The sequence below is a fragment of the Streptomyces sp. NBC_01622 genome, assembly GCF_045209635.1.
Classification (GTDB): domain Bacteria; phylum Actinomycetota; class Actinomycetes; order Streptomycetales; family Streptomycetaceae; genus Streptomyces.
The window spans coordinates 5,597,284-5,653,468 of the sequence record NZ_CP109293.1; the positions used below are offsets into that span (position 1 = coordinate 5,597,284).

Below are 56,185 nucleotides of genomic sequence, written 5' to 3' on the forward strand. Positions count from 1 at the left end.
AGTCGGTGACCGCCGGGTGCACGGCGAACCCCAGCCGCAGATCACCCACCGGCTGGTACATCAGCTCCCCGACCGGATCGCCCAGGCAGCTCGCGTCGATCAGATCCTGTGCCCGCTGCCACTGCCCGGTGAAGACCAGTTCCCTGATCCGCGGGAGGGCGCGCAGGGCTTCGGCATTGGCGGGATCGTACGGTCCGCCCGCCCACAGAGTGTCCTCGTTGAGCTGGAGACGCTCCGTCCGTACGCCGCCGAACACCATGGCCCCGAGGCGGCCGTTGCCCACCGGGAGCGCTTCGAGCCACTGTTCGGCCGGCTTGTCGTAGAACAGGCGCAGCCGGTGTTCCCGGCCCGCCGTCCCCGGTGAAGGTGCCATGAGTGCCTCCCGTCTCAGCGTCCGGCCAGCCCGGTGCTCGCGATGCCGCGGACCAGATGCCTCTGCAGCAGCAGCACCAGCAGCGCGGTGGGCGCCATGGACATCACGGAGGCCGCCATGACGAGGTTCCACCGGCTGCCCTGCTGGCCGAAGAACAGGTTGAGCCCGACCGGGACGGTGCCCTTCGCTTCGACGTTGTCGATGACGATCAGAGGCCACAGAAAGCTGTTCCAGTAGCTGATGAAGGTGAAGACGGCGAGGACGGCGAGTGCTGGGCGGGCCAGCGGGAGCATGATCAGCAGAAAGCCGCGGACGACTCCGGCGCCGTCGATCCACGCCGCCTCCTCCAGTTCGCGGGGAACCGTGAGGAAGAACTGACGCAGCAGGAAGGTACCGAACGCGGTGAACGCCCAGGGAAGGATCAGCGCCTGGTAGCTGTCCACCCATCCCAGCCAGCGCATCAGGATGTACATCGGCACGACCAGGACCTCCTGGGGGATCATCAGGGTCATCAGAAAGCCCAGGAAGACGGTGTTCCTGCCTCGCCAGCGCAGGCGCGCGAAGGCGTACGCCGAAAGGCTGGAGGCCACGACGACCACAGCCGTTCCGCAGAACGCGACAAGGAATCCGTTGAGCACGAAGCGTCCGAAGGGCAGGAAGTCCAGCACGTCGCCGTAGTTCTGCCAGCGGATCTGCGACCCCAGCAGCCTGGGCGGAGTGGTGAAGACCTCGTCCGCCGGTTTGAGGGAGGTCGCCACCATGTAGCCGAAGGGGACCATGAACCCGGCGGCGACGAGGATGAGCAGCACATGGGACACGACACCGCGGATGATCCGCGACCGATGCGAGGCGCGGCCGTTCGTCGCGTCACGCATCGTAGTGGACCCACTTCCGCTGCCCGGCGAACTGCAGCGCGGTGACGCACAGGATCACGACGAAGAGCACCCAGGCCGCGGCGGAGGCCAGCCCGAACCGGAGACCGGAGAAGCCCTCGTCGTAGATGTAAAGGACCACCGTCTCGGTGGAGATTCCCGGTCCTCCCGAAGTCAGCAGGAACACCTGGGTGAACACCTGGAAGGAGGTGATGAGAGTCATGGTGGAGCCGAAGAACACGGCCGGTGACACCAGCGGCAGCGTCACATGGAAGAACCGCCGCCACGGACCCGCCCCGTCGAGGAGCGCCGCTTCGGTCAGCGACCGCGGCACGGCGTCCAGGGCGGCGGAGAACACCAGCATGTTGTATCCGAAGCCCTGCCACACGCTCATGGCGACCACGGCCGCCATCGCCCAGTTCTCATCGCCCAGGAAGTTCGGCGCGTTCACGCCGAAGAGCGACTGCAGGGAACTGTCGATCAGACCGTCGGGCTGGTAGATCAGCCGCCACACCACGGCGTTGGCGACCATCGGTGTGATCACGGGCAGAAAGAACAGCACCCGGAACAGCTGCCTGCCCCGGACCCGGGGCGAGATCCACACCGCGAGCCCCAGTGAGACAACGATGTTGATCGGCACGTACAGGACGACGAACAGGAAGGTGTTGAGGACCACCCGCCGGAATACCGGGTCGCCGAGCAACTCGGTGTAGTTGTCCAGGCCGACGAAGGAGGGCGCGCCGAAGGCAGGCCACTGGTACAGGCCGATCACCAGGGACATACCGACGGGGAACACGGTGAACGCGGTCAGGCCGATGATGCTCGGGCTGGTGAACACCGCGGCCAGGCGGCCTTCCCGCCCGCGTGCCCAGACGGGCTGCGACGGCGGCGGCCCGGTGAGACGCGCCGCCTTCCTGAGCGGAGTCAGGAACGGGATCATGTGTTCCTCTCTGGAGGGCCGGCCGGATGCCGGACCGTCGCGCGGCCCGGCACCCCGCCACGGTTTCGGTCGCTTCCCTCTCGGCCCGCTCGTCCACGGCTCAGCCCTGTCCGGCCTGTGCCTGTACCTGCTCCAGGTACTGCTTCGCGGATGTCGCCCCGTTGAAGGCGCTGACCCCGTACTGGTTGAGCAGCTTGGTGACCCGGTCCCAGTCGTCCGTCGTGCGCAGCGGGATCGCGGTGGCGTTGGCGGCTTCGAGGACCGCTCGGGCGCCGGGGATGTCGGCGTTCTCGTACCACGCGTGCTGTGCCGTCTTCCGTGACGGATAGGCACGCCCCACCTCGGCGAGCCGCTCCAGTTGCCGCCGGCTGGTCATCAGCGTGATCGCCCTGAACGCCTGCTCCGGGTGCGGACACGCCTTGGAGATACCGAACCCGGAACCGGCCGAGTACGTCCTGGTGCCCTTGGGGCCCGCCGGAAGGGTGGCCAGGCCCAGCGAGAAGCCGGCGTCCTTCTTCAGGCCCAGCAACGCCCACGGCCCGTTGGCGCCCATGGCCGCCTGGCCGTTGAGGAACTGCGTCTCGGCGAAGGGGGGATCGACACCGGGCAGGAGGGGGGCGACCTTCTTCGTGGCCACGAGATCGGCGTACCACTGCACGCCCGCCGTCATGGCGGGAGTGGTGAGCCGCAGGTCACCCGCGCCGTCGGTGGGCTGTGCCCCGGTCCTGGTCAGCACCATGGGGAACATCCACAGATCCATCGTCGACGCCGCGAACCCGTACTTCCCGTCCCGGGTCAGTCTGCGGGCGTCCGACTCGAACTCGGCCAGAGTCCACCCCGGCTTCGGTTCGGGTACCGCCGCCTTCCGGAACAGGTCCTTGTTGTAGGTGAGGATCACCGGGCCGAGGTCGTACGGCAGCGCGTACTGCTTTCCGTCGAAGCTCAGTCCCTGCATGATCGATTTGTCGAAGTCCGACACATCGAGTTTGTTCTTGGCGATCAGATCGTCGAGCGGCCGCATGCCCTGGGCGTATCCCGCGGTTCGGAGCGACTGCATCGAGACGATGCAGGGGGCTCCATCGCCGCCGAGACGGGCGCCGAGCTTGGTGAAGTAGTCGTTGAACGGCGAGGTCTCAAGCCTGATCCTCACCTGCGGGTCCGCGGCGGACACACGGTCCGCGAGCTGCTGCCAGACCTTCTGTTCCTCACTGCCGCCGGCCCACATCGACCAGGTCAACGTGGTGGAGCCGCTCCCGCCGCCACCGGCGCCGCACGCCGGGACCAGCGTCCCGGCCAGCACCAAGGAGACGGCTGCCCTCACTGCACTGCGCGGTCGTGTCATGGCTGTCTCGCGCATCCCTGTCGATGGCCATATCTACCTATTCGGAACATATTTTCACAAAGATCGGTAAATCGTGCGCTGTTTTGCGGCGAAGCAGAGGCCATGCCGCCCGTCGCCCCCCGGCAGAACCCGTGAGGCGCCCGTCCGCGGCGGCCCGATCGTCGGGTCCCCTGCCGGCCGCACGGGAAGCACATCTGAAGAAACGCGCAGCCGCTCAGCCGACGCCTCGCACCCCGCCCGGTCCGGCACGTCCGGCACATGCGACGCGGACGGAGTTTGGCCGGTGGATCTGGCGCCGGTGCGGGACCCGTCGCTCGCGGCGAACACCATGTCGACCGCGCCGGGAATGCCGGACCTGGGCACCAGACCGGTCGTCGTCGCCGACCCGTCGGCTCTCTCACGCCGCAATTGAGGAGGCCCACAAGCCGCCGACGCCCGCCAAGGGAACCTGCCCCTTGCGGTGCCCGCAGGTCACGGGGATACGCCATCCTTGAACCCGGCCCCGCTACGAAGCTCCCTGGTCTGACGAGGTACACGTTGCATGAAGTCCCGATCAACGCTGGCGGCATGGCTCGGCAGCCTCGACAGCTCTCGTCTGGCCCGCGTGCTCGGGACACGGCGGGACGCCGTGTCCCTTCCGGAGCCGCGCTCGGTGGGGGAACTGGCGGATCGTCTTCAGCGCCCGGGATCGGTGGCGCTGGTCCTGCCACGGCTCGCGCTGCCGCACCTCCAAGTGGCCGAGGCTCTGGCGGCGCTGGGGGCATCCGCGTCCCGCGAGGCCCTGGCGAAGCTGCTGGGAGCTGTGGACGACGAGGCCACTCGTCAACTGGACGCCGTGCTGGAGGTGCTGGCCGATCACGCTCTGGTCTGGCCGGACGGCGCAGGTCAGCTCCGTATGGCGGGACCGCTGTCGCAGGCATGGGACATGCCCCTGGGGCTGGATGCTCCACTGGAAAGGCTGCTGGCCAGTACGCCCTCCGACGAACTGCGCGGCATGCTGGCGACACTGAGCGTCAAGCCGCCAGGAACCAAGGCACAGCGACTGGCCGCCCTGGTGGAACACCACAGCGATCCTGAGCAGATCGCCTCCGTGGTCGCGAAGGCCCCCGCGACTGCCCGGAAACTGCTCGAACGACTGGCGCGAGCCGTTGCGAGGCAGCCGCAGTTCATCGTGTTCGGGTCTCCCGGACCCGGCCTCGAACCGGGCGCGCGATGGGCGCTGGACCGAGGGCTTCTCATCCAGGACCGTCACCGATACGGTCCGGTCCGTATGCCCGCCGAGGTGGCACTCACGCTGCGCGGGCCCGGCTGGCACGCCCCGTTCGAGCCCGTCCCACCGCGCCCCCGGCCGGCGTCCGTCACCCCGGCGGAGGTGGATCGCGAGGCATCGGCTGCGGCAACGGCCTTCGTGGCCCATGCCGCCTCGGTCCTGGCAGCCTGCTCGGCGACCGCACCGGCCCGGCTGAAGTCCGGCGGGATCGGCGCACGTGAACTGGCCCGGATCGGCAAGACGGCCCAGGCCGACGACGCCGTCGTACGCCTCACCCTGGAGACCTCGTACGCCGCCGGGCTACTGAGCCGGGACGGCGATCGCGTGGCCCCCACCGAGGCATACGACGCCTGGGCGGAACAGGAACCCCCTGAGCAGTTCGCCGTGCTGCTCCAGGCATGGAAGAACCTGCCGCTCACCCCCACTCACGCGCGCGACGAGGACAACAAGGCACTCCCCGCCGTCGCGGGAGCAGCTCCCTGCGGCGGCTGCGTGCAGGCCCGCCTCGGGCTGCTGGCCGCAGCCGCGCGGCTCCCGGCCGGTCAGGGCATGAGCGTCGCCTCGGATCTGGGGCCGCTGATCGCCTGGCATCGCCCGCTCGCCGACTCATCACCCCAGGACGGAACGCCGTTCGCCGCCGTGATCCGTGAGGCCGAGCTCCTCGGCGTCCTCGCGCGGGGTGCCCTGTCCGCCCTCGGCATCCACCTGCGGACCGGCCATACGGAGGGCCTGAGCGTCGAGTGCCGGCGGCTGCTCCCCTCGGCCACGGCAATGGCCCGGATCGGCACCGACCTCACCGCCGTCGTCACCGGCACGCCGTCCGCGCGGCTGACCGCACTCCTGGATTCCGTCGCCGACCGCGAGACCAGCGGCACGGCGTCGGTGTGGCGGTTCAGCGCCGGCGGCATTCGCCGGGCTCTGGATGCAGGCCGCGTCCCCGAGGACATCACAGCCGACCTGGCCGCTGTCGCCACCGGACCCCTGCCACAACCGCTGGCGTACCTGATCGCCGACACCGCCCGCGGCCACGGACGCGTGCGCGTCACCCCCGCCGCCTGCGTGCTCCACGGAGACGAGCCCGCGCTCCTGGCCGAGCTCGCCGCCCACCGAGGGCTCGTCAAGCTCGGACTGCGGCAGCTGGCGCCGACGGTGCTCGTCAGCCGCAGCCCGGTCGACACGACCCTCGCGGCGCTCCGGGCCCAGGGATACGCCCCTGTCGCCGAGACGGCCGAGGGCACGGTACGCATCGAGAAAGCCCGGCCTCGGCGGGCCACTCCCGTTCCGACTCCCCGTGGCAGCCACGCGAGGGACAGCGGCCGAATCGCTGCCACGCGCGCGGAGGCACCCGCCGCCGTCGACCCGAACACCTTGGCGACCCGACTGCTGGCCGCCCCGCCGGCCTCATCCGAGCCCGCACCGTTCGACGGAGGAGTTCCCTTCGCCACGGACACCGAAGAGATCGTCGCAGGGTGGGCGAAGCACCTGCCGTACAGCGACATCCGCCAGCTCGCTCATGCCATCGACGCCGGTCAGGCCATCACCGTCGAGTACGTCGCCACCTCGGGCAGCCGGACCGTGCGTACTCTCAGCCACCTCATGCTCGACCCGCCCTACCTCGAAGCCTGGTGCCACCTGCGGGACGCCGAGCGCGTTTTCACCCTCTCCCGCATCCACAGCGTCATGAGCGTCGTCCCCGAATGAAAGGGGTAATGGTATCGACAGAGATACTATCTCCAGCGATACCATCACCCGTGGGAGGCTTGTCATGGGTCGCTTCATCGGGCGGGACCGAGAACTGACCGCGCTCGGCAACGCCTTGAAGTCGGTTCACGCTGCCGTCGGGTCGGCGAAACCAGGCCAGTGCATCCTCATGCGCGGACGGAGGCGGGTCGGCAAGTCCAGCCTCGTCGAGGAATTCCTCCGGCGCACCGAGACGCCGTACCTGTTCTTCACCGCGGCGGGCGGCACGGCGGAGGACGAGCTGACGGAGCTGCTCGACGCCGTCGCCAGATCCACTCTCCCGGAGCGGGAACTGTTCTCGGAGGAGACCCCGGGGCAGTGGAACGCCGCCTTCAGGCTGCTTGCGGAGATCCTGCCCGACGACAGCCCGAGCGTGGTCGTCATCGATGAGGTTCCCTGTCTCATGGACCGCGTCGACGCATTCGAGGGCACGCTCCAGCGGGCATGGGACCGGCTGCTCAGCCGCAAACCCGTGCTCCTCCTCCTGGTCGGCTCCGACCTGTCGATGATGGAGGCGCTGAACAGCTACGACCGTCCCTTCCATCAGCGGGGCCGGGAAATGGTCGTGGGGCCGCTGAACCCGGCAGACATCGGCGAGATGCTCGACCTTCCGTCGGCGGCCGCCTTCGATGCCGCCCTGATCACGGGCGGTCTCCCGCTGATCTGTGCGGAGTGGCGGTCAGGAGCCGATGTGTGGGAGTTCCTCCGCGACTCGCTGGACAACCCGATCTCGGCGCTGCTGGTCTCCGCCGAGCGCTCACTGGCTGCGGAGTTTCCGCCCCAGGCGATGAGCAGGGAAGTCCTGCGGGCCATCGGTAGCGGGGAACGAACCTTCACCAACATCGCGCGCTCCGCCGGTGGCATCGCCCACACCACTCTCACCCGGGCCACGGACGTCCTGACCGAGAAGCGGGTGGTGGCCGCCGAACTGCCCCTCTCACTGCGGCCGTCGAAGGAACGCCGCTACCGCGTGGCCGACCCCTACCTCCGGTTCTGGCTCGCGTTCCTGGATCCGCACATGGCGGAGATCGAGCGGATGCGGGGAGATCTCACGCTGAGCCGGGTCAGGGAGCAGTGGACGAGCTGGCGTGGCCGCGCGATCGAGCCCCTGGTCCGGGAATCCCTCGCCCGTCTCCTGCCGGACGAGCTCCTGCCCGCCGCCCCGGCGATCGGCGGGTACTGGACCCGGAGCAACGACGTCGAAATCGACCTGGTGGGCGCGGACAGGCAGCCTGTGGCCAAGAACCTGCTCTTCCTCGGCTCGATCAAGTGGCTGGAGAGCTCCGCGTTCGACAGCCACGACCTCGCCGCGCTGCAGAAGCACCGGGCGGCGATCACCGACGAGCCGCTACCGCTCGTGGCGGTCTCCCGCAACGGGACCAGTCGTTCTGGTCTCCAGGCGGCGTACGGCCCCGATGAACTGCTCAGCGCCTGGCGCAGGGCATGAGCGCCTCCTTCTACCGGCGGCCGTCAAGCTTCTACCGGCGGCCGTCAAGCCGGAGGAGCGAACGGGTTCTCCTCCGGTGCCGGTGGGGTGGTCGGCCAGGCCGGTCGGGGTGGGAGCGGGGTCCAGTCGGGGGTGCGTTGAAGAAATTTCTCGGGAGGTGACAACCTCCCACTCCTGTATGCCCGTTCCTCAGGCATGAAGTACTTCGCACCGCGCACCGCGCCGGTGCCGGGTGGAGGTGGCCTGTGATCCGGACGCCGGCCGGGCAGGACGTCTCCGGTGCCGGCGGTGTCGTCGAAAGCGGGCTGGACTTCGACGACTTCGCGCGCAGTCGGCAGGCGCATCTGCGGCGTTCGGCTCATCTGCTGTGCGGGGACTGGCACTTGGCCGAGGATCTGACGCAGACGGCGCTGGCGAAGCTGTACGCAGTGTGGCGTCGGGTGCGGCAGTTGGAGTCGCCGGACGGATACGCCCGGCGGGTGCTGTACCGGACCTTCATCGACGAGACCCGGCGCCGCCGCTGGTGGGAGCGGCCGGGGACACCCCAGGAGGACGTGGTGGCCCCGGCCTCGGACCCGGATCTGCGGCTGACGCTGCTGGACGCCCTGCGGCAGCTGCCGCCGCGCGGACGGGCGGTGCTGGTGCTGCGGTTCTGGGAGGACCAGAGCGTGGAGGCCACCGCGGCGGCGCTGGGGTGCAGCGTCGGCACGGTGAAGAGCCAGACCTCCCGGGGGCTGGGCACGCTCCGGCGCATCCTCGCCGACTCCGGCAAGGACTTCGGCGAAGACGGCTTCGGCAAGGACTTCGGAACCGGGAGCGGAGCGGCAGGACCCGGAACAGGACCTTCGACAGGAACCGGCACCGACTATCTGCGGGCGGAGTGGTGAGCATGGCGGGGAAGGGCGGTGACCAGTCCGACCAGTTCGCGGACTCGCCCGCGGCTGCGGACAAGCACGCGGATGCGTACGCCTACGAGTTCGCGTACGAGTCCCAACTGATCGACGTGTTCGGTGAGTTGGGCTCGGGGCCGGAGCCGCCCATGCCGGATCTGGTGCCGGGCGCGGTCGTGCGCGGCACGCGGATGCGTCGGCGGCGGCGGGTCGGGGCGGCCGTCAGCGCCGCGGTCATGGCGGGGGTGCTCGCGCTCGGCGGGCACGCGCTGCTGGCGCCCCGGCCGCAGAGCGCGCCGACGCTGCCCGCCGCGGAGCCGACGGTCTGGTATCCGTCGCTGGAGCTGCTGCGGTCGGTCCTGCCCGCGGGCGACGGCGCGGAGATCGAGGCCGGGAATCCGGGCCGGCCCCTGCGGCCCGGACGCTACTTCCGGGTGACCGCCGCCGACGGCAGCGTGACCGACGTCTACGTGGGCGTCAGCCGGACCGCCGTGGACCCGTCGTACGCCCCCCGGGCCCAGGCCTGCCTGGACGGCACCGGACATGTGCTCGCCTCGCCGTGGAACGGCCTGATCTACAGGTGCGCCCTGACCAGGCACGGGTCGGGCAGCGTGCTGCTCTACTACGTGTCCGACGCGGCACTGCCCAAGACGAGCAACCCCCGCGACAAGGACTCCTGGGCGACCGGTGCCACCTATCTGACCTCGGGCGGATGGTCGGTACAGGTGATCGCGGGCTCGCTCGACGAGGCCACCGACAGCGGGAGCCGCGGCGGTCCGTGGACGACTACTCCACTGGTCCAACTGGCCACCGACCCGCGCATCTTCGACGCCGTCAAGGAGACCGGCGGCTGAGCTGACGCACCCCTGGCACACATCTTGATCAACCCTGACAGGAAGAGTGGCATGAGCATGCCCAAAATTGATCCACCCGGAACTCCCATGACACGCATAACGCGCATGACCGACATCCGTGGCTCCCTGGTCACCGCACTCGCCGTCGGCCTGCTGCCCCTCCTCGCCGCCTGCGGTGGCGGCGACAGTGGCGGCGCAGGCGCCAAGTCGGCCGCGTCCAGCGGCAGTTCGGGCGGCGGATCCGGCGCCGCCACCACGACCACGGCCAACGGCGCCGTACAACTCACCGTCCCGGACGGCGTGGACGAGGCGACCAAGCAGCAGTACATCGAGGAGAACGCCATCGCGGTCTGCATGAAGAAGCAGGGCTTCACCTACACCCCGTACGTGCGGACCTCGGCGGCGGCCGATCCGCTCGCGGCGGTCGACGGGGAGGACTACGCGCGGGCGAAGCAGTTCCGGCAGAAGTACGGCTTCGGGTACTACGCCGGCGCCGTCTACCCGAACGACCCCAACGTCCCTTTCAGCAAAGCCGCGATGGCCAAGCGGACCTCACCCGTGGACCACGACGAGGACGGGCTGACCGACGCCCAGAAGAAGGCGTACGACATCGCGCTGAACGGTCCCCCGGCCAAGAGCAAGGCCGAGGAGAAGCCCGGCGGTTGCTCGGAGACCGGGCGGGTCGCGGCGCACGGGCCGGCGCTCAGCGCGGCGGCCCAGAAGAGCGCGGAGAAGGCCCGCGACGCCTCGAACCACGCCAACGGCCTCGCGCTCAACGGAGATCCCCAACTCGTCCAGCTCGCCCAGCAGTTCGCGACCTGTCTGACCGGGCAGGGCATCCCCGTCTCCACCACCCAGCCGACCGGCATGGTCGACATGGTCCGCCTCGACATCTCCCGGAAGCTGCCGGAGAACTTCATGTCGATGAGCAAGGACGTCGCGCTGCCCCTCCTCAACAAGGACATCGACATCGCCCTGAAGGACCTGGACTGCGGCAAGAAGTTCCGCGCCGCGTACTTCCCCGAGGAGAAGGCCAAGCCGTACTACGGGGAGGACGGATGAGCCGCCCGGAGGGGGAAGGCACGAGCCGGATCGGCAGCGGTCGTAGGCGACTTGGGCTCGTCGTGGGGGCCGTGGTGCTGGTCGGGGCCGGCGGGTGGTTCGCCGGGACGCAGGTGCAGTCGCCCGCGGACGCCGCCGCCTCGCATACGGCGCCGAAGGCCGGGCCGGTGACCGTGGCGGTCGTACGGCAGTCGCTCACCGCGAGTGTGGTGGCGACCGGGTCCGTCGAGTTCGCCTCGCCGCGGCCTCTTTCGCTGGCCGGGCCGGTCGGCAGCGGCGCGTCCTCGGGGTCGGACGGCAGTGAGGGTGCCGAGCAGCGGGTCACCAAGGCGCCGGTCGCCGGTACGAAGATCAAGGAGGGCGACGTACTGATGACGGTCAACGGCCGCCCGGTGTTCGCGCTCGGCGGCTCCGTGCCGATGTACCGCGCGCTGGGGCCCGGCACTTCGGGCGACGATGTGACGCAGCTTCAGAAAGCTTTGCAGCGCCTCGGGTTCGATCCCGGCGCGATCAGCGGGACGTACGGGCAGGGCACCGCCGGCGCCGTCGCCGCCTGGTACAAGAGCAAGGGGTACGACGCCCAGGAGCCGAGCCCCGCCGATCAGCAGCAGCTCGGCTCGCTCGAACAGGCCGTCTCCGCCGCGCAGGAGGCGCTCCTCACCACCGACTCCCCCGCCACCGGTTCCGCCTCCCCCAGTCCGCAGTCCAGCACCGATCAGCAGGTCCACAAGATCCAGGTCAAGTCCGCCCAGAAGGCGCTGGATCTGGCGAACGACGCGCTCAGCAGTTTCAAGGCCACCTACGGTACGAAGGTCCCGGCCGGCGAGGTCGTCTTCCTGCCGAAGCTGCCCGCGCGGCTGGACAAGGTGAGCGTGAAGACGGGCGACACCCCGTCCGGCCAGATCGGCACGGTGACCAGCTCCGACGTGGTGGTGCAGGCGGCCGTCCCCGGCACGGACGCACAGCTCCTGCGGCACGGGATGACCGCCCAACTGACCACGGCGGACGGCAAGTCGGCGACCGGCACGGTGGGCGTCGTGGCGGACGGTTCCGAGTCGTCCTCGGGCACGGGCTCCTCCGCCACGGCCCCCTCCGCCACCGGCGAGACCGACTCCGCCTCCACCTCCGACTCCACGGCCGCGGTCCAGGTGCGGATCACCGTCCCGGAGCCCGGGCCGCTCGCCGGGGAGGCCGGGGCCGCCGTGAAGGTGACCATCAAGGTCGGTGCCTCGGACGGCAAGGTGCTGACCGTGCCGATGGCCGCGATCCACACCTCGTCCGACGGGCGGGCCCGGGTCCAGGTCGAGCACGGCGGCACCGTGACCGACGTCCATGTCACCGTCGGGCTCTCCGCCGCCGGGATCGTCGAAGTCAAGCCCGCCGAGGGCACGTTGAAGGCGGGCGAGAGGGTGGTGGTGGGCGAGTGACCGCCACCGTGGTGGACACGGACACCGTCATCCAACTCACCGGTGTGGAGCGCACGTTCCCCTCCGAACCGCCCGTGCACGCCCTGCGTGACGTCCACTTGACCGTCCGGCGCGGCGAACACCTGGCCATCGTCGGCCCGTCCGGTTCCGGGAAGTCGACGCTGCTGAACACGCTCGGGCTGCTGGACCGGCCCACGGCGGGGTCGTATCGGCTGGACGGGGTGGAGACCACCGGGCTCGGGGATCTGGAGCGGACCTCGTTGCGCGGGAGCCGGATCGGGTTCGTGTTCCAGTCCTTCCATCTGCTGCCGTACCGGACGGTCGACGAGAACGTCATGCTGGCCGAGGCCTACCGCAGACCGCGTCCCGAACGCGGGCGCGGCGGGCGGCTCGCGCGTGCCCATCTGGCGCTGGAACAGGTGGGGTTGGGGCACCGGGTGGGTTTCCGGCCCGATCGGCTGTCCGGTGGTGAACGTCAACGGGTCGCCATCGCACGGGCGTTGCTCAGCGATCCGGCGCTGCTGCTCTGCGACGAGCCGACCGGCAACCTGGACACCGAGAACACCCTCTCCGTGCTGGAGCTCTTCGACGACCTGTGTGCCCAGGGGATGACCCTGGTCGTGATCACCCATGACGACGCGGTCAGCCGGCGGGCGGGCCGCCGGGTCCGGATCACCGACGGGCGCCTCACGACGGAGGACCGGTGACAGGGAGAAAAGGGCTGGTCGAGCGGCCCTGGATGGATCCGCGGGACCTGTGGACGGAGGCTCTCGCGGGGGTCCTCGCCCGGCCGGTGCGGTCCGCGCTCACCACGCTCGGCACGGTCCTCGGCATCACCACGCTCGTCATCACCATCGGGGTGGCGTCCACCGCGGGCAACCAGATCGTCGGCCGGTTCGACGCCCTCACCGCTACTTCGGTGACCGTGACCGTGCCGGCGCCGCTGCCCGGTGAGGAGGACGCCGGGCCGCTGGTGCCGTGGTCGGGGACCGATGCCGTAGGGCGGCTGGCGGGTGTGGTGGCGGTGGCGGCGCTCGCGGACTCGGACGCGACGGACAGCGTGCTGGTGCGGTCCAACGACGTGACCGCGCCCGGCGACATGTCCGGCCAGACCCTCGCCGTGCTCGCCGCCTCGGCGGGGCTGCCGGCCGCCGTGCACGGGGTGATGACGGCGGGGCGGTTCTACGACTCCGGGGACATCGCACGGCACGACCATGTGGTGGTGCTCGGCGACCAGGCGGCGAAGCTGCTCGGCATCAAGCGGGTGGAGGACGCGCCGGCGGTCTTCTTCAAGGGGCAGTCGTACACCGTGATCGGCATCCTCGGCGGGATCCGGCGCGAGCAGCGGCTGTCCACGGCGGTGATGGTGCCGCCCACCACCGCGGCCGACCGGATCGGGCTGACGGACATCACCCGAGTGCTGGTCGACACCGCGCTGGGAGCGGCGAAGCAGGTGGCGCGGCAGGCACCGATCGCGCTGGCGCCCGGACACCAGGACTCGCTCTCCGTCGAGGCGCCGCCCGACCTGTCCAAGGCGCGGGCCGGGGTCCAGAACGACACCAACAGTCTCTTCCTCGTCCTCGGGCTGGTCTCGCTCGTGGTGGGTGCGATCGGCATCGCCAATGTGACCCTGGTGACGGTGATGGAACGCGTCGGCGAGATCGGGCTGCGGCGCTCGCTGGGCGCGTCCCGGCGGCAGGTGGCCGGGCAGTTCCTGCTCGAATCGACGACGATCGGGCTGCTCGGCGGGGTCGTCGGCGCGGCCCTGGGCATCGCGGTCGTGGTGTGCGTCGCCGTGTTCAAGGAGTGGACGCCGGTGCTCGATCTGCGGCTCGCGCTCGGCGCCCCGCTCGCCGGGGCCCTCGTCGGACTCCTCGCGGGCCTCTACCCCTCGCTGCGCGCCGCCCGCATGGAACCGGTGGACGCGCTGCGCGCACCCTCGTAGAAGCACGACCGGGACAGGGGGCCGACCTCCTGACTTACACTCCTCGGGCCCGGTGCCGGAGCGGTGAGGGGAGCGGCGGATGTCCTCGATCACGACGCCTCGTGCGGAGAACTCCGCGACGCGGCTGGAGTTCTGGCGCGACATCGTCAGCCGCAACTTCGTGCCGCTGGAGATCGTGCCGCGTGAAGGGCCCGATTTCCACGCGCAGTTGAGGATCGCGCGGGTCGGTGAGGTGCGGGTGTCCGTCGTGGCCACCCCGCCGCACACGGCACGCACCAGGCGCCCGGCCGGCTCGGACGCGTCCGACCACGTGAAGGTCAGCCTCCAGCTGACCGGGCACTGCGTCCTCACCCAGGGCGATCACCAAGCCGAGCTGAAACCGGGCGAGTTGGCGGTCTACGACACCCGCAGGCCGTACACCCTCGACACCGACCGGCCCGGCCGCAGTCTGGCCCTGATGTTCCCGCGGGCCATGCTGCGGCTGCCGGAACGGGAGTTGGCACGCGTGACGGCGGTCTCGGTGTCGTGCCGGGACGGGCTCGGCACGGTCGTGCGCCCCTTCCTGTACGGACTGGCCCGCCAGGTGGACGAGTTGGAGTCGCTGGGCACTCCCCGGCTGGCCGACAACGTGGCCGATCTGCTCGGCACCCTCCTCGCGGAACACACCGGCGCGGACCTGGTGCGGGGACCCGACGACGGCCGCGAGGTGCTCACCCGGCGCATCCTCGCCTACATGGAACAGCGGTTCTACGACCCGGAGTTGGCGCCGGAGCAGATCGCGTCCGCCCACCACGTCTCCCGGCGCTACCTCTACAAACTCCTCGCCGAGCACGGGTACACCGTCTCCGGCTGGATCCGCGAACAGCGGCTCGCCCACTGCCGCCGCGACCTCACCGATCCGGCCCTGGCCCACCTCCCGGTCGGCGCGATCGGCAGCCGCTGGGGCTTTCCGGGCCCGGCCCACTTCAGCCACGCCTTCAGGACGGCGTACGGCATGAGCCCGAGCGAGGCCCGCGCGGCGCAGTGACCGTGCTCAGTGCGGCAACTCCCCGTGCACCGCGGCGAAAGCCGTGCCGGTCGGCGGACGGCACTCTTCCGCCATGGAAGCCTTGCAGAAGACATACGACCACATCGTCGTGGGCGCCGGTTCGGCCGGCTGTGTCGTCGCGCGCCGGCTCGTGGACGCCGGCCGCAGCGTCCTGCTGATCGAGGCCGGCGGCCAGGACGACAACCCGGCCATCCACGACCCGGGCCGCATGTGGGAGCTGTGGACCTCGCCCGAGGACTACGCCTACCTCACCGAACCCCAGCAACACGCCGACGGCACAAGGGTGTTCTGGCCGCGCGGCAAGGTCGTCGGCGGGACCAGCGCCATCAACGCGATGATCTACGTCCGCGGCCACCGCTCGGACTACGACGACTGGGCCGGCCGGTACGGGGCCACCGGCTGGTCGTACGACGAGGTCCTGCCGTACTTCAAACGCTCGGAGGACTTCGAGGACGGCCCCTCGGAGTACCACGGGTCGGGCGGTCCGCTGCCGGTCACCCGCAACCACTCGCCGAACCCGGTGTCCGTCGCGTTCGTGGAGGCGTGCGAGCAGTACGGGATCCCGTACAACGACGACTGCAACGGCGAGGAGATCCTCGGCGTCAACCTGCTCCACCTCAATGTGCGCGACGGGCGGCGGGTCAGCGCGTGGACGGCGTTCGTCCAACCCGTGCTGGACAGCCCGCTGTTGACCGTGCTGACCGGTGCGCCGGTGGTCCGGGTGCTCGTCGGGGGCGGGCGCGTGTGCGGGGTCGAGGTCGTCGAGGGCGGCCGGACCGCCGCCGTACGGAGTGCGGGCGATGTCGTGCTGTCCGGCGGGACGATCGGCTCGGCGCAGTTGCTGCTGCTCAGCGGGATCGGACCCGCCGACGAACTGCGGGCTCTCGGCATCGGCGTGGTCGCCGATCTGCCGGGGGTCGGGGCCAATCTGCACGATCACGCGCTCGCCCCGGTGGTGTACGAGTCGGCGCGGCCGGTGCCGGCGGGGACGTCCAACAAGATCGAGGCGCAGTACTTCGCGAAGACCGATCCGGCGCTGTCCGCCCCCGACCTGCAGCCGGTGATGTCCCACGTGCCGCTGCCCGTCGTAGGACAGGACGTGCCGGCGGAGGGGCACGGGTACAGCCTCGCGCCGGGCACGATCCGGACGCTGAGCCGGGGCCGGCTGTGGCTGCGGTCCGCCGATCCGGGCGAGGCGCCCGCGCTCGATCCGCGGTACTTCGAGGAGCCGTACGACCTGCGGGCGATGGTGACGGCGGTCAAGCAGGCGCGGGAGATCGGGGAGCAGAAGGCGCTCGGGGAGTGGCGGGCGCGGGAGGTCGCGCCCGGGCCGGGGGTGGTGACGGACGACGAGATCGCCGCGTATGTGAAGCGGAACCTGGCCAGTTACCACCATCAGGTGGGGACGTGCCGGATGGGCACCGGGCCCGACGCGGTCGTGGATCCGCTGCTGCGGGTGCACGGGGTGCCGGGGCTGCGGGTCGCGGACGCGTCGGTCATGCCGGCCGTGCCGTCGGGCAACACGCATGCGCCGACCGTGATGATCGGCGAGCGGTGCGCGGAGTTCCTGCTCGGCTGATCTCCCGTTGCGGGGTGCCCCGGGCCGGGTTGAGGTGGGGCAGAACGCAGCTCACCGAAGGAGTCCGTCGTGGTGGACAGGCGCAGGTTCATCGTGGGGTCCGGTGCCGTCGGCGCCCTCGCCGTGCTCGGCGGGACGGCCGGGTGCACGGCGCGGACCGAGGGCGAGGCCGTGAGCGCGACGGCTCCGGCCGGCGGTCATGTCCGGGGCGCCACCGCGATCACCAAGGTCTACGGCGACGGCCAGAAGCTGGTCGCGGTGGCGGTCGAGTACGACGCCGACATCACCGGTTCGGCCCTGTCGACGTCGACGTTCAAGGTCACCGGCCGGACCGTCACCAAGGTCTACGCGAACCGCTCCGCCGACCTCGCCGAGCGGGGCAGGGACGGGCGCTACGTCATCGTCGAGATGTCGCCGGACGACAAGGCGGCGGCGCTGTGGGTGACTCAGCAGGGCGGCGGCACCGCGTCCGGTTCCTCGCCCACCGGTACCTCCAGCGCGGCCCCCGGCGGAGGCGGTCCGAAGGTCGGGGACAGCACGCCGGGCGGGACCATCGTCGCCGCGAAGGCGACCGTCACCCAGACCGGCACCGTCACCACCACCCACGGCACCCGCTACCCCGCGAGCGGTACGAAGGTGACCACGAGCGCGGTGAAGAACCTGATCGTGGACGACTTCCGGCAGTTCACCTTCACCGACCCGGTGACGAAACAGACCCTGAAGTGCAACCTGTTCGTCCCCAAGGGCTACGACCACCGCAAGCGCTACCCGCTGGTGCTGTTCATGCATGACGCGAGCGTGGTGAACGTGGCGACGCAGGGTCCCCTGGTGCAGGGCCTCGGCGCGGTGTGCTGGGCGAGCCCCGAGGACCAGGCCCGGCACGAGGCCTTCGTGCTCGCGCCCGAGTACGACTCCGTCGTGATCGACGACACCTACAAACCGTCGCCCCTCTTCGACACCACCGCCCATCTCGTGCGGGCGCTCACGAAGACGTACAGCCTCGACGGGAAACGGCTCTACGCCACCGGGCAGTGGCCGGCGGACCAGGCGAAGCCGTTGGCGAAAAAGAAACTCTGGATCGTCGTCTCGCAGGAAGACGACAAGTCCTACTCCGGCGAGAACGCCATCACGAAGGTCGTCAAGGAGCAGGGCACGGCCGTGGCGACCGCGGTGTGGGACGGGCGCTCCACGGGCGCCCGGTTCGCCGCCGACGTGCGGAGCCTCAAGGCACAGAAGGAGCCGGTCAACTATGCCGCGTTCAAGACCGGCACGGTCGTGCCGAAGGGCTCGGCGACCAGTGCGCACATGGCCACCTGGCACGTCGCCTACACGATTCCCGGCATCCGGGAGTGGGTCATGGACCAGTCCCTCTGAGTTCGCTCTGAATATGACCTGTTTTCGTCGTCGAATTTCCGCCGACGCCGAATCGGTCGAATGCCGGTCAATAATTGCGGCGCAATGACTCGCGCCAGCTAAGGTTGCGCGAAGCGAATTCATCGGTACGACCAGGGAACTTCTGCGTCCCCTGTGAAAATGCTTCTTCTTTCGCGTATCGCTTCACAGATTGAGGCAGGACAGTGGCGCCCGGCAGCCCTGACAACCTCGATCGAAGGAGCTCACCTTCATGGACAGGCGTAGGTTCATGGCCGGTACCGCGACCGCGACGGCGGGGGCCCTGGTGGTGTTCGCCGGCGCGTCCCCCAGCTCGGCGCAGGAGGCGAGCGGGACGGGCGCGCCCGCCTCGGACGGAGACCATGTGAAGGGTCTCACCGCCATCACCCAGGTCTTCGGAGCCGGGCAGAAGCTCGTCGCGGTGGCGGTCGAGTACGACAGAGAGATCGACGGGCGGACGCTGTCGACGTCGACGTTCACGGTCACCGACCGCACCGTGACCAAGGTCTACACGAACCGCTCCGCCGACCTCGCCGAGCGGGCGCGCTACGGCCGCTACGTCATCGTCGAGCTGTCCCCGGACGACACTGCGGCGGCCCTGTGGGTGACCCAGCAGGGCGGCGGCACCCCGCCCACCGGCGGTACCGGCACCGGCGACTCCGGCGGCGGGGTCGGGGCGGGCGGCCCGAAGGTCGGCGACACCACCCCCGGAGGGACCATCGTCGCCGCGAAGGCCACGCTCACGCAGGCAGGCACGGTCACCACGGCCCACGGCACGCAGTACCCCGCGAGCACTACGGCGCTGACCACCGACGGGGTGAAGAACCTGATCGTCGACGACTTCCAGCAGTTCACCTTCGCCGACCCGGTGACCGGTCAGACCCTGAACTACAACCTGTTCGTGCCCAAGGACTACAACCCGCGCAAGAGCTACCCGCTGGTGCTGTTCATGCACGACGCGAGCGTGGTCAACGTGGCCACCGAAGGTCCCCTGGTGCAGGGGCTGGGCGCGGTGTGCTGGGCGAGCCCGGAGGACCAGGCCCGGCACGAGGCGTTCGTGCTCGCGCCCGAGTACGGCTCCGTCGTGATCGACGACGACTACCTGCCGTCGACGCTGTTCGACGCCACCGCCAACCTCGTCGAGTCCGTGACGCAGCAGTACAGCATCGACCGCAAGCGCCGCTACACGACCGGTCAGTCGATGGGCGCGATGATGTCTCTCGGCCTCAACATCAAGTACCCCGACCTGTTCGCGGCGGCGTTCATCGTGGCCGGGCAGTGGCCGGAGGCGCAGGCCGCGCTGCTGGCGAAGAAGGACCTGTGGATCCTGGTCTCCGCCGACGACACCAAGGCCTACCCCGGCGAGCAGGCCATCACCGCCGTCATCCAGGAGCAGGGCACGCAGGTCAGCACCGCGCTGTGGGACGGGCAGTCCACCGCCGCCGAGTTCGCGGCCGACGTACGCAGCATGAAGGCGCAGCGGACGCCGGTGAACTTCGCCGCGTTCGAGGCCGGCACGGTCGTACCGGCGGGCTCGACGACCAGTGCGCACATGGCCACCTGGCAGGTCGCCTACACCATCCCCGGCATCCGGGACTGGATCATGCGCCAGTCGATGTAACGGTGCTCCGCCACGGGGGCGGGTCCTCGCCGCGGCACTCGGCGGCATAGAGTGCTGCGGCAGATCCGGCAGGCGTGGGTGGAGGTAGATCGTGATGGAGAACCTGCCACAGCTCACCGTGGGACGGCTGTTCTCCTCCTGGCAGGCGGACGTCCCCGCGCTGCTGGTCGTCGTGCTCCTCGGCGGCCTGTACGGCTGGGGCGTCCTGCGGCTGAGGCGGCGCGGCGAGTCCTGGCCGGTGGCGCGGACCGTCGCGTTCGCGCTGTTCGGGCTCGGCACGATCGTGGTCGCCACGATGTCCGCGCTCGCCGTGTACGACCGGGTGCTGTTCTGGCCGGCCGCCGTCCAGAACGTCCTCCTGGACCTGATCGCCCCGCTCGGCCTGGCCCTCGGCGATCCGCTGCGGCTGGCTCTGCGCGCCCTGCCCGAACGCGCGGCGGCTCGGGCGCGGGGAGCACTGACGGGCCGCCTGCTACGGCTGCTCACCTTCCCCCTGGTCAGCACGGCCCTCGTGCTGACGACAGAACTGACGATCTACTTCACGCCGTACTTCGAAACAGCTCTGGCCAACGGCTGGCTGCACCAGCTGATGTACCTCCAACTGCTGCTCGCCGGGAGCCTGTTCGTCCTGCCCGTGCTCACCCGCGAGGAGGCGCTGCCCGCCTGGTGCACGCATCCGGTGCGGGCGGCGCTGGTGTTCGTCGACGGGATCATCGACGCGGTGCCGGGCATCGTGGTGATGACCCACGGCACGCTGATCGCCGGTTCCTGGTACCTCGCCCACTCCCCGTCCTGGGCGCCGGACGTCCAGCACGACCAGCAGCTCGGCGGCGGCGCGATGGTAGGCATCGCCGAACTGGTCGCCCTCCCCTTCCTGCTCGCGATCCTGGTCCAGTGGGCCCGCACCGAACGCGCCGAGACGGTCGCGCTGGACCGGCGGCTGGACACGGAACTGGAGCGGGTTACGGCGGTGGAGGCGACTGCGGTCGCCGAGGGTCCTGAACTCGTCCGCCCCTGGTGGGAGACCGAGAACAGCGAGGTCGCGCAGCGCATCCGGGGCCAGCGGTAGGAGTTGCTCAGGCCACGGTCAGGGCATCCAACTCCCGTATGAGCCGGGCCCCTTCGCGGGTCATGATCTCCGGGTCGCGCAGGGCGTTGGAGAGCAACGACATGCCCTGGTAGGCGGCGACGAGGGTCAGGGAGAGCCCCTCGGGATCGGCCGCGCCGAGCTGCCGGTACTGCTCCTCCACCCAGTCCACCAGCCGCCGTATGACCTGCCCCGCGGCGAGATCGAGGCCGTCCTCGTAGCGTTTGTCCAGCTCTGCGGCGAGGGTGCCCATGGGGCAGCCGTGGCGGGCCGCGATGTCCTTCTGGTCGACCCAGCCGCCGACGAGGGCCTTGAGGCGTTCGCGCGGGTCGGGGAGCTGGTCTAGGCGTGCGGTCAGGGTCGCGAGGTTGCCGGTGTGCTCGGAGAGGGCGGCCTCGATCAGCTCGTCCTTGGTCTTGAAGTAGTAGTAGACGTTGCCCGTCGGGACGTCGGCGGCGCGGGCGATGTCGGCGATGGTCGTGCGCTCCACGCCCTGCTCGTGCAGGACCCGGGCGGTGGCGGTGGTCAGCCGCTGCCGCTTGCCGACGGCGGCAGCGGACCGGGCGGGCCTGGAATCCTTTGAGTCAGTCACCTGACTAACTATAGACAACGGGCGGGTCGGTCGTGCTAGCGTCATCCCTGACGGAGTTAGTCAGCCAACTAACTCACAAAGGCTCACACATGCGACGGGGGTAGCGACATGATCGTGGTGACGGGTGCGACCGGGAACGTGGGGCGGACGCTGGTGCGGATCCTCACGGAGGACGGGGTCCCGGTGACGGCGGTGGCCCGGAACATCGGCGGGCCGGGGACGGTGGCAGCCGACCTGGCCGAACCGGAAGGCCTGCGGGGCGCGTTCGAGGGCGCGGACGCACTGTTCCTGCTGGTGGCGGGCGAACGGCCGTACGACGTCCTGGACGTGGCCAAGGCGGCCGGTGTCCGCAAGGTGGTGCTGGTGTCCTCGCAGGGAGCGGGGACCCGGCCGGAGACATACGCACAACCGCGTCAATTCGAGGCGGCCGTAAGGGAGTCGGGGCTCGACTGGACGATCCTGCGGCCGGGCGGGCTGGACAGCAACGCGTACGCCTGGGCCGAGTCGATCCGTGCCCGGCGCACGGCGGCGGCACCCTTCGGTGACGTGGGCCTGCCGTTCGTGGACCCCGACGACGTGGCAGCGGTCGCCGCCACTGTCCTGTGCGAGGACGCACACGCGGGCGCGACCTACACCCTGACCGGTCCGGCGCCTACGACACCCCGTGCGCGGGCGGCGGCGATAGCGAGGGCACTGGGCGAGCCGGTGACCTTCACGGAGCAGTCCCGCGCGGAGGCGTATGACCTGATGGCACGGTTCATGCCACTGCCCGTGGTCGAGGGCACGCTGGCCATCCTGGGCGAGCCGACCGAGCAGGAGCAGCGGGTCAGCCCGGACGCGGAGCGGGTGCTGGGGCGGGCGCCGGGTACGTTCGCGGCCTGGGCGGAGCGCAACGCGGCGGCCTTCCGGTGACGGCCTCGCAGGTGACCCACGTCCTCGACTCGACCATCTCCCACCGGGAGTCGGGCACCGGAGTACCGATCGTCTTCCTGCACGGCAACCCGACCTCGTCGCACCTGTGGCGGAACGTCCTGCCGGGTGTGACGTCCGGGCGCCTGCTGGTCCCCGACCTCATCGGCATGGGCGCGTCGGGCAAGCCGGACATCGCGTACAGCTTCGCCGACCAGGCCCGCTATCTGGACGCCTGGTTCGACGCGCTCGGGCTGCGGGACGTGGTGCTGGTGGGGCACGACTGGGGCGGCGCCCTGGCCTTCGACTGGGCCACGCGCCATCCGGACCGGGTGCGGGGCATCGCGTTCACGGAGACCATCGTCAAGCCGATGACCTGGGAGGAGTTCCCCGAAGGGGGCAGGGAGCTGTTCCGGGCGATCAAGACGGACGGTGTCGGCGAGACCATGATCCTCGACGAGAACGCCTTCATCGAACAGGCCCTGCCCGCCGCCTCCGCGACCCCGCTCGCGCCGGCCGACCTCGCCGCCTACCGCGAGCCGTACCCGACCCGGGAGAGCCGCCGCCCCCTCCTGCGCTGGGCGCGCTCGATGCCGCTGGGCGGCGAACCCGCCGACGTCGTGGCCAGGATCGAGGCGTACGACCGCTGGCTGACGGCCAGCCCCGACGTGCCCAAGCTGCTGCTCACGTTCGCACCCGGGGCGGGGACGATGATGAACTCGGACATCATCGCCTGGTGCGCTGCGAACATCGCGGCCCTGGAGATCGAGCACTCCGACACCGTGGCCGGCCACCACACACCGGAGGACCAGCCGGAGGTGATCGCCGGCGCGATATCGGGGTGGGTGAAGCGGCACGGCCTCCACGCCTGAGAAGCCATGGCCTACCGCACGATCCGCACCCGCCGCTCCACGCTCACCTGGTCGATGTCCGACGTCCTGACCGTCACCTTCATCGTCCAGGTGCCGGCGATGGGGAGGTTGAGGGTGTTGGTGCCCCAGTAGCCGCCCTCGTCCTTGATGTTGGCGTCGAGGGGGCCGATCTTCTGGGACGGGAGGGTGAAGGAGAGGCGGAGTTCGGGGACCGTGGCGAAGCCGCCGTCGGGACCGTAGACGACCGCCTCGACCGAGTTCTCGCCGACGCGGCCGGGGTCCAGGGTGATCTGTACCTTGCCGCCGGCGTCGCCTACGCGGAAGGGGACCGTGGTGACGGAGGCCGCGGGGATCCCGGCAGGGGTCGCCGTCTGCTGGGCCTCCGCCGCCGCCCGGCCGGGCAGTGTGTTGGTCAGCAGGGTGGTGATCACCAACACGGTGACGCCGACGGCGACTTCGAGCAGGACCGAGCGGCGCAGGCCGCGGTGGTATCCGTCCGGGGAGCCGTCACCGGCACCGGGATCCGGGAGGCCCTCGCCCTCACCGTGGCCGGTGGAAGACGACGTCCCCTCTGCCCCCGTCTTCACCAACTCCGGTACCTGGAGCGGCACTTCAGCCCCGGCCAGCCGTGCCGTCCACTGTCGTGACCAGGCCGCCGCCGCGAGCAGCAGTACCACCGCGCCGAGTTTCACCAGCAGGATGCGGCCGTAGGACGTGCCGGTCAGGGCGTTCCAGGAGCCGAGGCCGCGCCAGGACTGGTAGACGCCGGTGACGACCAGGACGGTGACCGAGATGAAGGCGAGGCGGGAGAAGCGGGCCACCGGGGCCGCGTCGAGGCCGGGTGAGCGGTAGAGGACGGTCAGGAGGGCCGTGAGGCCGCCCAGCCAGACCGACATCGCGAGCAGGTGCAGGACCGCCGATGTCATCGCCACCGGTACCTGGATCCCGGCGGACGCGTGTTCCGCCGACGCCCAGGTCAGCGCCAGAGCGACCGCCAGCCCGGCACCTGTCCGGAGGGCGACCCGTCCGAACCGCTCCCGTCCCCGGAGTCGTAGGAGGAAGAAGGCCGTTGCGGCGAGGAGGAGCAGGCGGGCCGCCAGGGCCTGGCCGGGGCGAGTCATCAAGGTTCTGGGGAGGGCGGCGGGGTCGAAAGCCGTGGCCAGGCCCGTGCCCGCCTCGTAGGGGGCGCGGAGGATCAGGAGGGCCAGGGTTGACGCCAGGAGGGTCCACCAACCCGCCATGATCGGCTTGTTGAGGACCGTGGGGTTCGGGGGGCGGCACAGGGCCATGAAGGTGGCCGTGCCGATGAGGAGGGCCGCGGCTATGTACGCGAAGTAGCGGGCTATGTCGTACAGGCTGCCCGTCAACGGGTTCTCGTTCGGGGCCGTGCTGATCGGGGTGGTGGTGGCGGAGGGTTTGCCGACGGAGAAGGTGAAGGCGCCCGAGACGGGGTGGCTGTCGGCCGAGACGACGCGCCAGGCGACCGTGAAGGTGCCGGTGCCGAGCTCGGCCGGGAGGGTGACGCTCGCCGTGTCGCCGGCGTCCTTCGCGTGGTGCGCGGAACTCGTCTTCACCCGCCGGTTGTCGGGGTCGTAGACGCGGAAGGAGTCGTCGAGCAGGGCGACGGACTCGGAGAAGGTGAGGGTGAGGGAGCGGGGGGCAGACTTGAGGACGCTTCCGTCGGCGGGGTCGGTGGATTCGAGGGCGGCGTGCGCGGACGCGGTGCCCGCGCTGCCGAGGAGGAGCAGGACCAGCACGGTGCCCAGCAGCACCAGCCCTTGAACTCCTCGCCGGCGGGTGCCTCGGTAGTCTCCCTTGACTCCGTCGCGTCCAAAACGCTGTCCCTCGTTCCGTCGTCGGCGCACGTCATATCTCCGTCTTCGGACTTGCAGGCCTCGGGTTACGTACGGACGCGCCCCGCCTTTCGCTCACCACGTGGGCCGGGCCGAGACTCCGCCGTCCACGACCAGGTCGTGCCCGGTGATCCAGGAGGCGAGGGGGGACGCCAGGAACACGCATGCGTCGCCCACGTCCTCGGGCCGGCCCAGCCGCCCGGTCGGTGCCGCCTCCTGCCATCTCCGCACCCCTTCCGGCCAGGCCTCCCCCAGCCCCTCCCGGTCGATCAGTCCGGGCGAGACCGTGTTGACGCGGATGCCGTACGGGCCGTACTCCAGGGCCGCCGACCGCGCGTGCATCACCACGGCCGCCTTGGACGCGGAGTAGTGCGCGTGCAGCGGCGCCGGGGCGCTCGCCTCGATGGACGCGATGTGCGTCACCGTGCCGCCGCCGTGCTCCCGCATCACCCCGGCCGCCGCCTGCGTGCAGGCGAACACGCTGGTGAGATTGGTGTCGACGACCGCCCGCCAGCCCGCCGCCGTCATCCCGTCCAGCGGCTGCGTCGGCTGCACGCCCGCGTTGTTGACCAGCGCCGTGAGCCGCCCGCCGCCGAACTCCGCCGCCTCGCGCACCAGCGCCCGGCAGTCGTCCTCGTCGGTCAGATCTGCTTGCAGTACGACAGACCGGGCGCCCGACTCCCGTACGCGGGCCGCCACTTCACTCGCCGCCCCGACCGCCGTACGACAGTGGACCGCGACCGCCGCCGCGCCCTGTTCGGCGAACCGCAGGGCGATGGCCCGGCCGATGCCGCCGCCCGCGCCCGTGACCAGGGCGACCTGGCCCGACAGCAGGCCGCTCACGGGCGGCACAGCCCGGCGATACGGGCGGCCTCGGACGGGTAGCGGGCAGTCAGCTCGGCGGCGTCGCCGTGCTCGTAGCCCTCGTAGGTGAAGCCGGGCGCCATCGTGCAACCGAAGAACGTCCACGCGCCGACCGCCCGCGCCCCCATCCAGGTGCCGGCCGGCACGGTGAACTGGAGGTGCTGGCCCTGCCGGATGTCCGGGCCGAGGACCGCCGTGCGGGAGGTGCCGTCGGGGGCGAGGAGCAGGAGTTCGAGCGAGTCGCCGAGGTAGAAGTGCCAGACCTCGTCGCTGGGCAGGCGGTGCAGGGCGGAGAAGTCCGGGGCGGCGAGGAGGGCGACTATCGCGGTGCCCTCAGGGCGGCCGTCGGACCGTTCGGGGCCCGCCCAGGTACGGCGGAACAGGCCGCCCTCGCGGGGAATCGGCTCCAGGTCATAGTGGGCGACGAGGTCTTCTGGGGTCACTCCGGCAGGCTACGGGAAGGCCACCTCGCGAGCGAGAAAGGCCAGTTGGGCATGCTTTTCGGACACGAACACGTCCGGGATGTCGATCTCCGGGAGCACCACCTGCGGGCCCGCCACGAAGCCCTGCCGCAGGAAGCGCGCGATCGCCTTCTCGTTCCGCACATCCGGATCGACCACGATCCGGCGCCGGTCCAGACCGAGCAGGACATACGCGGCCAGGACGTCCATCAGCGCCACCGACCAGCCGGGGCGGGCGCCGTCCCGTCCGGCGGGGGCGAGGAGAAGGTGGATGCCGTGTCCATGTGGGCGTAGATCTCGGCGACTTGGGCCTGCGTGAGGCCGTTCATGCCCCAGAACGCGGCCCGTTCCTCGCCGACCCAGCGGTGGATCACCTCGGCGTCGGCCGCCGGTCCAGGGGCAGGACGCGGACGGTACCGAAGCCGTCGACGTGCTGTTCGTGGACGGGTTCACGGGCGGGGGTTTCGGGTTCGAGGCGGCTGATGCCGAGGAACGCGGCCGAGGTGCCCTGCGCGCGATGCCGTTCGGCCTCCAGTTGCCAGGCGCGGTCGTGGGCGGTGACGCGGCCCTGGGCACGGGCGAGTTCGTCGGCGCCGCCGGCGCGCAGGTGGGGGATTCCCCAGGCATCGCGGTAGATCTGGGTCGTCACCCCGCGCTATCGCCGCCTCCCCCTCGCCGACGGCGGCATGCTCGCGGCGACCGGCGTCCACCCGACGATGTGGGTCCGGCTCTGGTTCGACAACGCGGGCAAGCCCCACCAGCGGGCGTACACCCTGGTCGACCCCGACCCGGCGGCCGGCACCTTCGGCCTCGAATGCACCCTGCACGAGGGCCGCGCGAGCGACTGGGCGCGGGCCGCGAAACCCGGCGACGATCTGGTCCGAGGGCGAGCCCGACCGACTCCCCCTCCGCACCGACCCGGACCGGCACGAGATCCGCGCGCTCCCCAGGGGCCGGCTGGTCGAGCGGGTGCACGCGTTGGGGTACTGGCGGGCATCCTGAGCCCGGACGCGCAAGAGGAGGCATCCCGCCCCCGTACGCGCCATCATCGCCCCATGGACGTCACCCTTCACCTCGCCCAGGACCCCGACGCCGACGAACTCCTCGGCCGTTCCCCGCTGGCCGCGCTGGTCGGGATGCTGCTCGATCAGCAGGTGCCGATGGAGTGGGCGTTCAAGGGGCCGCGCACGATCGCCGACCGGCTCGGCGCCACCGACCTGGACGCGCACGACATCGCGGCCCGCGACCCCGAGGCCTTCGCCGCGCTCCTCTCCGAGAAGCCGGCCGTGCACCGCTACCCGGGCTCGATGGCCAAGCGCATCCAGCAGTTGTGCCAGTACCTCGTAGAGCACTACGACGGGGACGCCGGCGCCGTCTGGGCGGGGGTCGGCACCGGTGCCGAACTGCTGAAGCGGCTTGAGGAGCTGCCCGGGTTCGGCAAGCAGAAGGCGCAGATCTTCCTGGCCCTGCTCGGCAAGCAGCTCGGCGTCACCCCGAAGGGCTGGCGCGAGGCCGCCGGTGCCTACGGCGAACCCAAGTCCTACCGCTCCGTCGCCGACATCACCGGCCCCGAGTCACTGGCCAAGGTCCGCGCCCACAAGCAGGAGATGAAGGCGGCGGCGAAGGCCGCGAAGGCGGCCGGCGGCAAGTAGCCGCGTCAGCCAGGTGGCCCGCTCCGGTGGCGGGCCGTCCGACCCCGGTCAAACCATGGACCATGACCGAGGCACCGAGCGGCCCCTCCTGGGGCCCGGAGTTCGACGACCGCCGCGTCCACGACCCGCGCGCCCCGCGGCCCCCGCACGACGAGCGCTACCGGGAACCGGATCTCGAAGGTCCCCTCCACGCCCTGTCCAAGGCCGCCTGGCAGGTCGTCCTGCTCACCGGCATCGCGTCACTCATCCTGGGCGTCCTGGTCCTGGTGTGGCCGGGCGCGTCCCTCTTCGCGGCCGGCATCCTCTTCGGCATCTACCTGCTGATCAGCGGAATCTTCCAGCTGGTCGCCGCCTTCGGCACCCACAAGGCGACCTCGCTGCGGGTGCTGGCGTTCATCAGCGGCGCGCTGTCGATCGTGCTGGGCCTGTTCTGCTTCCGCGGCCCGATGCAGTCGATCCTGCTGCTCGCCCTGTGGATCGGCATCGGCTGGCTGATCCGGGGTATCACCCAGACCCTGGCCGCCGCCTCCGACCAGAACATGCCCGCGCGCGGCTGGCAGATCTTCCTCGGGATCGTCACGTTCATCGCGGGCATCGTCCTCATCGACTCGCCCTTCCGCTCGGTCGCCGTCCTCACCCTCGTCGGCGGCATCTGGCTGGTCGCGGTCGGCGTCGTCGAGATCATCACGGCGATCAGGATGCGGGGCCGGGCGCAGCAGGTACCGACCGCCCTGTGACGGGGACCCCTACTCCATGCGGGCGTATCTCGCTCGGGACGCGATGAACGCCGTAGCTCCACAGGGCAGATTGGCCCCCGTGAGCACCGCACGCAGCCTCCCCCGCAGCCGTGCCTGGCTGCGGGCCCTCGTGCTGCTGCTCGCCCTGCTGGTACCGGGCACACACGCCGAAACGCGCGCGACGCCCGTCGCCTCGTCCGTCGAGACGACCATCGAGTACGACACCCTCGACACGGCCGCCGCCCTACGGCCCTCCTCTCCCGCCGTCCACCGGCCCACCGCGCCCCTGCGCCCCGCGCCCGCCCCGGAGTCCCACCACCCCGAGGGCCGATCCCGTCCCGCGCCGCACGGGCCGTCGTACTCGCTGCGTGCCCAGCGCACCGTGGTCCTGCGCTGCTGACGGACCGACCGCCCCACCAGGCCAGTCAGCCAGTCAGTCCGGCAGTACGACGCGAGGAACACAGCCATGCCCATCGACCCGTACGCGGTCCTGCGCGCCCTGCTGCGCGCGGAGGCCGTACGCAACGCTCCCAAACCCGAGGCGCGCACACCCGAGCCGCAGCGGCCCCCGGAGGAACGGAAGCGCTGATCCGACCGTGCGGCCCGGCGGCGGCTACCGCTTCCGCCGGGCCGTACCGAACAGCGAGCGGGTGATCTCACGGCCGATCTGGGTACCGACGGAACGCGCCAGGGACTTGAACATGCCGCTGCCGACGACCTGTTGGACCATCGACTCGTCCTCCTTGGCCGGAGCCTTCTTCGCTGCCGCCTTCGGTGTCCCGGCGGGAGCCGGCCGCGCCTCCGACAGCTTCTCGTAGGCCGACTCTCTGTCCACAGCCTGTGCGTAACGGCCGTAGAGGGACGAGGACTTGACCGCCTGATCGAGGGTCGTCGCGTCGATCGGGCCCATCAGGGACTCGGGGGCGCGGAGGCGGGTGACGGCCACGGGGGTCGGGGCGCCGTTCTCGCTCAGGACCGTGACGACGGCCTCCCCTGTGCCCAGTCCCGTCAGGATCTCCTCCAGGTCGTAGGCGGAGTTCGGGAAGGTCTTCACCGTTGCTTTCAGGGCCTTCTGGTCGTCCGGGGTGAAGGCGCGGAGGGCGTGCTGGACGCGGTTGCCGAGCTGGGCCAGGACGTCGCCGGGGACGTCCTTCGGGGTCTGGGTCACGAAGAAGACACCGACCCCTTTCGAGCGGATCAGGCGGACGGTCTGCGTGATGGAGTCGAGGAAGGCCTTGGAGGCGTCGTCGAAGAGCAGATGCGCCTCGTCGAAGAAGAAGACGAGCTTCGGTTTGTCGGCGTCGCCGACCTCGGGGAGGTCGTGGAAGAGGTCGGCGAGCAGCCACATCAGGAAGGTCGAGAAGAGCTGCGGTTTGTCCTGGACGGCGGGGAGTTCGAGGACGGAGACCATGCCCCGGCCGTCCTGCGCGGTGCGCAGCAGTTGGCTCGTGTCGAACTCGGGCTCGCCGAAGAAGTCGGCCATGCCCTGCGCCTCGAAGGCGGTGAGGGAGCGGAGGATCACGCCGGCCGTGGCGGTGGACAGGCCGCCGATGTTCTTCAGTTCCGGCCTGCCCTCGTCCGAGGTCAGGAAGGTGACGACGGCCCGCAGGTCCTTGAGGTCGATCAGCTCCAGGCCCTTGGTGTCGGCGTAGTGGAAGATCAGGCCGAGCGACTGCTCCTGGGTCTGGTTGAGCTGGAGCACCTTGGAGAGCAGTACCGGTCCGAAGCCGGTGATCGTGGCGCGGACGGGGATGCCGTGGCCGATCCCGCCGAGAGCGTAGAACTCGGCGGGGAAGCCGGTCGCCGTCCACTGCTGCTTGACCTCGGCGGCCCGCCCCGCGACCTTGTCGTTCGCCGCGCCCGGCCCCGAAATACCCGACACATCGCCCTTCACATCCGCGAGGAACACGGGCACGCCCTGCGCCGAGAGCTGCTCGGCGATGAGCTGGAGCGTCTTGGTCTTGCCGGTGCCGGTGGCGCCCGCGACCAGGCCGTGGCGGTTGAGCATCGGGAGGGGGATGCGGATCTGCGCGTCGGACAGACAGGCCCCGTCCCAGAGCAGGGCGCCCAGATCGAGTGCAGGTCCTGTGAAGGCGTACCCGGCGGCGATCGTCTCGCTGTCACTCATAATCAGGCCCCAGTTCCCTTTTTGCCCGTCTTTGCGGCATCTTTTCCAGCGTCGCACTCCGTCTCCATGGCTGCGCCCGGAACGTCATGACCGGTAGGCTTTCCGTGTGATCTTCAAGCGCATCGGAAACGGCCGGCCGTACCCCGACCACGGCCGGGAAAGCACCCGGCAGTGGGCGGATGTCGCGCCGCGCCCGGTCCGCCTCGATCAGCTGGTGACGACCAAGGGCCAGCTCGACCTCGAAACCCTCCTCGCCGAGGACTCGACCTTCTACGGCGACCTCTTCGCGCACGTCGTGAAGTGGCAGGGCGACCTGTACCTGGAGGACGGCCTGCACCGCGCGGTGCGCGCCGCGCTGCAGCAGCGGCAGGTGCTCCACGCGCGCGTCCTCGAGCTGGACTGAACGCCGGACCTATAGGGTGTTGACCCTTTCGGGTTGGTCTCGGCGCTGTCGAATGATCATCTAGTAGGCATCGCCGCCCGGGCGCACTACGCTGCGCTCATGAGCATGCTGACTCCCCCAGGCATGGGCGGCCAGTACCGGATCACGGGGGACAAATACCCGCGCATGCGCCGCCCGCGGCGTCGCGGGCGGCTCGTCCTCACCGTGGTCGCGTCCGTCGCCGTACTGGGTGTGGGCGGGTGGGGCACGTTGCAGCTCATCGACGTCTTCACCGGCGGCGGCAAGCAGGCCGCGGCGGCCGGTCCCAAGGCGGACTGCGCGACCAAGGTGAGCCCTTCGGCTTCGGCGGGCACGGGCGCGAACGCCGCCGTGCCGAAGCCCGCCCAGATCACCGTGAACGTCTACAACGCCACGCCCCGCAGCGGCCTCGCCAAGTCGACCGCCGACGAACTCAAGAAGCGCGGCTTCAAGATCGGGGACGTGGGCAACGCGTCCGCGCAGTTCGACAAGAAGGTCAAGGGCACCGGGATACTGCTCGGCCCCGCCGCCTCCCTCGACACCTCGCTGCCCGTCCTCGCGACCCAGCTCACCGGCGCCGAGCGCCGTACCGAGGCCACCCGCAAGGGCGCCGCCGTGGATCTGATCATCGGCACCGCCTTCAAGGACCTCACGGCGAAGGCCGCCGCCGACAAGGCCCTGGCCGCGCTGAGCGGACCGGCACCGACGGCAAGCGCTTCGCCGAAGGCCTGCTCGTAGCCGGACGGCGGCGCCCGCGCACACCCGTACGGCAGGTAAGAGCCGTACGGGAAGCGGGTGTTGAGCGGGCGTTACTCCGCGGCGCCGTACAGCCGGTCGCCCGCGTCGCCGAGGCCCGGGACGATGTAGCCGTGCTCGTTCAGGCGCTCGTCGACCGAGGCCGTCACGACCGTCACCGGGGTGCCCGCGAGCTCGCGCTCCATGACCTCGACGCCCTCGGGGGCGGCCAGCAGCACCACGGCGGTGACGTCGTCCGCGCCGCGCTTGATCAGCTCGCGGATCGCCGCGACCAGGGTGCCGCCGGTGGCCAGCATCGGGTCCAGGACGTACACCTGGCGGCCGGAGAGGTCCTCCGGCATGCGCGTGGCGTACGTGGAGGCCTGCAGCGTCTCCTCGTTGCGCACCATGCCCATGAAGCCGACCTCGGCCGAGGGCAGCAGCCGGACCATGCCGTCAAGCATGCCGAGACCGGCCCGCAGGATCGGCACCACCAGCGGGCGCGGGTAGGACAGCTTGACGCCGGTGGTCGGGGCGACCGGCGTCGTGATGTCGACCTGTTCGGTGCGCACGTCGCGCGTGGCCTCGTAGGCGAGCAGGGTGACCAGCTCGTCGGCCAGGCGGCGGAAGGTCGCGGAGTCGGTGCGCTGGTCGCGCAGCGTGGTGAGCTTGTGGGCGACCAGGGGGTGGTCGACGACGTGGAGACGCATGTCCACAACAGTAGCCGCCACTCCCCACCTGCTCGCGCTGGCATCAAACCGCCCGTCCGGGGGAAAGTGGGAGGGACGGACCGGGGTGGTGAGCCGATGCCTGACCGTGAGTCCCGCGAGGACCCGTCACAGCACGAGAGCCGGGAGACCGATGCCGAGCGCAGACGGCGCCGGGCACAGTTCCTGCGCGAACTGACCGAGGCGCGTGAGCTGCGCGACCGCGTCCAGCCCCGCCGCGCCAAGGCCGCCCGGCTGCGCCACGCCATGCGTATGCGAACCTTCCGCTGGTAGTTGAGGCCCGTCTCACAGGACCTTGTAAAGGCCAACCCGGTGCGTGTGCACGGCGATCGCCGCGTACGATCCCGCTGGTGGTCGATCAAACACGGGCGGACACAGGGAGCCGAAGACGTCCCCTAAACGCCTTGTTTCTGCCACGATTCCGAGTGGGTGGGGCTCGGAGCACGAGCTCTCCCCGCCCGTAACCTCCGCCGGGGGGACCCCCAACCGGCACGCCTAGTACCAGTGGGAGAGTCACGGTGTACTTCGCCGCACTGCTCGCGCGCACCGAAGACGGGTGGGAAGCGAGCGACACAGAGCTCGACGATGTCGAGAGCCTGTCGGATCTGGCCGAACTGGCCCGTGAAGCCTCGCCCGAGGACGACACGGTGCTGGTGCTCATCGAGCAGGAGGACGCCTGGTTCGGCGTCGTCCGCATCGACGGCGAGGACGACCCTCGGATCTACGTCTCGGACGCAGCTGCCGCAGCCCGCAGCTCGTACGGCGAGATCCTGCTCACCGACGAGCTGCTCGGACGGGATCCGGACGACGACGATGTTGTCGATCTGGACTCCCTCGACCTCGACGGCACCGAGGACGGTGACACCGAGGAGGACGACGACGAGGACGGCACCTCCTCGGCCGAGGCCGTTCCGCACAGCCCCGTCGGTGACCGCCAGATCCTGGACGACCTGGGCGTCGGCGAGAAGGAGCTGCTGCTCCTCGACGCGGACGACGCGCTGAGCTCCATCGCCGAGGCCCTGGGGGCCTCGGAGGTCCTGGAGACCGTCCGCTGACCACAGCACGCACAGAAGGGACCCCGGACCCGGTACGCGACCGCTGGCGGGCCGCGATGCGGCTCGCCCTGGACGAGGCCGGACAGGCCGCCCTTGGCGGTGACGTCCCGGTCGGCGCGGTCGTACTGTCCCCGGACGGTACGACCGTGCTCGCCACCGGGCACAACGAACGCGAGGCCACCGGCGATCCGACGGCGCACGCCGAGGTCCTCGCGATCCGGAGGGCCGCCGCCGCTTTGAGGGATTCGGCGGCGCGAAGCACCTCCGGCAAGGGTGGTGGTGGGAGACGGGTGGGCGAATGGCGGCTGTCCGGCTGCACCCTGGTCGTCACCCTCGAACCCTGCACGATGTGCGCGGGCGCGCTCGTGCAGTCCCGGATCGACCGGGTCGTCTACGGCGCCCGCGACGAGAAGGCCGGCGCGGCCGGCTCGCTCTTCGACGTCGTACGCGACCGGCGGCTCAACCACCGCCCCGAGGTGATCGGGGACGTGCTTGCGGACGAGTGCGCGCACGTCCTCACGGAGTTCTTCCGCAGCCGCTGATTACCGATTTCAAACCACGCCCCACCTTGTTGTAAGGTCTCTCTCGGTAGCGTGTCCGAGCGGCCGAAGGAGCTCGCCTCGAAAGCGAGTGTGGCGCAAGTCACCGAGGGTTCAAATCCCTCCGCTACCGCTTCCGGAGGGCCCCGTCGAGAGACGGGGCCCTCCGTGCGTAGATCCAAAAAGGGGCCGTGAAGGTTACACTCGCCGCCGGCAACAGGGGGCCCACGGGCACGGACGTCACAGGGGAGGCCGCGATGGCGGTGAACGCGAAGAAGATCGCCGTCTATGTGCTCGTGGTCTTCGCGCTGTACGTGATCATCACAGACCCGTCCAAGGCGGCCGACTACGTCCAGATAGGCTTCGAAGGCATATCGGACGCCGCGAAGGCCATCGGCGACTTCATGACCTGGCTGGCCGACGGAGCGCAGTAGCCGACCAACCGGGAGCGTGCAGATGATCCGCCACCTCGTCCTCTTCAAGCTCAACGAGGGCGTCCAGCGCGACGACCCGCGGGTGGTGGCGGGCGTCGAGGCCTTCCGCCCGCTCGGCGACCTGATCGAGGACCTGCGCTCCTGGGAGCTGGGCTGGAACATCAGCGACCGCCCCATCGCCTACGACTTCGCGATCAACTCCTCGGCCGACGACGCCGACGCCCTGAAGCGGTACGTCGAACACCCCGCGCACCAGGCGGGCGTCGCGCTGTGGCGCGAGTTCGCCACCTGGGTGATCGCCGACTACGAGATCTGAACGCGCCACCGGAGAGCCCCCCGCCATGACGGCGGGGGGCTCTCCTGCGTCTAATGCCCCAATTTGCCCGTCAACACGGCCTAACAAGGTGCTAGTCAGTGCTTGCACACAGTGCACATGTCTTGTGATGCTATGACCGCTTTTGACGGATGAGTTGACCTATTGAAGAGGTGTGGCGTTGACCGTGTCGGCCAGTACAGCGCCGCCTCAGGAAGAGGCTCCCGCCGAGCCCCCGGCGGCAGCCGCTCCACCGCGCAGCCGCGGTGCCGAGACCCGGGCCCTCACCCAGGTGCTGTTCGGCCAGCTCAAGGGGCTCCAGCCGGGTACGCCGGAGCACAACCGGGTGCGCGGGGCGCTCATCGAGGCCAATCTCCCGCTCGTGCGCTACGCCGCCGCCCGCTTCCGCTCCCGCAACGAGCCGATGGAGGATGTCGTCCAGGTCGGCACCATCGGTCTGATCAACGCCATCGACCGCTTCGACCCGGACCGGGGCGTGCAGTTCCCCACGTTCGCGATGCCGACCGTCATCGGTGAGATCAAGCGCTACTTCCGCGACAACGTCCGCACGGTCCATGTCCCGCGCCGGCTGCACGAGTTGTGGGTGCAGGTCAACGCGGCGACCGAGGACCTGACGACCGCCTTCGGGCGCACTCCGACCACCGCCGAGATCGCCGAGCGGCTGCGCATCGGCGAGGACGAGGTGCTGTCCTGCATCGAGGCCGGCCGCTCGTACCACGCGACCTCCCTGGAAGCCGCCCAGGAGGGCGACGGACTGCCCGGCCTGCTGGACCGGCTCGGCTACGAGGACCCGGCCCTGGACGGCGTGGAACACCGCGACCTCGTCCGGCACCTGCTCGTCCAGCTCCCGGAACGCGAACAGCGGATCCTGCTCCTGCGCTACTACAGCAATCTCACCCAGTCACAGATCAGCGTGGAACTCGGCGTCTCCCAGATGCACGTCTCCCGTCTCCTCGCGCGCAGCTTCCAGCGACTGCGCTCCGCGAACCGCATCGAGGCATAACCGAAAGCGCGAGCGATCTGTCACCGTTACGAACGAATCGCTCGCCAGGGCACTTCCCGCCAGTTCTGCGCTGAAAAACCGTCAGACCCCCTTTTTCCAGGGCTGATTCGTAACAGACAAGTCGACATGTCACTACAGCGTGTTGCCGACATGTGACATTCTGCCGGAAGCGCGTTTGCCGTGGCCCAGGCTCCGGTATTCAGGTGAAGGCACCGCTCCCCCGACGGGGGCGATCGCCGCGACCGTCCCGCGACCCAAAGGGGGTGGCATGTCCGCAGACCAGGGCAGCTCGAAGGTGCTCACGCTCACCAAGAGCGACGCTGAGCCCGCACTCGACGCCGTTACGGTCCTTGAGGCCGTACCCGCCGTACCGGCCCCGGCCCTCCCGACCACGGGAGCCATCGACACCCGCACCCTGTCCCGCTCCCTCTTCCTGCGGCTCGCCGCGCTCGACGAGAACAGCCCCGAGCGCGGTTACGTCAGGGACACCCTCATCGAGCTCAATCTCCCGCTGGTGCGTTACGCCGCCGCGCGTTTCCGCTCCCGCAACGAGCCGATGGAGGACATCGTCCAGGTCGGCACGATCGGCCTGATCAAGGCGATCGACCGCTTCGACTGCGAACGCGGGGTGGAGTTCCCGACGTTCGCGATGCCGACCGTCGTGGGCGAGATCAAGCGCTTCTTCCGCGACACGTCGTGGTCGGTGCGCGTCCCGCGTCGCCTTCAGGAGCTGCGACTGGCCCTGACGAAGGCCAGCGACGAGCTCTCCCAGAAGCTGGACCGGTCGCCGACCGTCCCCGAACTCGCCGTGGTCCTGGGCGTGTCCGAGGAGGACGTCGTCGACGGCCTCGCGGTCGGCAACGCGTACACGGCCTCCTCGCTCGACTCCCCGGCCCCCGAGGACGACGGCGGCGAGGGCTCCCTCGCGGACCGCCTCGGCTACGAGGACACGGCTCTGGAGGGCGTCGAGTACCGCGAGTCCCTCAAGCCCCTCCTGGCCAAACTCCCGCCCCGCGAGCGCCGGATCATCATGCTGCGCTTCTTCGCCAACATGACCCAGTCGCAGATCGGCGAGGAGGTCGGCATCTCCCAGATGCACGTCTCCCGCCTCCTCACCCGCACCCTGTCCACCCTGCGCGAGGGCCTGATCTCGGACTGAGTCCCCTTCCGAACCCGCCGCCAAGGGTTCCTATTTGACGAAGCGTCAGCCACCATGGCGCGATGCGTCGTCCCTCATGGACAACTGGCCGCCGAGGCGCCCTCCTGGGCGCGTCGGCGGCCGTCGTCTGCGGAATGCTGACCGCGTGCGCAGACAACGGCAACGGCGGTTACGCGGCGGTCGGCCCACCCCGGCCGTCATCCGCTACTGTGCCCCACCCGACGGGCGGCGTGACACTGGTACCGCTGGATGCCCCGAAGTCGCCGCACCCGACCCGGACTTCAGCCCCGACTCCGTCCGCGAGCACCAAGTCCGGCCGCAGGAGCACCCATTCACCATCACCGACCCCAACCGCCGTTCCTGCGCCGGCTCCCGCCGCCCTCAGTTGGAGCACCCCGACCCGCAAGCCCACGGCCCACCGCTGGTGCGAGGACGTCACCCTGAGCTTCCACAACTCCGGGGGTACGGCGGTCCGTTCGGGCACGGTGACCTTCGGGACGCACATCATCGGGGCCCTGGGGATCGACTGGGCGACGATCGACTCCACGGAGCAGTTGCCGGTACCGATCGGGGCCGACGCGCGCAAGGAGAAGACCTGGACGGTGTGCGTCGACGCATGGCGAGTACCACTGGGCATGCACATCGAGACACGTGACGTGTCGGTCGAGTGGCTCTAGTCGGCGTCCCCGCAGCGCCCTGAAGGGGCGCGGGGCTGTGTCGATATGCGGCTCCGCCGCGGGCGGCGGTCGACCGGCTGGTCTCCTGTGCGACGAACACCGTGCTGGTCGCGAGGAGCGGAGGGCACAATCGTCCGCGCCCTGACGCTCGTACTGTTCCCGGTGCCGTCCGGCTTGCGCGGGCGCGTCGAGGACGTGGTCGTCGACACCGCGGCCCGCGGGCCGGGAATCGCCACGCTGCTGGCGAACGAGACGCTGCGGATCGCCCGGGAAGCCGGCGCCCGCACCGTCGACCTCACCTCACGCCCCGACCGCACCGCGGCCAACCGGCTGTACGAGCGGCTGGGCTTCCGGGCCCGGGGGTCGACGGTCTACCGGTTCCCCTTGGAGCCGGCCCGGTAGCCGCCCGAGTCACGCGGTCGGCGCTACATCATCGCCAGGTACACCACCGCCGCCACGACCAGCACGGCGACAACAACGCCGACGATCAGGCCGATACGGGGTCCGGCGGGAGCGGCGGCCTGCTGCTGCCGGCCGCCCTGGGGGGTCTCGTCGACGAAGGCACGGAACATCTGGGTGCTGCCGGCGGGGTCATAGTTGCCCTCGGGGCCCTGGGTGTTTGCCATGGGCCGAGACACTAGCGAATCCCCGGGGGACACCCAAGTGCGGGGCCTCGCGCAGCCATTCCCACCTGTGGGTTTACGTTCATCAATGCTTGCCTTTGCCAACTTTTTATGCCACACCTACCCCGTTTTATTTGCCTGTAGCAACCAACCTCTCCTATGGTTGCCCTAAGCAACGAACATGGCGAGCAGGGGAGGTGTGATGGCCGAACGGACGCAGTACGAGGAGCTGATGCGTCAGTTCAGTGCCTTCGGCGCCGTACGCAGGGAGCTGGGACGGATCCTGCCGTCCGACTGCCCCAGCGGCTCCGCGGCCGTACTGACCCTGCTCGGCCGGCACGGCGCCATGCGCATGAGCAAGCTCGCCGAGCTGCTCGCCGTCGACATGTCCGTGACCAGCCGCCATGTCGCGCACGTCGCCGACCGGGGCTGGATCGAACGGTCCGCCGACCCCTCGGACAAGCGCTCCCGCATCCTGCGCCTCACCCCCAGCGGCCAGGTCCGGCTCGACGAACTGTCCCGGCGGACCGCCCAGTTGCTCGCCGACCGGCTGAGCGACTGGAGCGACGACGAGGTCGGCCAGCTGATCCGGCTGATGACCCGGCTCCGTGCCGACTTCGGCGACTGCCGCACCGCGACCCCGGTCCGCCTCACCACCCCCCACACCCCCGAGAACCCCCACTCCCCCCACGCCGAAACCCCCCACCCCGAACTCGACCGCACCACCCGTACACCCGCATAAGCACGGAAGAAAAGGAAGCCCATGGCAACGACCACACCAGCCGGTGTGCGGGCTCACGCCAAGCACGGAGGGGGATTCCCCGCGGCCCCCGACGGCGCTCCGATGACGCACCGGCAGATCATGGAGGCGCTTTCCGGGCTGCTGCTCGGCCTGTTCGCCGCGATCATCTCGTCGACGATCGTCACCAACGCCCTGCCGACCATCATCGGCAGCCTGGGCGGCGGCCAGGAGGCCTACACCTGGGTCGTCACCGCGGCCCTGCTCTCCATGACGGCCTCGGTGCCGCTGTGGGGCAAGATGGCGGACCTGGTCAGCAAGAAGGCCCTGGTCCAGATATCCCTGGTCATCTACATCATCGGCTCGGTCGTCGCGGGCCTCGCGCAGAACCCGGCGATGCTGATCGGCGCCCGTGTCATCCAGGGCCTCGGCGCCGGCGGTCTCTCCGCCCTCGTCCAGGTCGTGATGGCCGCGATGATCGCCCCGCGCGAGCGCGGCCGGTACTCCGGCTACACCGGCGCCACCTTCGCCGTGGCCACCGTCGGCGGCCCGCTGCTCGGTGGCGTGATCACCGACACCTCGTGGCTCGGCTGGCGCTACTGCCTGTTCGTCGGCATTCCCTTCGCGCTGATCGCGCTGGTCGTGCTGCAGAAGACGCTGCACCTCCCGGTCGCCAGGCGGAAGGTCAAGGTCGACTGGACCGGCGCCTTCTTCATCACCGCCGCCGCCTCGCTGCTGCTGGTCTGGGTGACCTTCGCCGACGACAAGTACGACTGGCTGTCGTGGCAGACGTACACGATGGTGGGCGGCACGTTCGTGCTGGCGCTGCTGTTCGTGTTCACCGAGACGCGGGCGAGCGAGCCGATCATCCCGCTGCGCCTGTTCCGCAACCGCACGGTCTCCCTGGCTTCCCTGGCCTCGCTGTTCGTCGGCGTCGGCATGTACTCGGGCACGGTCTTCTTCTCCCAGTACTTCCAGCTGGCCCGCGACAAGTCACCGACGATGTCCGGTGTCATGACGATCCCGATGATCGGCGGCCTGTTCGTCGCGTCGATGGTCTCCGGCCGCTTCATCACCAAGACCGGCCGCTGGAAGGGCTGGCTGGTCGCCGGCGGCCTCTTCCTCACCGCGGGCCTGGGCCTGCTCGGCCTGATGCGCTACGACACCCCGTACTGGGAACTGTCCATCTACATGGCCCTGTTGGGCATCGGCGTCGGCACGATGATGCAGAACCTGGTCCTCTCCACGCAGAACCAGGTCACCCCGAAGGACCTCGGCGCCGCCTCCTCCACGGTGAGCTTCTTCCGCTCGCTCGGCGGCGCGGTCGGCGTCGGCGTGCTCGGCTCGGTGATGTCGGGCCGGATCACGCACTACGCCAAGGACACCATCACCTCCCTGGACCCGCAGTCCCAGGCCGCCGCCGCGAAGGCCGCCGGCAGCAGCGCGCTCCCCGACATGGACGCCCTCCCGGGCACGGTCCGCACCTGGCTGGAGAGCGCCTACGGCCACGGCATCGCCGACGTGTTCCTCTACGCGGCGCCCTTCGCCCTCATCGCCTTCGTCGTCGTCATGTTCATCAAGGAGGTCCCGCTGCGGACGTCCGGCGGGCTGGCGCAGGCCGCCGAGGAGGCCGTGGGCGTGCTGGACGCGGCCGAGATTCCCGCGCCGGCCGAGGAGAAGATCCCCAGCTGGGCCGCCACTTCCGAGACGCAGGAGGAGACCCCACCCGTGACCACAGCCACGTCCGGTGGAATTCCCGTCCGCGGCTTCGTCCGCGGCGCCGAGAGCGCACCCGTCCCGCAGGCCGCCGTCACCCTGATCTCCCTCGGGGGACGCCAGTTGGGCCGCTCGGTCACGCAGGCGGACGGCTCCTACGCACTGGACGCGCCGAGCGTGGGCTCGTACGTCCTGATCGCCTCCGCCGACGGCTTCCAGCCGCAGGCGTCGACCGTCGTCGTGAACGGCAGCGACCCGGTGTCGTACGACGTCCTCCTCAGCGGCACCAGCGGCCTCAACGGCCTTGTGCGGGCGGCCGATTCGGGTCAGCCGGTCAAGGACGCGATGGTCATCGTGACCGATGTGCGCGGTGATCTGCTGTCCACCGGAACCACCGGTGAGCAGGGCGAGTTCGCCTTCGCCGAGCTGGTGCCGGGGGCGGTGACCGTCGCGGTGAACGCCGACGGGTACCGGCCGCGCGCGCTGCCCGTCGAGGTCGGCGGCACCGGCGTCACCCGGGTCGAGATAGACCTCGACTCCGGCGCCCAGGTCCTGGGCGTGGTCCGCGCCCCGCACGGCCCGCTGGCCGACGCCCGGGTGACCCTCGTGGACGCGGCGGGCAACGTGGTCGGCACCGCCACCACCGGGACGGACGGGGCGTACGCCTTCACCGACCTGAGCGGCGGCGAGTACACGGTGATCGCGACGGGCTACCCGCCGGTCGCCACCGCCCTCACGCTGAACGGCAGCGGAACCGACGGCCACGACATCGAACTCGCCCACCCCGGCGAGTAGTTCCCCCACCCCGGCCCGTGGAGCGTGTCCCGAGCGGAGGCACGCCCCACGGGCCGGTCCCCTTTGTATGGCTTTGTACGGCGAGGAGTTACGAGAGACATGGGACTGACCGCGAAGATCCGTACCCGCGACGGATGGGCCGTGTCGCACGCGGTCGTCACGGTGACCGACACGACCGGCGCGCAGGTGCTGCGGGCCGAGGCGGACGCGGAGGGTGCCGTACGGGACGTGAACCCGCTGGCCCCAGGCCCGTACACGGTGATCGTGACCGCCGTCGGATACGCGCCCGCCGCCGCCACCGCGATCGTCACCGCGAGCGGCCGGGCCGAGGTCGGCACGGTCACCCTGGCCCGCCAGGGCGGCACCGAACTCCCGCCGCCCGGAGCCTGGACCGTGGACCCCGCGCACTCCACGGTCGGCGCGGTCGCCCAGCACCTGGGCATCTCCAGCGTGCGCGGCCGTTTCACCGACTTCAGTTCCACGGTCGAGATCGCGCCGGACGACATCGCCAAGTCCCGCGTGGAGGCGGTCATCCGGGCCGCGTCCATCGACACCGGGAACGGCATGCGCGACGACCACCTGCGCTCCCCGGACTTCCTGGACGTGGCCCGCTACCCGGAGATCACCTACCGCTCCACGGGCCTCGCCCCCGCCAGCTCCTCCCGCTGGACGGTCTCCGGCGAACTGACCCTCCACGGTGTCGTACGACCCGTCGACCTCGACCTCGCCTATCTCGGCACCGGCGCCGACCCCTGGGGCGGCACCCGCGCCGCGTTCCGCGCGACCACGGAACTGCACCGCGAGGACTTCGCGATGAACTACAACCAGGTCGTCCAGGCGGGCATCGCCGCCATCGGCACGACCCTCAAGGTCGAGCTGGACATCCAGGCGGTGCAGGGGGCGTCGCTGCCTCAGGCGTAACGAGGTGCCGTGCGCCTAGGGTGGCGGCATGGCACCGAACATCGCGACCAACACCACCGTCTCCCTGGACGAGTTGCTCGACTTCGTACGACCCCGCCACCGCGCCCTGCTGCTGACCCGGCGGGCCGACGGCAGCCCCCAGGCCTCGCCGCTGACCTGCGGGGTCGACGACTCCGGGCGGATCGTCGTCTCCACCTACCCCGAGCGCGCCAAGACCCGCAACGCCAAGCGGGACCCGCGCGTCAGCCTCGTCGTCCTGAGCGACGAGTGGAACGACCCGTGGGTCCAGATCGACGGCACCGCCGAGGTCATCGACCCGCCGGACTCCGTGGAACCGCTCGTCGAGTACTACCGCAACATCGCCGGCGAGCACCCGGACTGGGACGAGTACCGCGCGGCGATGCTGAAGCAGGGAAAGTCGATCATCCGGGTCACACCGGAGCGGTGGGGCCCGGTCGCCACCGGCGGCTTCCCGCCACGGCTCGCCCCGGACGAGTAGACAACCACGCCCCAGCCCAACCCGACGGACGCAGTCCGGCGCAGCGCCTCGAAGCCTGCGAAGCAGCGCGAGAGACGCAGACAAGAGGACGACGAGTACCGCTCGTGCTCAACCCCGCTTCACCATCGCCTCGATGCCCGCCACCAGCAGGTCCAGGGCGAAGGTGAAGTCCCGTTCCATCATCTCCGCGACCGTGTCGCCGCCCCGGGCCGCCATGAGCTGCCTGGACTCCTCCACGACCTCGGCGGCCGTCGGAGCCCCGTCCAGCGTGGTCATGGCGTGCCGGAAGTAGTCGTCGGGGGTCATGCCGGTGTCGGCGACCCGGGCGAAGAAATGGCCCTCGATCGTGCCGTAGCCGTACACGAACTGGAAGACGGCCGAGATCGCCCCCGTCAGCCGGTGGTCCGGCAGCCCCGTGCGCCGGACCACGCGCTGGACGACGCGGGAGAAGGACAGCGAGTTCGGCCCGATGTTGAGGAACGTCCCGGCGACCGGCGACAGCCAAGGGTGCCGTACCAACAGCCCTCGGTACACCGTGGCCAGCATGCGGAGCTGGTCCCGCCAGTCCTCGTCCTCGGCGTCCGGATCGGGCAACGGCAACTCGCCGAAGACGGAGTCCAGGGCGAGTTCGAGAAGGTCGTCCTTCGTGTCGACGTACCAGTAGACGGACATCGCCGTCACGTTCAACTCGGCAGCCAGCCGCCGCATCGAGAACTTGGCCAGGCCTTCGGCGTCCAGCAGTCGTACGGTGACTTCGGTGATGCGGGTGCGGTCGAGACCGGGTTGTCCCCCGCCCCGTCCGCCCCGGCGCGTCTTCGTCTCAAGCCAGACACTGGTGCGCGCAGAACGCCCTGACGACGGGGTTGCCTTGGCCATGACGCACCTTCCTCAAGATCCAAATCCCGGATCACTGTAATCAGGGGCGCGAGGAACTGCGCGACCAGCCACAACGCACCCGCAGACACTACTGAGCGACCACCACCCCCGAGTCTGCCCGCTCCGCCCGCCGCAACAACGCCGCCGCAAGCAACCCCCCGGTCAAGACACCAACCGCCCCCACCAACTGACTGACCTCCAGCCCGGCGGAGAAGGAATCGATCACCCTCCTCCTCTCCGCGGCGGAAGAAGCCCCCGCCAAGCCCTGCGGCAAGGAGCCCGCCGCGAACCGAGAGCTCAGCACCGCACCGAGAACGGCGACCCCCAGCCCGTTCCCGAACTCCCCCAACGTGCCGTTGATGCCCGCGCCGACCCCCGCCTTCTCCGCAGGAATCGCACTCATGATCGCGTGAGCCATCGCCGGAGTTGCCAGCGCGGTCCCCGCCCCGATCAGCGTCAACCCCGCCAGAGTCCCCGCATACCCACCGGACGCGAGCGAGGCGATCGACACCAACCCCGCCGACATCAACACCATGCCCAGTCCGATGGCCGACGGAGCGCCGGCCCTCGCCCTCAACTTCGCCGCCAACCCGGAGAAGTTGAGCACGACGATCACCAGGGCGAGCGGCGCCGTCCGCACCCCGGCCTCCAACGGGCCGTAGCCGAGGACGAATTGGAGGTGCTGGGTGAGCAGGAAGAGGGAGCCGGTCATGCCGAAGGTGATCAGGACGACCCCGGTGACCGCGGCCGTGAACCGGCGGTCGCGGAAGAAGTACAGGTCGAGCATGGGGTACGGGACGCGGTTCTCCCAGTACGCGAAGGCGGCCAGCACCAGGACCGCCACCGTCCCGGTGAGCAGCACCCGGTCCGACGTCCAGCCGTGCGCGGGGCCCGAGATGATCGCGTAGACCAGCGCGGCCATGCCGACGGTGGAGAGCAGGGCGCCGAGGAGGTCGGGGCGGTCGCCGCGCGGGCTTTTGGACTCGGGGACCAGGACGACCGTCGCGACCAGGGCCAGGGCCGCGACCGGGAGGTTGATCAGGAAGATCGCACCCCACCAGAAGTGGTTCAGCATGAAGCCGCCGAGGAGCGGGCCGGTCGCGAAGCCGAGCGCGTTGACGGCGGACCAGATGCCGATCGCCTTCGGCTGTTCCTCGGGAGTGAAGATCTGCATCACGACGGCGAGGGTGGTGGTGATGAGCAGCGCCGCGCCCACCCCCATGCCGGCCCGCGCGACGATCAACTGCCCGGTGGAGTCGGCGAGTCCGGCGATCAGTGAGCCCGTGCCGAACAGCGCGAGACCTGTGATCAGCATCTTCTTGCGGCCGTAGCGGTCGGCGGCGCCGCCCGCGGTCAGCAGGAGCCCCGACTGTACGAGCGAGTACGCGTTGATCATCCACTGGATGTCCGCGGTGCTCGCGTCAAGTTCGCGGGTGAGCGAGGGGATCGCGACGTTCAGGACGGTGTTGTCGAGCAGCACGGTGAGCTGCGCCAGGCAGATGACTCCGAGGACGATCCAGCGCTTGGGGTGGGAGGTCATGTTGTACACCGTAGAACAGTTCCTATACGGCGTATAACGGAGATGCTCCGGACACGAAGAAGGGGCGGTGACCGTGTGGTCACCGCCCCTCCGGGATCAGCCGGGTGTCAGCTGCTCGCCTTCTGCGTCAGGTCGTAGAAGGTGGCCGAACCGACCGTCACCTTCTTGTAGTTCTTCTCGACCCACGAGGTGATCTGCGAGGAGCTGCCGGTGCTGCTGCCGCCCATGCCGGTGCCGCCCGAGATGAAGTAGTGGATCTTGCCGTCCGCCACGTACTTCTGGAACTGGGCCAGCGTCGGGGACGGGTCGGTGCCGTTGAAGCCGCCGATCGCCATCACCGGGTCGCCGGTGGCGAGTTGGTAGCTCGCGGCGTTCTGGGAGCCGATGGACGCGGCGACCCAGGTGTACTTGCCGGCGTCCGTCTGGAGCAGCTTCTTGGCCGCCGAGGTGACCGTCGCGCCGTTGAGCAGACCGCCGACGCCACCGCCGCCCATGCCACCGCCGTCGCCGGTCTGGCCGCCGAAGCCGCCACCCTGGTTCTGGGTGCCGCCGCCGGGCGCCGTACCGGTACCGCCGCCGGGCATCGTGCCCGTGCCGCCGCCCGGGAAGCCGCCGCCCTGGTTCTGGGTGGTGCCGCCGCCCTGCTGACCGGGCATCGTGCCCGTACCGCCGGTGCGGTTGCCGCCGCCGAAGCCGCCTCGGCCGCCGCCCGGACCGCCGCCGCCCATCATGCTCGCGCCGGCCGGACCGGCCGTCGGGATGGAGCCGGTGTGCGCCGAGTCGACCGTGGAGAGCGTGTACGCCGTAGGACCGGCCAGGCCCGCCACGATGCTCAAGCCGACTGCCGCGAGGGCGAGTTGGCGGCCGATCTTCGCGACGAAGATCAGGCCGAGCGCGCCCGCCAGCGAGCCGAGGAGGACCAGCCACTTCAGCCAGGGCAGGTAGTCGGGGGTGCGGTTGAGAAGGACGTAACCCCACACACCGGCGGCAACTACCGCCGCCGCGAGGGTGATCGACGCCCAGATCTCGCCGCGTCGCTCCCAGAGGGAACCCGCGCCGATGCCGATCACGGCCGCGATGTAGGGGGCGAGGGCGATCGTGTAGTACTGGTGGAAGATGCCGGCCATGTAGCTGAAGACGACCAGGGTCGTCACCAGCGAGCCGCCCCACACCAGCATCGAACTGCGCCTGACCGACGTGCGGTTGAGCTTGCGTGTGGCGACCAGGCCCGCGACCAGGAGGATCAGCGCGGTGGGCAGCAGCCAGGAGATCTGGCTGCCGATCTCGGAGTTGAACATCCGGTTCCAGCCGGTGGCACCCCACATGCCGGTGCCGGTGCCGCCGCCTCCGCCGCCGACGCTGCCGGTCTCGTCGCCGCTGAGGCGGCCGAACCCGTTGTAGCCGAAGGTCAGTTCAAGGAAGCTGTTGTTCTGCGAGCCGCCGATGTAGGGGCGCGAGGAGGCCGGCCACAGCTCGACGAGCGCGACCCACCAGCCGGCCGCGACGACCAACGCACCCGTCGCCAGGCCCAGTTGGGCGAACCTCTTCTTCACGCTCACCGGCGCGCAGACCGCGTAGACGATGGCCAGCGGCGGCAGGATCAGGAAGGCCTGCAGGGTCTTCGACAGGAACGCGAAGCCGATCGCGACTCCGGCCCACACCAGCCACTTCGTACGGCCGTCCTCCAGGGCCCGGACGACGAGGTAGCAGGCGGCCGCCATCAGCAACGCCAGTGCGGCGTCGGGGTTGTTGAAGCGGAACATCAGCGCGGCGACCGGGGTGAGCGCCAGCACGGCGCCCGCGATCAGACCGGCCTCGGGGCTGTGCCGGCGGCGGACCGCCGCGTAGACGACCGCCACCGTGCCGACGCCCATGAGGACCTCGGGGACCAGGATCGCCCACGAGTTGAGGCCGAAGATGCGGACCGAGATCTCCATCGGCCACAGGAAGGCCGAGGGCTTGTCGACGGTGATCGCGTTGCCCGCGTCGAGCGAGCCGAACAGGAAGGCCTTCCAGCTCTTGCTGCCGGCCTGAACCGCCGCCGAGTAGAAGGAGTTTGAGTACCCGGACGCGCTCAGGTTGTAGAGGTAGAGCAGGCCCGTCGCGAGCAGCATGCCCCAGAACGCGGGGCGTACCCAGCGCGGGTCCTCGGGCCGGCCGCGCCACAGGCGGCGGCCGAGGGGCTGCTTCGGCTCACCGGCCTGGGGGGCCAGGGTGTCCGAGGGCGCCACCGGTTCCTGAAGGGCCGTGTCTCTGCCGGTGTCACCGGCCGGCGCCCCCCAGGACGAGGGGCCGCCTCCTCCCGGATAGGTCGTCTGATCGGTTTCGGTGGTCATCGGGGGTCCCTCGGGTCGGTGTCGTGGGGACGCACCGGCTGCAACTGCATCGTCGCGTCCCTCCAGGTGCCGTCCGCGGCTTCACCGGCGCGGAACTGGGTGGTGGTGTCGTACGTGGTGGTGTCGTACGTCCCCGGCTGGGGGTGCGGCTGCCGGGTGGGCAGCGGGCCGTAGGCACCGTGGTGCTGCGCGTGCTGGGGTGCCGTCGCCGCCGTCGAATAGGTGGGCGACGAAGTGGAGTTGAGGGCTGCGAGCGTCGACTCGTCGGTGCTGTCGCCTCGGTCCGGGAAGACCCAGGCGCGGAAGAGCAGGAAGCGGAGGACGGTCGCGGCGAGGTTGGCGGCCACCAGGACCGCGAGTTCGGTGGAGTGCGCCGGGTTGCTGCTGGCCGCGTTCAGCGCGGCAAGGGAGCCGCTGGTCAGCGCGAGGCCGATGGCGAAGACGACCAGACCCTGTGCCTGGTGGCGGACGGCGCCGCCCCGGCCCCGGACCCCGAAGGTCAGCCGGCGGTTGGCGGCCGTGTTGGCGACCGCCGAGACCAGCAGCGCGAGCGCGTTGGCGATCTGCGAGCCGGAGAACTGCCGGAAGGCGCTGTAGAGCACCAGGTAGAAGAGGGTGGAGAGACCGCCGACCACGCAGAACCCGACGAGCTGGCGGGCCAGCCCCTTGGGCACGTCCTTGATGTCACGGTCGCGGGGGTCGTCGCCGAAGGGACGCGTGACACGGTCGAGCGGCAGCGAACCGGAGGCCAGGGCCTTGCCCACGCGCCACACTCCCTTCAGGTCCTCGGTCGCCGTCTTCACGATGTGGACCGTCGAGTTCGGGTCGTCGACCCAGTCGACCGGCACCTCGTGGATGCGCAGTCCGGCCCGTTCGGCCAGCACCAGCATCTCGGTGTCGAAGAACCAGCCGGTGTCCTCGACGAGCGGCAGCAGCGCCTGGGCCACATCACGCCGGATCGCCTTGAATCCACACTGGGCGTCCGAGAAGCGGGCCTGCAGCGAGCCGCGCAGGATCAGGTTGTAGGTCCGGCTGATGAACTCGCGCTTGGCGCCACGCACGACACGCGACGAGCGGGCCAGCCGGGAACCGATCGCCAGGTCGGAGTGACCCGAGATCAGCGGCGCCACCAGGGGGAGCAGCGCGTTGAGGTCGGTGGAGAGATCGACGTCCATGTAGGCGAGGATCGGGGCGTCCGAGGCGGACCAGACGGTGCGCAGTGCTCGACCGCGCCCCTTCTGCTCCAGGCGGAACGATTTCACCTCGGGGATTTCCGACTCCAGCCGCGCGGCCACCTGAGGAGTGGTGTCGATCGACGCGTTGTCCGCGATGGTGATGCGGAACGCGTACGGGAACGTGCGCTTGAGGTGCTCGTGCAGTCTGAGCACACATGGCTGGAGGTCCTTCTCCTCGTTGTAGACGGGGATCACTACGTCCAGGACAGGCGTACCGGCGTCTCCGGCCGGGAGGTGCTCCCGCGCCGGCAGGGTGCCGGGAGAAGAGTCGGTTCGCATGAACCGACTCTCCTCAAGCGCCCTGTTGCACCCATGTGGTGGCACTGTGCTGTGCCTGTGAGTGCGATTGCCAATTCGTTTCGGGGGCGGGCGCGGGCACAGCGGGTGCAAGCGCGGGCAGATGCACGGTGAACACAGTGCGTCCGGGAACGCTGTCCACGGTGACGGCTCCGCCGTGCGCGGTCGCGACCGCCTGCACGATGGCGAGGCCCAGTCCGGTCGATCCCGTGGAGCGGGAACGCGCCGAGTCGCCGCGCGCGAACCGTTCGAAGACGTGCGGCAGCAAATCCGGCGGGATGCCCTGACCGTTGTCCTCGACGTCCACACACATCCACGGGCCGCGTCGCTGCACACGCGCGGTGATCGTCGTACCGGGCGGTGTGTGCTTTCTCGCGTTGCCCAGCAGATTGACCAGCACCTGCTGGATGCGGGCCGCGTCCGCCGACACGAGGGCCGGTTCGTCGGGCAGGTCGAGCCGCCAGTTGTGGCCCATGCCGGCCGCGCGCGAGTCGCTGATGGTGTCCACGACGAGCGGGATCAGGTCGGTCTGGTCGAACTGGAGCGGTCTGCCCGCGTCGAGCCGGGCGAGCAGGAGCAGATCCTCGACGAGGAGGGTCATGCGCCCGGCCTCGGACTCGATTCTCCCCAGGGCGTGCTTGGTGTCGGGCCCGGTCTGTTCGCGCCCGCGACGGGTGAGTTCGGCATATCCCCGGATGGAGGCGAGGGGCGTCCGCAGCTCATGACTGGCGTCCGCGACGAACTGCCGTACCCGCATCTCGCTCTGCTGTCTGGCATGCAGGGCGCCGTGCACATGGTCGAGCATCCGGTTGAGCGCGGCCCCGACCTGGCCGACCTCGGTATGCGGGTCGGTCTCGGACTCGGCGACCCGTTCGTTCAGGGTCACTTCGCCCGTGTGGAGGGGGAGTTCGGAGACACGGGTGGCGGTGGCGGCGACGCGGCGGAGGGGGCGGGTGGCGATGCCGACCAGTACGTAGCCGGCGATCCCGGCGGCGACCAGGCCGGCTGCGGTGACGCTGAGCTCGACGAGGATGAGGGTGTTGACGGTGTTGTCGACCTCTTCGGTCGGCAGGCCGATGTAGTAGCCCTCGGTTTTGTCGTCCGGGGTGCTGGCGTACTTGACGAGGTAGTCACCGAGGCCCGGGATGGTCACGGTGTGTGTGTTGCCGTCCTTCGCCACGGAGGCGAGGGCCTTCTTCTGCGCCGTGTTGAGAGCCGGGGTGGCCATCCCCTTGCCCACGCCACTGCTGTCGGTCTGCTGTTGGCTGTAGGAAGCGGTGGTGATCGAGCCCTTCTCCACATAGGCGGCGATCGTCTTCTCCTGCGACGGACCGCTGCTGGTGAGGACCCGCTTGACCTTGCCGGCCGGCGTCTTGATGGGATCGTCATCGGTGGAAGAGGTGGAGGTGGACGAGCCGTTCAGGTTCGCCGGACCCGGTCCGCCATCCGGGCTGCCCTGCGGACCGCGGCCCACCGCACGGATGGCCGTCTCCGTCACCTTGCCCTTGAGCTGGTCGTACAGGTGCGACTGCAGCGCAACGGTCGTCACCGTACCGATCACCGCACACACCACCGCGATCAGCGTTACGGACGCGACGACGAGCCGGGTCCGCAGGGTGCGCGGCTTACCCGCTCGCTTCTTCTGCGCACGCGGCCGTCGTCGCCCGCTCATGAGGCCGCGGGCTTGATCAGGTAGCCGGCGCCGCGTCGAGTGTGGATCATCGGCTCACGTCCCGCGTCGATCTTCCGGCGGAGGTACGAGATGTAGAGCTCGACCACATTGGCCTGCCCACCGAAGTCGTACGACCACACACGGTCGAGGATCTGTGCCTTGCTGAGTACACGACGGGGATTACGCATCAGGAAGCGCAACAGCTCAAACTCGGTGGCGGTGAGGTGGATGCCGTCCCCGGCCCGCGACACCTCGTGGCTGTCCTCGTCGAGGGTGAGGTCACCCACGACCAGCACGGAGTCCGAACGGCGGTCCGCCGCACCGGAGCGGCGGATCAGCCCGCGCAGCCGGGCCACGACCTCTTCGAGGCTGAAGGGCTTGGTGACGTAGTCGTCGCCGCCGGCGGTGAGACCCGCGATCCGGTCCTCGACCGCGTCCTTCGCGGTGAGGAACAGCACCGGAACGTCCGGCAACTCACGGCGCAGCCGACCCAGGACGGTCAGACCGTCCATGTCGGGCAGCATCATGTCGAGGACGACGGCGTCGGGCCGGAACTCGCGCGCGGTCTGGATCGCGCCGGTTCCGTCACCCGCGCTGCGGATCTGCCAGCCTTCATAACGAAGGGCCATGGAAAGCAGCTCGGTGATCGACAGCTCGTCGTCCACCACAAGCACTCGGACGGGGCTCCCGTCCGGCCTCAGCAGTTCGGTGCGCCCCTGGGGCGAGGTCGTGGTCATGGTGGACACGTTGTCGCGGTCCTCTTAGAGCACGCTTTCTAGAGTCTGTGATTTTCCTGAGAAACACACAGGGGCCTCTCAGGGAACACCTTGGAATCTCTTGCCCTGGACTTATCCCGTCCCGCATGCGGCTCCGGCGGACCTGTGCGTTCCGCCCGTGCCGCCTCGGTCTCCCCTGTAACCCCCAACCTCCGCGTCTCCCTCACAGTCCGAACAGCCTGGCCCCGTTGTGATGGCAGACCGCCCGCAGCCAGTCGTCCCCGAGGCCCAGCCGCTCCAGGGCGTGCAGCTGGTGCAGATACGGATACGGGATGTTCGGGAAGTCGCTGCCGAGTAGAACGCGGTTTCCCAGGGCGGCCAGCCGGGGGAGCGCACGGGGCGGGAAGGGGGCGAGGCGTTCGCTGAAGTCCGTGAACGCCATCGTCGTGTCCAGCCGCACCTCCCTGTACCGCTCGGCGAGGTCGAGGAAGTCCTCGTACTCCGGCATCCCCATGTGCGCGACGACCAGCCGCAGCCGCGGGTGTCTGGCCAGCACCCGGCCGATCGGCTCGGGTCCGGTGTGCTTGCCGGGAGCGGGCCCCGACCCGCAGTGGATCACGACCGGTGTCCCGGACTCGGCGAGCAACCCCCAGGCGGGATCGAGGAGTTCGTCGGCCGGGTCGTACGCCCCGACCTGCAGATGCGCCTTGAACACCCGCGCGCCGGAGTCCAGCGCCTCGCTGACGTAGTCCTCAACTCCCGCTTCCGGAAAGAGAGTCGAGGTGTGCAGACAGTCGGGGGTGCGGGCGGCGAAGTCGACGGCCCAGCCGTTGAGCCACCGGGCCATGCCGGGCTTGTGCGGGTAGAGCATGGCGGTGAAAGCGCGTACTCCGAACTCCCTTATCAGCGCGACCCGTTCGTCCTCCTCCTTCCGGTACGTGATCGGCCATTCGAGCGCTCCGGCGGTCGCCGGCCCGAGCGCGTCGAAGTAACCCCAGACCTTGCGCAGCACCCGCTCGGGCATGAAGTGGGTGTGCACGTCGACGAGTCCGGGGAGCCCGAGCCGCTCCCAGAACTGCCGGATCCCGGCCACCTCGACCGTTTCGACCGCCTCGGCCGTCTCGCCGCGATCACCGGATTCACTGCCCATACGGGACCCCACTCCTGACCCCACTCCTGCCCATCGCCGGCGCACCGCCCCCTGCTCGTCCACATGGAAGGCCTGCGTGAAACGGTAGTTGAGCTGCCACCGGAGTTCTCAGAACAACCCCTCCTGGACCCCCGGTACCTCCCTCCTGAACTCCCTCACCGGCACGGTGAATTCGACCGTGTCGCCCCCGGCCGGGATCAGCTCCCACCCCGTCATCAGCCGTGTGTCCAGCACGACCACGCCCCGCCCGGTGGCGAGGTGGAGATCCGGTCCCGCCGCCGCGAGCACCTCCCCGCTCACCACCCCGCCCGCGATCAGCCCGCTCACCTCGCCGACGGCGGCCGGGAGGTCCGTGAGGCCGAACACGTCGACGTGGTCCACGGGTTGGTACGGCTCGCGGTGGAGCGACTCCGGCCATTCGCGCAGCGCGAGAGCCCGGGCGTGCAGGTCGGCGAGCTCGGCCGCGCGCTCCGCCGCCGAGCCCGGGAGCACGGAGCGGACGGCGCGCTTCTCGCCGTAGGGAATCCGGTCCGGTACCCGGAGTGCGGCGCGCAGGAGTTCCTCCGAGCGGCGGGCTGCCATCAGGGGGCCGAGGCCCAGCCAGCTGAAGCAGACGGCGCCCTGCTCAAGCAGTCGCGCGGAGCCGCGCTCTTCGACGGTGATGCCGACCTTGAGCAGGCCGGGGCCGAACCAGGCCAGATATACGTGGTACGGGCGCGGGTCGTCCGCGATCGTGTCGGCGGCCACCGAGTGCGCCCGGTCCAGCCGCGCGCACTCCTCGCACCGCGCGCCCGTGCTGCGCTCCGGCACGGCCGCCCGCACCGGACAGGTATGCCCCCGCGCCCCCACACATGTCCGCCCGCCCCCTTCCGCGACCTCGAAGGCCACCCGCTTCCCCCGGGGCAGCGGGCTCCCGCGCCCGCCGTCCCACTTCAGCTCGGGACCGCCTGCCGTCCATCGGAGTCCCGAGCACTTCCACGTCCGTGGTGTCCGTGATGTCTGTGCCATCGCTCACGAGATTAGAGGGCGGCACTGACATTGATATTGGTACGCAGGTTCCGGTGGTCGTGGCTCTGGCACTGACTGACTGTCGCGATGCCGAATCCGGGCCGCCCGGCGACCGTATACCCCTCGTCGTACTGGTGTGCGCTCATGTGCCAGCCCCCTTCGACAGACCAGGTGGGGGGTAAACCCGACCCCGTTGGTGGAGCCCGCTACACCGACGGTTCGGGAGACCGCTTCATCGTGCGCGCAGCCGTACGACGGCATCGTTGATCTCAGCCGGTCAGGAGGACCGGCGCAGGTCGAACGGCCGCCGTACGGAGGGAAATCCCATGAAGTCGCCGCTCTCGCAGAAGCAGGGAAACGCGGGGACCGAGGGGACCACCGGGACCACCGGGACCACGACGACCGCTCCCGGTCCGTTCGCGTCCTTCGTCCGGTTCGTGGTGTGCGGCGGCGGGGTCGGGGTGCTGTCCAGCCTGGCGGTACCGCTGCTCGCCGCGCTGATGCCCTGGGGCGTGGCGAACGCGCTGATCACGGTCGCCTCGACCATCCTCTGCACGGAGCTGCACGCCCTGTTCACCTTCGGCACCGGGCGCCGTCCCGGTGTGCGCGAGCACTGGCAGTCGGCGGGCTCGGCCACGGCGGCCTACGCGGCGACGTCCGCCGCGATACTCGTCCTGCACACCGTCCAGGCCTCCCCCGGCATGCTCACCGAACAGATCGTCTACCTCAGCGCCTCCGCCCTCGCCGGCATCGGCCGCTTCCTGGTCCTGCGCCTCTTCGTCTTCGCCGACCGCGGCACACCGGCGACCGTAGCGATCCCGGTACGACCGGTGCCGGCGACGCCCGTGTTCAGCGCGGCGGCGTAAGCGACGGCCTACGGAGCCCGCGCCCCAACAGCTCGGCGCACCAACGGAAGTGGCCGTCGCTCCCGTCCGAGGAGAACAGGTCGTACGTCGTCAGGGCGTAGGCGCGCTGGTAGAGGGCGAGCGTGTCCGGGGAGTGGTGGAGCTCCTCGGCGAACAGGCGGGTGAGGGCGGTGGTGTGCGGCTCCGCGTACGGGCCGTACATGTCCCACACGGCGGCGGTCACCGCGGCCTCGAAGGCCGGGTCGCCGGCGGTCGTGAAGAACCCGAAGTCGAGTACGGCCGTGGGGGCGCCCGCGCCGTCGACGTGGATGTTGGGCGGTACGAGGTCGCCGTGCACGACGGAGACGAAGGGGCTGTCCGGCAGCGCCACCAGGGACTCCGTGGTCCGCCGCACGATCGCCGCGAGGTCGGGCACCCTGGCGGCGAGCAGGTCGCCGTGTCGGCCGACTGCCCGCCGGACGAGGGCGGCGAGCGCATCGGGGAAACGGGCGTGGCCCTCCCAGAGGGGGCGGTCGTCGCCCTGCACGGTGAGACGGCGCATGGCCTCGGTGCCGGGTACGGCGGCCAGGGCGCGCAGGACCCTCAGCAGGGCGTCGGTCTCCCTCGCGGGCAGCTCCCGGGGCGGCGCCGCGATCGCCGAGTCGGCCCGCAACGGCGTTCCCCGCAGCTCGCGTTCATAGGTGACGAGGACGCCCTCGTGCTCCTCGACGGCTTGGATCTCCGGCGTGGCGAACGGCAACGACGCCGCGTGCCGGGCGATGTCGTCGTAGACCCGCCGTACGAGTTCCGGAGCGGCCGGCCGCCGCCCGCTCCACACCTTGGCGACCGTCCCGTCGCCGAGCCGGTAGACGGCGCCTTCGACACCGGCGGCGAGCGCCCGGGTGACCGCGGTCGGCGAAGTAGCGGGCCCAGGCGGCGGTGTGCTGTTGACGGTGGGTGGTCATGGCTGAAGTACATCCGAGTGGAGAGGGCCATCGGCTCGTCGACCGGCTCGCCGGCGTCTGCACGGCAGTGCGGGTGACGTCGACTTCGGGGTCGTCGGGGCCGGGTACAGCGGGTATCGGCGGCCGGATCCGAGGATCGCGCGGGTGGTTCGCGAGGCGCTCGGGACGGGGGCGGGGGCGGGGGCGGAGAGTGGGGTGAATGTCGGGGCG

55 protein-coding genes, 1 tRNA gene and 4 pseudogenes (1 of these 60 cut by a window edge) are annotated in these 56,185 nt (G+C 70.3%); 38 read left to right on the forward strand and 22 right to left on the reverse strand.

All coding sequences use genetic code 11. From position 1 onward, the window contains the following. The 4 genes from OH768_RS25630 to OH768_RS25645 all read right to left on the reverse strand — a co-directional run. On the reverse strand, positions 1–373 hold the 5' end (the start) of the coding sequence (locus OH768_RS25630) for a glycosyl hydrolase family 95 catalytic domain-containing protein (RefSeq protein ID WP_406457308.1). It extends 1,952 nt beyond the left edge of the window; the window shows 373 of its 2,325 coding nt (coding positions 1–373); it begins with the start codon at positions 371–373; its stop codon lies beyond the left edge, outside the window. A 14-nt stretch (positions 374–387) separates the two neighbouring features. Beyond that, positions 388–1,248, reverse strand: coding sequence for a carbohydrate ABC transporter permease (locus OH768_RS25635; protein WP_406457310.1), 861 nt, complete (start codon positions 1,246–1,248; stop codon positions 388–390). Further along, on the reverse strand, positions 1,241–2,185 hold the full coding sequence (locus OH768_RS25640) for a carbohydrate ABC transporter permease (protein ID WP_406457312.1): 945 nt from the start codon (positions 2,183–2,185) through the stop codon (positions 1,241–1,243). The genes OH768_RS25635 and OH768_RS25640 overlap by 8 nt, the downstream gene beginning before the upstream one ends. Positions 2,186–2,285: 100 nt before the next feature. Continuing rightward, entirely contained in the window at positions 2,286–3,527 is a 1,242-nt protein-coding gene (locus OH768_RS25645) for an ABC transporter substrate-binding protein (RefSeq protein WP_406457314.1), read from the reverse strand. 283 nt (positions 3,528–3,810) lie between these two features. Between OH768_RS25645 and OH768_RS25650 the strand changes: the two genes are divergently transcribed. The 14 genes from OH768_RS25650 to OH768_RS25715 all read left to right on the forward strand — a co-directional run bounded on the left by OH768_RS25650 (position 3,811) and on the right by OH768_RS25715 (position 20,871). Beyond that, on the forward strand, positions 3,811–3,939 hold the full coding sequence (locus tag OH768_RS25650) for a hypothetical protein (protein ID WP_406457316.1): 129 nt from the start codon (positions 3,811–3,813) through the stop codon (positions 3,937–3,939). Between the two features lie 129 nt (positions 3,940–4,068). Continuing rightward, the gene (locus OH768_RS25655; protein WP_406457318.1) at positions 4,069–6,498 is read left to right on the forward strand and encodes a helicase C-terminal domain-containing protein; all 2,430 of its coding nucleotides are present in this window, start codon (positions 4,069–4,071) and stop codon (positions 6,496–6,498) included. A 64-nt stretch (positions 6,499–6,562) separates the two neighbouring features. Beyond that, positions 6,563–7,984, forward strand: coding sequence for an ATP-binding protein (locus OH768_RS25660; RefSeq protein ID WP_406457320.1), 1,422 nt, complete (start codon positions 6,563–6,565; stop codon positions 7,982–7,984). A gap of 245 nt (positions 7,985–8,229) precedes the next feature. Next, complete coding sequence (locus OH768_RS25665) at positions 8,230–8,871, forward strand: SigE family RNA polymerase sigma factor (protein WP_406457322.1); 642 nt, start codon at positions 8,230–8,232, stop codon at positions 8,869–8,871. 2 nt (positions 8,872–8,873) lie between these two features. After that, positions 8,874–9,728, forward strand: coding sequence for a hypothetical protein (locus OH768_RS25670; protein WP_406457324.1), 855 nt, complete (start codon positions 8,874–8,876; stop codon positions 9,726–9,728). A gap of 105 nt (positions 9,729–9,833) precedes the next feature. Next, positions 9,834–10,790, forward strand: a complete 957-nt coding sequence (locus OH768_RS25675; protein ID WP_406457326.1) for a hypothetical protein — start codon at positions 9,834–9,836, stop codon at positions 10,788–10,790. Further along, a complete protein-coding gene (locus tag OH768_RS25680) occupies positions 10,787–12,217 on the forward strand; it encodes a peptidoglycan-binding protein (RefSeq protein ID WP_406457328.1) in 1,431 nt (476 codons plus the stop codon). The genes OH768_RS25675 and OH768_RS25680 overlap by 4 nt, the downstream gene beginning before the upstream one ends. Then, a complete protein-coding gene (locus OH768_RS25685) occupies positions 12,214–12,924 on the forward strand; it encodes an ABC transporter ATP-binding protein (protein ID WP_406457330.1) in 711 nt (236 codons plus the stop codon). The genes OH768_RS25680 and OH768_RS25685 overlap by 4 nt, the downstream gene beginning before the upstream one ends. Next, positions 12,921–14,162, forward strand: a complete 1,242-nt coding sequence (locus OH768_RS25690; protein WP_406457332.1) for an ABC transporter permease — start codon at positions 12,921–12,923, stop codon at positions 14,160–14,162. The genes OH768_RS25685 and OH768_RS25690 overlap by 4 nt, the downstream gene beginning before the upstream one ends. A 79-nt stretch (positions 14,163–14,241) precedes the next feature. Next, positions 14,242–15,189, forward strand: coding sequence for a helix-turn-helix domain-containing protein (locus OH768_RS25695; RefSeq protein WP_406457334.1), 948 nt, complete (start codon positions 14,242–14,244; stop codon positions 15,187–15,189). A 73-nt stretch (positions 15,190–15,262) separates the two neighbouring features. Next, positions 15,263–16,789, forward strand: a complete 1,527-nt coding sequence (locus OH768_RS25700) for a GMC family oxidoreductase (protein WP_406457336.1) — start codon at positions 15,263–15,265, stop codon at positions 16,787–16,789. 69 nt (positions 16,790–16,858) lie between these two features. Further along, positions 16,859–18,163 (forward strand): hypothetical protein, encoded by a 1,305-nt coding sequence (locus OH768_RS25705; protein WP_406457338.1) that lies wholly within the window; start codon positions 16,859–16,861, stop codon positions 18,161–18,163. Between the two features lie 250 nt (positions 18,164–18,413). Then, positions 18,414–19,802, forward strand: coding sequence for an alpha/beta hydrolase-fold protein (locus OH768_RS25710; protein ID WP_406457340.1), 1,389 nt, complete (start codon positions 18,414–18,416; stop codon positions 19,800–19,802). Between the two features lie 94 nt (positions 19,803–19,896). Beyond that, a complete protein-coding gene (locus OH768_RS25715; RefSeq protein WP_406457342.1) occupies positions 19,897–20,871 on the forward strand; it encodes a cytochrome c oxidase assembly protein in 975 nt (324 codons plus the stop codon). Between the two features lie 7 nt (positions 20,872–20,878). Here the strand turns inward: OH768_RS25715 and OH768_RS25720 are convergent, their stop codons facing one another. Further along, complete coding sequence (locus tag OH768_RS25720) at positions 20,879–21,481, reverse strand: TetR/AcrR family transcriptional regulator (protein WP_406457344.1); 603 nt, start codon at positions 21,479–21,481, stop codon at positions 20,879–20,881. Positions 21,482–21,589: 108 nt separating this feature from the next. Here OH768_RS25720 and OH768_RS25725 point away from each other — a divergent pair, with 108 nt between their 5' ends. Together OH768_RS25725 and OH768_RS25730 are read left to right on the forward strand one after the other, a co-directional pair. After that, on the forward strand, positions 21,590–22,393 hold the full coding sequence (locus tag OH768_RS25725) for an SDR family oxidoreductase (RefSeq protein ID WP_406457346.1): 804 nt from the start codon (positions 21,590–21,592) through the stop codon (positions 22,391–22,393). Beyond that, positions 22,390–23,262: a haloalkane dehalogenase gene (locus tag OH768_RS25730; protein WP_406457348.1), complete on the forward strand. Its 873-nt coding sequence runs from the start codon at positions 22,390–22,392 to the stop codon at positions 23,260–23,262. The genes OH768_RS25725 and OH768_RS25730 overlap by 4 nt, the downstream gene beginning before the upstream one ends. Positions 23,263–23,273: 11 nt before the next feature. Here OH768_RS25730 and OH768_RS25735 read toward each other — a convergent pair whose 3' ends face one another. The 5 genes and pseudogenes from OH768_RS25735 to OH768_RS25755 all read right to left on the reverse strand — a co-directional run. Continuing rightward, positions 23,274–25,034, reverse strand: coding sequence for a copper resistance CopC/CopD family protein (locus OH768_RS25735; RefSeq protein WP_406457350.1), 1,761 nt, complete (start codon positions 25,032–25,034; stop codon positions 23,274–23,276). Between the two features lie 156 nt (positions 25,035–25,190). Then, complete coding sequence (locus OH768_RS25740; RefSeq protein ID WP_406457352.1) at positions 25,191–25,967, reverse strand: SDR family NAD(P)-dependent oxidoreductase; 777 nt, start codon at positions 25,965–25,967, stop codon at positions 25,191–25,193. Beyond that, on the reverse strand, positions 25,955–26,422 hold the full coding sequence (locus OH768_RS25745) for a cupin domain-containing protein (RefSeq protein WP_406457354.1): 468 nt from the start codon (positions 26,420–26,422) through the stop codon (positions 25,955–25,957). The genes OH768_RS25740 and OH768_RS25745 overlap by 13 nt, the downstream gene beginning before the upstream one ends. A 9-nt stretch (positions 26,423–26,431) precedes the next feature. Beyond that, positions 26,432–26,843 (reverse strand): annotated as a pseudogene (locus OH768_RS25750) (GNAT family N-acetyltransferase). Between the two features lie 48 nt (positions 26,844–26,891). Next, positions 26,892–27,089 (reverse strand): annotated as a pseudogene (locus tag OH768_RS25755) (penicillin acylase family protein); the annotation flags it as partial. Between OH768_RS25755 and OH768_RS25760 the strand changes: the two are divergent. From OH768_RS25760 to OH768_RS25780, 5 genes and pseudogenes are all read left to right on the forward strand, one after another. After that, positions 27,085–27,418: pseudogene (locus OH768_RS25760) on the forward strand (siderophore-interacting protein); the annotation flags it as partial. The pseudogenes OH768_RS25755 and OH768_RS25760 overlap by 5 nt on opposite strands. Before the next feature lie 77 nt (positions 27,419–27,495). Continuing rightward, positions 27,496–28,092, forward strand: coding sequence for an HhH-GPD-type base excision DNA repair protein (locus OH768_RS25765; protein WP_406457356.1), 597 nt, complete (start codon positions 27,496–27,498; stop codon positions 28,090–28,092). A 62-nt stretch (positions 28,093–28,154) separates the two neighbouring features. Then, positions 28,155–28,829 carry an HdeD family acid-resistance protein gene (locus tag OH768_RS25770; RefSeq protein ID WP_406457358.1) on the forward strand — a complete coding sequence of 225 codons (675 nt, stop codon included), beginning with the start codon at positions 28,155–28,157 and terminating at the stop codon, positions 28,827–28,829. Positions 28,830–28,908: 79 nt separating this feature from the next. Then, entirely contained in the window at positions 28,909–29,229 is a 321-nt protein-coding gene (locus OH768_RS25775) for a hypothetical protein (RefSeq protein WP_406457360.1), read from the forward strand. A 66-nt stretch (positions 29,230–29,295) separates the two neighbouring features. Further along, positions 29,296–29,418, forward strand: coding sequence for a hypothetical protein (locus OH768_RS25780; RefSeq protein ID WP_406457362.1), 123 nt, complete (start codon positions 29,296–29,298; stop codon positions 29,416–29,418). 24 nt (positions 29,419–29,442) lie between these two features. Here OH768_RS25780 and OH768_RS25785 read toward each other — a convergent pair whose 3' ends face one another. Then, positions 29,443–30,957: a helicase HerA-like domain-containing protein gene (locus OH768_RS25785; RefSeq protein WP_406457363.1), complete on the reverse strand. Its 1,515-nt coding sequence runs from the start codon at positions 30,955–30,957 to the stop codon at positions 29,443–29,445. A gap of 106 nt (positions 30,958–31,063) precedes the next feature. Between OH768_RS25785 and OH768_RS25790 the strand changes: the two genes are divergently transcribed. Both OH768_RS25790 and OH768_RS25795 read left to right on the forward strand, forming a co-directional pair. Next, positions 31,064–31,360, forward strand: coding sequence for a type II toxin-antitoxin system VapB family antitoxin (locus OH768_RS25790; RefSeq protein WP_003999914.1), 297 nt, complete (start codon positions 31,064–31,066; stop codon positions 31,358–31,360). A gap of 123 nt (positions 31,361–31,483) precedes the next feature. Next, positions 31,484–32,116, forward strand: coding sequence for a LytR C-terminal domain-containing protein (locus OH768_RS25795; RefSeq protein ID WP_406465442.1), 633 nt, complete (start codon positions 31,484–31,486; stop codon positions 32,114–32,116). Between the two features lie 71 nt (positions 32,117–32,187). Here the strand turns inward: OH768_RS25795 and upp are convergent, their stop codons facing one another. After that, positions 32,188–32,823: a uracil phosphoribosyltransferase gene (gene upp / locus OH768_RS25800; protein ID WP_200715914.1), complete on the reverse strand. Its 636-nt coding sequence runs from the start codon at positions 32,821–32,823 to the stop codon at positions 32,188–32,190. 96 nt (positions 32,824–32,919) lie between these two features. Here upp and OH768_RS25805 point away from each other — a divergent pair, with 96 nt between their 5' ends. From OH768_RS25805 to OH768_RS25850, 10 genes are all read left to right on the forward strand, one after another. Then, a complete protein-coding gene (locus OH768_RS25805) occupies positions 32,920–33,114 on the forward strand; it encodes a hypothetical protein (protein ID WP_019073298.1) in 195 nt (64 codons plus the stop codon). 245 nt (positions 33,115–33,359) lie between these two features. Beyond that, positions 33,360–33,896: a hypothetical protein gene (locus OH768_RS25810; RefSeq protein WP_406457366.1), complete on the forward strand. Its 537-nt coding sequence runs from the start codon at positions 33,360–33,362 to the stop codon at positions 33,894–33,896. A 56-nt stretch (positions 33,897–33,952) separates the two neighbouring features. Continuing rightward, entirely contained in the window at positions 33,953–34,438 is a 486-nt protein-coding gene (locus tag OH768_RS25815) for a nucleoside deaminase (protein WP_406457368.1), read from the forward strand. A gap of 45 nt (positions 34,439–34,483) precedes the next feature. Next, a tRNA-Ser gene (locus tag OH768_RS25820) sits at positions 34,484–34,568 on the forward strand. Between the two features lie 58 nt (positions 34,569–34,626). After that, positions 34,627–34,869: a hypothetical protein gene (locus OH768_RS25825; RefSeq protein WP_406465835.1), complete on the forward strand. Its 243-nt coding sequence runs from the start codon at positions 34,627–34,629 to the stop codon at positions 34,867–34,869. Positions 34,870–34,891: 22 nt separating this feature from the next. Continuing rightward, a complete protein-coding gene (locus OH768_RS25830) occupies positions 34,892–35,185 on the forward strand; it encodes a Dabb family protein (protein ID WP_406457370.1) in 294 nt (97 codons plus the stop codon). 172 nt (positions 35,186–35,357) lie between these two features. Beyond that, positions 35,358–36,206, forward strand: coding sequence for an RNA polymerase sigma factor SigF (locus OH768_RS25835; protein WP_406457372.1), 849 nt, complete (start codon positions 35,358–35,360; stop codon positions 36,204–36,206). A 268-nt stretch (positions 36,207–36,474) separates the two neighbouring features. After that, positions 36,475–37,365 carry an RNA polymerase sigma factor SigF gene (locus tag OH768_RS25840; protein WP_033285558.1) on the forward strand — a complete coding sequence of 297 codons (891 nt, stop codon included), beginning with the start codon at positions 36,475–36,477 and terminating at the stop codon, positions 37,363–37,365. 62 nt (positions 37,366–37,427) lie between these two features. Further along, complete coding sequence (locus OH768_RS25845; protein WP_406457374.1) at positions 37,428–38,042, forward strand: hypothetical protein; 615 nt, start codon at positions 37,428–37,430, stop codon at positions 38,040–38,042. 141 nt (positions 38,043–38,183) lie between these two features. Further along, positions 38,184–38,444 (forward strand): GNAT family N-acetyltransferase, encoded by a 261-nt coding sequence (locus OH768_RS25850; RefSeq protein WP_406465443.1) that lies wholly within the window; start codon positions 38,184–38,186, stop codon positions 38,442–38,444. Between the two features lie 23 nt (positions 38,445–38,467). Here OH768_RS25850 and OH768_RS25855 read toward each other — a convergent pair whose 3' ends face one another. Then, a complete protein-coding gene (locus OH768_RS25855; protein ID WP_359610893.1) occupies positions 38,468–38,668 on the reverse strand; it encodes a hypothetical protein in 201 nt (66 codons plus the stop codon). A 199-nt stretch (positions 38,669–38,867) separates the two neighbouring features. On the opposite strand from OH768_RS25855, the gene OH768_RS25860 reads away from it, so the two are divergent. The 4 genes from OH768_RS25860 to OH768_RS25875 all read left to right on the forward strand — a co-directional run bounded on the left by OH768_RS25860 (position 38,868) and on the right by OH768_RS25875 (position 43,335). Beyond that, entirely contained in the window at positions 38,868–39,407 is a 540-nt protein-coding gene (locus tag OH768_RS25860) for a MarR family winged helix-turn-helix transcriptional regulator (protein WP_406457376.1), read from the forward strand. A gap of 21 nt (positions 39,408–39,428) precedes the next feature. Then, on the forward strand, positions 39,429–41,915 hold the full coding sequence (locus tag OH768_RS25865; RefSeq protein WP_406457378.1) for an MFS transporter: 2,487 nt from the start codon (positions 39,429–39,431) through the stop codon (positions 41,913–41,915). A gap of 99 nt (positions 41,916–42,014) precedes the next feature. After that, a complete protein-coding gene (locus OH768_RS25870; RefSeq protein WP_406457380.1) occupies positions 42,015–42,836 on the forward strand; it encodes a YceI family protein in 822 nt (273 codons plus the stop codon). Between the two features lie 28 nt (positions 42,837–42,864). Further along, a complete protein-coding gene (locus OH768_RS25875; RefSeq protein WP_406457382.1) occupies positions 42,865–43,335 on the forward strand; it encodes a PPOX class F420-dependent oxidoreductase in 471 nt (156 codons plus the stop codon). Positions 43,336–43,443: 108 nt separating this feature from the next. Here the strand turns inward: OH768_RS25875 and OH768_RS25880 are convergent, their stop codons facing one another. From OH768_RS25880 to OH768_RS25915, 8 genes are all read right to left on the reverse strand, one after another. Then, positions 43,444–44,211: a TetR/AcrR family transcriptional regulator gene (locus OH768_RS25880; RefSeq protein ID WP_406457384.1), complete on the reverse strand. Its 768-nt coding sequence runs from the start codon at positions 44,209–44,211 to the stop codon at positions 43,444–43,446. 88 nt (positions 44,212–44,299) lie between these two features. Then, positions 44,300–45,751, reverse strand: coding sequence for an MFS transporter (locus OH768_RS25885; RefSeq protein WP_406457386.1), 1,452 nt, complete (start codon positions 45,749–45,751; stop codon positions 44,300–44,302). Positions 45,752–45,858: 107 nt separating this feature from the next. Further along, positions 45,859–48,087 (reverse strand): ArnT family glycosyltransferase, encoded by a 2,229-nt coding sequence (locus OH768_RS25890; RefSeq protein WP_406457388.1) that lies wholly within the window; start codon positions 48,085–48,087, stop codon positions 45,859–45,861. After that, positions 48,084–49,601 carry a glycosyltransferase gene (locus OH768_RS25895; protein ID WP_406457390.1) on the reverse strand — a complete coding sequence of 506 codons (1,518 nt, stop codon included), beginning with the start codon at positions 49,599–49,601 and terminating at the stop codon, positions 48,084–48,086. The genes OH768_RS25890 and OH768_RS25895 overlap by 4 nt, the downstream gene beginning before the upstream one ends. Before the next feature lie 13 nt (positions 49,602–49,614). After that, a complete protein-coding gene (locus OH768_RS25900; RefSeq protein ID WP_406457392.1) occupies positions 49,615–51,291 on the reverse strand; it encodes a sensor histidine kinase in 1,677 nt (558 codons plus the stop codon). Continuing rightward, positions 51,288–52,028, reverse strand: a complete 741-nt coding sequence (locus tag OH768_RS25905; protein ID WP_317884636.1) for a response regulator transcription factor — start codon at positions 52,026–52,028, stop codon at positions 51,288–51,290. Before OH768_RS25905 ends, OH768_RS25900 begins: the two co-directional genes overlap by 4 nt. Before the next feature lie 202 nt (positions 52,029–52,230). Beyond that, entirely contained in the window at positions 52,231–53,157 is a 927-nt protein-coding gene (locus tag OH768_RS25910; RefSeq protein WP_406457395.1) for an amidohydrolase family protein, read from the reverse strand. 108 nt (positions 53,158–53,265) lie between these two features. Further along, positions 53,266–54,165, reverse strand: a complete 900-nt coding sequence (locus tag OH768_RS25915; protein WP_406457397.1) for a DUF2797 domain-containing protein — start codon at positions 54,163–54,165, stop codon at positions 53,266–53,268. Positions 54,166–54,491: 326 nt separating this feature from the next. Here OH768_RS25915 and OH768_RS25920 point away from each other — a divergent pair, with 326 nt between their 5' ends. Beyond that, positions 54,492–55,031 carry a hypothetical protein gene (locus OH768_RS25920; protein ID WP_406457399.1) on the forward strand — a complete coding sequence of 180 codons (540 nt, stop codon included), beginning with the start codon at positions 54,492–54,494 and terminating at the stop codon, positions 55,029–55,031. Here OH768_RS25920 and OH768_RS25925 read toward each other — a convergent pair. After that, positions 55,015–55,851, reverse strand: a pseudogene (locus OH768_RS25925) (phosphotransferase family protein); the annotation flags it as partial. The gene OH768_RS25920 and the pseudogene OH768_RS25925 overlap by 17 nt on opposite strands. Positions 55,852–56,185: the final 334 nt, after the last annotated feature.

What these genes read in the sequence shown, in the direction of transcription:
- OH768_RS25855 (WP_359610893.1), bottom strand. Translation starts at nt 38,668, where the DNA reads ATGGCAAACACCCAGGGCCCCGAGGGCAACTATGACCCCGCCGGCAGC.
- OH768_RS25830 (WP_406457370.1), top strand. Translation starts at nt 34,892, where the DNA reads ATGATCCGCCACCTCGTCCTCTTCAAGCTCAACGAGGGCGTCCAGCGC.
- upp (WP_200715914.1), bottom strand. Translation starts at nt 32,823, where the DNA reads ATGCGTCTCCACGTCGTCGACCACCCCCTGGTCGCCCACAAGCTCACC.
- OH768_RS25905 (WP_317884636.1), bottom strand. Translation starts at nt 52,028, where the DNA reads ATGACCACGACCTCGCCCCAGGGGCGCACCGAACTGCTGAGGCCGGAC.
- OH768_RS25670 (WP_406457324.1), top strand. Translation starts at nt 8,874, where the DNA reads ATGGCGGGGAAGGGCGGTGACCAGTCCGACCAGTTCGCGGACTCGCCC.
- OH768_RS25695 (WP_406457334.1), top strand. Translation starts at nt 14,242, where the DNA reads ATGTCCTCGATCACGACGCCTCGTGCGGAGAACTCCGCGACGCGGCTG.
- OH768_RS25845 (WP_406457374.1), top strand. Translation starts at nt 37,428, where the DNA reads ATGCGTCGTCCCTCATGGACAACTGGCCGCCGAGGCGCCCTCCTGGGC.
- OH768_RS25655 (WP_406457318.1), top strand. Translation starts at nt 4,069, where the DNA reads ATGAAGTCCCGATCAACGCTGGCGGCATGGCTCGGCAGCCTCGACAGC.
- OH768_RS25890 (WP_406457388.1), bottom strand. Translation starts at nt 48,087, where the DNA reads ATGACCACCGAAACCGATCAGACGACCTATCCGGGAGGAGGCGGCCCC.
- OH768_RS25815 (WP_406457368.1), top strand. Translation starts at nt 33,953, where the DNA reads ATGCGGCTCGCCCTGGACGAGGCCGGACAGGCCGCCCTTGGCGGTGAC.
- OH768_RS25635 (WP_406457310.1), bottom strand. Translation starts at nt 1,248, where the DNA reads ATGCGTGACGCGACGAACGGCCGCGCCTCGCATCGGTCGCGGATCATC.
- OH768_RS25885 (WP_406457386.1), bottom strand. Translation starts at nt 45,751, where the DNA reads ATGACCTCCCACCCCAAGCGCTGGATCGTCCTCGGAGTCATCTGCCTG.
- OH768_RS25660 (WP_406457320.1), top strand. Translation starts at nt 6,563, where the DNA reads ATGGGTCGCTTCATCGGGCGGGACCGAGAACTGACCGCGCTCGGCAAC.
- OH768_RS25870 (WP_406457380.1), top strand. Translation starts at nt 42,015, where the DNA reads ATGGGACTGACCGCGAAGATCCGTACCCGCGACGGATGGGCCGTGTCG.
- OH768_RS25795 (WP_406465442.1), top strand. Translation starts at nt 31,484, where the DNA reads ATGGGCGGCCAGTACCGGATCACGGGGGACAAATACCCGCGCATGCGC.
- OH768_RS25865 (WP_406457378.1), top strand. Translation starts at nt 39,429, where the DNA reads ATGGCAACGACCACACCAGCCGGTGTGCGGGCTCACGCCAAGCACGGA.
- OH768_RS25805 (WP_019073298.1), top strand. Translation starts at nt 32,920, where the DNA reads ATGCCTGACCGTGAGTCCCGCGAGGACCCGTCACAGCACGAGAGCCGG.
- OH768_RS25915 (WP_406457397.1), bottom strand. Translation starts at nt 54,165, where the DNA reads ATGGCACAGACATCACGGACACCACGGACGTGGAAGTGCTCGGGACTC.
- OH768_RS25785 (WP_406457363.1), bottom strand. Translation starts at nt 30,957, where the DNA reads ATGAGTGACAGCGAGACGATCGCCGCCGGGTACGCCTTCACAGGACCT.
- OH768_RS25680 (WP_406457328.1), top strand. Translation starts at nt 10,787, where the DNA reads ATGAGCCGCCCGGAGGGGGAAGGCACGAGCCGGATCGGCAGCGGTCGT.
- OH768_RS25880 (WP_406457384.1), bottom strand. Translation starts at nt 44,211, where the DNA reads ATGGCCAAGGCAACCCCGTCGTCAGGGCGTTCTGCGCGCACCAGTGTC.
- OH768_RS25700 (WP_406457336.1), top strand. Translation starts at nt 15,263, where the DNA reads ATGGAAGCCTTGCAGAAGACATACGACCACATCGTCGTGGGCGCCGGT.
- OH768_RS25715 (WP_406457342.1), top strand. Translation starts at nt 19,897, where the DNA reads ATGGAGAACCTGCCACAGCTCACCGTGGGACGGCTGTTCTCCTCCTGG.
- OH768_RS25765 (WP_406457356.1), top strand. Translation starts at nt 27,496, where the DNA reads ATGGACGTCACCCTTCACCTCGCCCAGGACCCCGACGCCGACGAACTC.
- OH768_RS25910 (WP_406457395.1), bottom strand. Translation starts at nt 53,157, where the DNA reads ATGGGCAGTGAATCCGGTGATCGCGGCGAGACGGCCGAGGCGGTCGAA.
- OH768_RS25895 (WP_406457390.1), bottom strand. Translation starts at nt 49,601, where the DNA reads ATGCGAACCGACTCTTCTCCCGGCACCCTGCCGGCGCGGGAGCACCTC.
- OH768_RS25860 (WP_406457376.1), top strand. Translation starts at nt 38,868, where the DNA reads ATGGCCGAACGGACGCAGTACGAGGAGCTGATGCGTCAGTTCAGTGCC.
- OH768_RS25780 (WP_406457362.1), top strand. Translation starts at nt 29,296, where the DNA reads ATGCCCATCGACCCGTACGCGGTCCTGCGCGCCCTGCTGCGCGCGGAG.
- OH768_RS25900 (WP_406457392.1), bottom strand. Translation starts at nt 51,291, where the DNA reads ATGAGCGGGCGACGACGGCCGCGTGCGCAGAAGAAGCGAGCGGGTAAG.
- OH768_RS25920 (WP_406457399.1), top strand. Translation starts at nt 54,492, where the DNA reads ATGAAGTCGCCGCTCTCGCAGAAGCAGGGAAACGCGGGGACCGAGGGG.
- OH768_RS25770 (WP_406457358.1), top strand. Translation starts at nt 28,155, where the DNA reads ATGACCGAGGCACCGAGCGGCCCCTCCTGGGGCCCGGAGTTCGACGAC.
- OH768_RS25645 (WP_406457314.1), bottom strand. Translation starts at nt 3,527, where the DNA reads ATGACACGACCGCGCAGTGCAGTGAGGGCAGCCGTCTCCTTGGTGCTG.
- OH768_RS25640 (WP_406457312.1), bottom strand. Translation starts at nt 2,185, where the DNA reads ATGATCCCGTTCCTGACTCCGCTCAGGAAGGCGGCGCGTCTCACCGGG.
- OH768_RS25875 (WP_406457382.1), top strand. Translation starts at nt 42,865, where the DNA reads ATGGCACCGAACATCGCGACCAACACCACCGTCTCCCTGGACGAGTTG.
- OH768_RS25675 (WP_406457326.1), top strand. Translation starts at nt 9,834, where the DNA reads ATGACCGACATCCGTGGCTCCCTGGTCACCGCACTCGCCGTCGGCCTG.
- OH768_RS25840 (WP_033285558.1), top strand. Translation starts at nt 36,475, where the DNA reads ATGTCCGCAGACCAGGGCAGCTCGAAGGTGCTCACGCTCACCAAGAGC.
- OH768_RS25710 (WP_406457340.1), top strand. Translation starts at nt 18,414, where the DNA reads ATGGACAGGCGTAGGTTCATGGCCGGTACCGCGACCGCGACGGCGGGG.
- OH768_RS25725 (WP_406457346.1), top strand. Translation starts at nt 21,590, where the DNA reads ATGATCGTGGTGACGGGTGCGACCGGGAACGTGGGGCGGACGCTGGTG.